Raw genomic sequence first — 57,671 nt, forward strand, 5'->3', positions numbered from 1 at the left:
CTCGGGCTTCATTCACCTCATCGCAGCGATGATATGGATGCAGTGAATGTCGATCCGTCCTAGGGTCCGGCCTGTGTGCTGCGCCGTCCGCAGGACCGAAAACGATCTCCGATCCGGAGGAATGCGTTCGCGATGGATGCGAAAACCATATTCACGATGGCCTCGATCATGGTGCTGGCCAATGGAGCGATCCTGACCGCCATGGGGCGGGAGCTTCCCGCGAACCTGCGGCCGGCCGCGAGCCATTGGTGCACCGGCACGCTGCTGGTGGCGCTTGGCTGCGTCGTCTTCGCTTTCGGTGAGCCGTTGCCGCGCGCGGTCATGCTGTCGCTTGCCAATGCTGCCTTTGCTTTCGGCCTGACCGCCTATTTCGTGGCGATCCGCCGCTTCCTCCAGCTGGAGGTGAAAGCCTGGCACGTGTTGCCGGGCATCGTGGCAACTGCCGCGGTCTTATGGTTTTCCGCCGTCGAGCCGAATTTTCAGTTGCGCATGGCCGCGGTCTCGCTGGTCTGGGTCGGTCTGATGGCGATGAGCGTGAAGGACCTGACGAACCGTTCGCGCGGTCATGCCTCGCTGGCGCGCTCGATCCTGGCGGTCCTGTTCACGGCGGTCGGTCTCTATTCCGCTGCGCGCGCCATCGTCTATCTTTTCGGAGACTTCCCTGAGGATTTTGCGGTCGAAGCCGGCGGCAACTGGCTGAACGTGCTTTCCGCGCTCCTGCTGACCATGCTGCCGGTGATGGGGACGACGGCCTTCCTGCTGATGTGCTCGGATCGGCTGCGGCGCGGGCTGGAGCGCGCGGCGGCCACCGATTACCTGACGGGCCTGCCGAACCGGCGCAGCCTCGCCCAGGCGGGCAGCGACGCCTTTCTCGAGGCGAGGGCGGAGGCTGGCGCTTTCGCCCTTGCCGTCTTCGACGTCGACAAGTTCAAGGCGATCAACGACACATATGGGCACGAAGCCGGCGACCGCGCGCTCGTCCAGATCGCCAACAGCCTGAGCGGGGAATTGCGCCCCGGAGACATGCTTGCCCGGACGGGCGGCGAGGAATTCGTCGTGCTCTTCAGCGAAACGCGTGAAGCCGATATTCCCGCTCTTGCCGAGCGGATGCGCGCGGCGGTCGAACGCGCCGATTTCCGGCTGGACGGCAGGCGGGTCGCGCTGACCGTTTCGGCGGGTGTCGCCTTCGCCCAGCCGGACGATGCCGGCTATGACGATGTGCTGCGCCGGGCCGATGGCGTGCTCTATCGCGCCAAGTCGAACGGGCGCAACCGGGTGGAGATTGCTTCTTCCGCCGCGACGGCGGGACGTATGCTCATCGCCGCGCCGCCCGCCTTGGCGGTGGAGGACTGCCCTGCACCGGGTACAGACCCGAAGACCGGGCCTGCTCCGGCTCAGATTTCCAGATAGGACGAAATGATCGCGGCGATATCGTTCTGCGGATCGCTCGAACCCTGCGGCGCTTCCGGCGTGCCTGCCACCTCGTCGGTGGACGGTGCGACGGTGTTGCCGGTGTCGGCAGCCATGAAGCTGAAGCCGGAAACGGCCGGGCCGCGCGGCAGGGCCTCGATCTGCGCGGAGGTCATGGCGGCAAGCTGGCCGGGCATGAAGGCGTTCGCCTGTTCCGCGGTGAGCCCTGCCAGAGCTGCCGTGCTGAGACCGACGACGGCATTGGAGCTGAGCGCCAGAATATCCTCGACCGAGAAGGTGGCGAGATCGTCCGCGCCGAGCGCTGCCGCCTGCGTCGCCGTCAGCGCACCGACCTGATCGGTCGAGAGCGCGCCGACCTGCGAAGCGCTCATGGCGTTCATCTGGCCATAGGTGAGGGCGGCGATCTGGGCCGTGGTCAAGGCCGCGACACTGTCCGTCGAGAGCGCGCCGATGACGCCGGACGAGAGGCCCTTCACGGCCGATGCGCTCATGGCGGCGAGCTCTTCGGTGGAGATCGTCTGCATCTGCGCCGTCGTCAGGCCGCTCGTGCCGGGGGCGCTGAGTGCCGCGATCTGGGCGAGCGAGAAGGCTTCGACCTGATCCGTCGAAAGCGCGGCGATCTGGGCGCTGCTGAGGCCGGCAATGGTGCCCGTGCCGAGGGCCGCGATGTCTTCGCGCGAGAGCGCGGCCATATAGGCCGGCGGCAGGCCCTTGATGGCGCCCGAGGCGATGGCGGCGAGCTTGCCCGGCGAGAAGGTGTCGAGCGCTTCGCTGGACAGGCCGCCGAGCGCGGCGGCCGTGAGCGCCGCGATCTGGCTGGAGGTGAAGGCATCGGCCTGCTCGAAGGAAAGGCGCGCAGCCTGCAGACCGGTGAGGCCGGCAATGCCGTTGGCGCTGAGCGCCGCGACCTGTCGCGGCGTCAGGGCCGCGATGTCTTCGACCGCGAGCGCGGAAACCTGTTTGGAGCTCAGCGCGCCGATCTGCGCACCGGAGAGGACGGCGATCTGGCTGGGGCTCAGCGCCTCGATCTGGTCGGCCGTCAGGCCGCTGATGCCGGCCGGGCTCAAGGCCTCGATCCGCTCGGCGGGGAAGCCGGCGATGATTGCGGGCGAAAGGCCGGCAATGGCCGCCGAACCGATGGCCGCGATTTCCGCCGACGTGAACAGCCCGATTTCACCGGCATCGAAGGCGGCGATCTGCCGTGAGCTGAAAGCGGCGATCTGGGTGGCGGTCAGAGCCTCGATCTGGCCGGCGCTCAGCGCAGCGATCTGATCGCTCGAAAGGCCGGAGACGCCCGCGGTGCCGAGGGCGGCGATCTGCGCGTTGCTGAGGAGCGCGATCATGCCCGTGGACAGGCCGGTGATCGCCCGCGAACCGATCGCCCCGATATCGGCGAGCGAGAACAGGGCGAGATCGTCGGCACTCAGGGCGGCGATCTGCCGCGAATTGAAGGCCGCGACCTGCGTGCTGGTCAGCGCCTCCGCCTGGGCGGTGCTGAGCGCGTCGACCTGTTCGGTGCTGAGGGCGGCGATGCCGTCGGTGCTGAGGGCGGCGATCTGGTCGGGCGAAAGCGCTGCGATGTCGTCGGTGCCGAGGGCGGCGATCTGGGTGGAGCCGAGCGCGGCCATCTGGAGGCTCGTCAGCGCCTCGAGCTGCCGGCTGCTGAGGGCGTTGACCTGGGCGCCGGTGAGGCCGGCCGTGTTGATCGCGGCGATCTGGGCGGTGGTGAGCGCGGCAATCGCCGCGGTCGGCAGGCCGGCAATGGCGCGCGAGCTGATCGAGCCGATTTCCCCGCTGCTGAAGGTTTCGAGCTGCGCGGTGCTGAAGGCGGCGACCTGCGCGGAGCTCATGGCGGCGATCTGCGTGCTCGTCAGCGCTTCGGCCTGGGCCTGGGAGAGGGCGGCGATCTGCGTCGTGGTCAGGCCGGCCGCGCCCGCTGCGCCAAGCGCACCGATCTGCGTCGGCGACAGCGCCGCGATGTCGTCCGTGCCGAGCGCCGCTACCTGCCGGGAGCCGAGGGCACCCAGTTGCGCGGTGGTGAGCGCTTCGACCTGCGCTGTCGAAAGGGCCGCGATCTGGTCGCTCGTCATGCCGGAAACGCCGGCAGCGCCGAGCGCGGCGATCTGGTTCGTCGTCAGGGCGGCGAGCGTTGCCGTCGAAAGACCGGAGATGGCGCTGGAGCTGATGGCGGCCATGTCGGCAAGCGAGAAGGTGGCAAGCTTGCCCGTATCGAGGGCGGCAAGCTGGCGGGAGCTGAGTGCGGCGACCTGTGTGGAGGTGAGGGCTTCGGCCTGGGCGCTGGTGAAGACGGCGACCTGCTCGGGCGTGAGGCCCGCAATGGCGCTGGGGCTCAGTGCCGCGATCTGCGCTGGCGACAGCGTCATGATGTAGCTCGGGCCGAGAATGGCGATCTGTCGCGCGCCGAGGGCGCGCACCTGGTCCGGCGACAGGGCGTCGATCTGCTCGCTGGTGAAGGCGGCGATCTGGCGGGGATCCAGTCCGCTGATGGCGCCCGTGCTGAGGGCGGCGATCTGCGCGGTGGTGAGCGCGGCGACGGCGGCCGTCGTGAGGCCGCCGATGGCCGATGAACCGATGGCGGCGATCTCGCGGGGCAGGAAGGTGGCGATCTCGTCTGTCGAGAAGGCGCCGAGCTGCTCGGCGCTCAGCGCGCCGATCTGGCTGCTCGTCAGCGCTTCGGCCTGCGCGAGGCTGAGGGCGGCGATCTGTTTCGTCGTCATGCCCGGTACGCCGGTGGAGCTGATGCCGGCGATCTGCGCGGTCGAAAGCGCCGCGATCATGTCGGTCGAAAGGCCGGTAATGGCGCTTGCGGAGATGGCGCCGATCTCTTCCACGGAGAAGGTGGCGATTTCCTCGGGCGCGAAGGCGGCAAGCTGTGCGCCGCTCAGCGCGCCGATCTGCGCGCGGGTCAACGCCTCGCTCTGGGCAAGGCCGAGGGCGGCGATCTGCTGGGTGGTCATCGCTGCGATGGCGGCGGTGCTGAAGGCGGCGATCTGCGCGGTCGAGAGCGAGGCGATGGTTGCCGCCGACAGGCCACGGATGGCCGTGGCGCTGATCATCGAGATTTCCCTCGTGGTGAACGTGGCAAGATCGTCGGTGCCGAATTCGGCGATCTGGTCCGGGTTGAGCGCACCGATCTGGGCGCTGTTCAGCGCCTCGGCCTGCGCGGTGCTGAGCACCGAGAGCTGGCGCGAGGTGAAGCCTGCGATGCTGCTCGCATTGAGGGCGCCGATCTGGGCCGTGGTGAGGGCGGCGATCTTGTCCGTGCCGAAGGCCGGGATTTGCGCGGAGGTGAGCGCGGCCATCTGCTTCGTGCTGAGCGCGCCGATCTGGCCGGAGCTGAGCGCGGCGATCTGGCTGGCGGTGAGACCCGAAATGCCCGATGCGTTGAGCGCGGCGATCTGGGACGTCGACATGGCGGCAACGTCGCTGGCATTGAGCGCCGTGACCTGGCCGGAGGTGAGCGCGCCGACCTGGGCTGTGGTGAGGGCGGCGACCTGGCTCGGGCTGAGCGCGCCGATCTGGCCCGGCTGCAGCCCGGCGACGGCGGCCGCGCTGAGGGCGGCGATCTGTTCGGAGGAGAAGGCCTTGACGTCGTTGTCGAGGGCGGCGGCCTGCGCGGCTGTCAGCACCTTGAGCTGCGCGGTGGAAAGCTGGCCGACCTGCAGCGAGCTGAGGGCCTCGATCTGGGCGGCCGTCAGGCCGGTGAAGGAGGCGGTGGTGATGGCGGCGATCTGCGCGGAGGTCAGCGCGGCGAAGGTGCCCGGCGCAAAGCCCGAGACCGCCCGGTTGGTGAGGGCGGCGATCTGTTCGGACGACAGCGCCCGGACGTCCTGCGGGTCGAGCGCCGAGAGCTGCGTGGACGTGAACGCGTTGATCTGCGCGGTGGTGAGCGCCGCAAGCTGGGCGGTGGAGAGCGCATCGACCTGATCGGCCGTCATGGCGGCGAGCGCCGTGCGGTTCAGGGCGACGATCTGGCTGGTGCTGAGGCCGGCCAGGGCTTCGCCCCTCAGCCCCATGATGGACTGGTTGGAAAGCGCGGCGATGTCGTCCACCGAGAAGGTGGCGAGGTCGGCGGCGCTGAGGGCGGCGAGCTGGGCGGAGGTCAGGGCCTTGACCTGCGCCGATGTGAATGCCTCGACCTGCGCGGTCGACAGCGCCTCGATCTGGTCGGGCCTGAGGCTCGGAATGATGTTGGTGGCGATGGCCGCGATCTGCGCCGGGGTCAGCGCAGCGAGGAAGCCGGGCTCCAGGCGGGTGATCTGCGTCGGAGAGAGGCCGCCGATCTGCGTGGCGGTCAGTGCGGCGATCTGGGCGGCGGAAAGGGCGGCAAGCGTCGCGGTGCTGAGGCCGGGAACGGCCTTGGCGTTGATCGCCGCCATGTCCTCGGGGCTGAATTCGGCAATGCCTTCAGGGCCGAGTGCCGTCAGCTGGCGGGCGCTCATGGCGCGCACCTGGTCGGGCGTGAAGGCCTCGACCTGAGCGGCGCTGAGGGCGGCGATCTGCGCGGTGGAAAGGCCGCCGACGACGTTCGGGCTCAATTCGGCGATCTGCTCCGGCGTCAGCGCGGCAAGCGCCGAGGTCGGCAGGCCCATGATGGCCTTGCTGCTGATCGCGGCGATCTGTTCCGGCGAAAGGTCGGCAAGCGCGGCCGGATCGATGGCGGCAAGCTGGCCGGAGGTCAGTGCGGCGACCTGCACGGTCGACAGCGCCTCGATCTGGAGAGTGCTCAGCGCGCGCATCTGGGCCGGTGCGAGGGCGGCGAGCGCGGCCGTAGAAAGAGCGGAGATCTGTTCGGGCGAAAGATTCGCGAGGGCTGCCGAGCTGATGCCGGAAACGGCGCGGTTCTGCAGCGCGGCCATGTCGGCCGTCGAGAAGGTCCCGAGCGCGTCGGCGGAGAGCGCGCGAAGCTGCGTCAGGTTCATCGCCCGCACCTGCGCGGGCGTGAAGGCTTCGACCTGTTCGGTGCCGAGGGCGGCGATCTGGTTGGAGCGCAGAACGCTGATCTGGGCGGTGGTCAGCGCCATGATCTGTTCCGTGCTGAGCCCTGCCAGCGCATCGGTGCCGATGCCGACGACGGCATTGTTCTGGATCGCCGCGATATCTGCGTTGGAGAAGGTGCGCAGGGCGTCGGCGCTGAAGGCCCCCATCTGGACAGCCGTGAGCGCCCTGATCTGGGTCGGGTTGAGCGCTTCGGCCTGTTCCTCGCTGAGGGCGGCGATCTGCTTCGACGTCAGGCCGGCGATGGTCTTGACGGGAAGCAGCGCGATCTGCTCGGGCGTCAGGCCGGCAATGGCATCGGTGCTGAGGCCGGAGAGCGCGTTTGCCGAAAGCGCGGCGATATCCTGCGGGGAAAAGACGGCGATGTCGTCGCTGTCGAAGGCGGCAAGCTGCTGGGCGGTGAGGCCGCGCACCTGTTCCGGCTGGAAGGCCTCGATCTGCTCGCGGCTCATGGCGTCGATCTGGTCGGCGGTCAGGCCCCGGACCGCGCTGCTGGAAAGCGCGGCGATCTGGGTCAGGGAAAGGGCTTCGACACTGTCGGTGGTCAAGGCGGCGATCTGCCGGGCGTCAAGGGCGCCGATCTGCGCCAGCGTCAGGGCGCCGATCTGTGCGCTGCTGAGGGCTGCAAGCGCCGCCGGGCTCAGGCCCTTGATGGCCTTGGCGGATATGGCGGCGATATCTTCGGGGGACAGTTCTTCGATCGTGCTGGCGCTGAAGGCCGAGATCTGCGCGGCGTTCAGCGAGCCGATCTGCACCGGCGTCAGGGCCGCCACCTGCTCGGGTGTGAATGCGGCGACCTGTGCGGTCGTGAGGCCGGGGATCGCCTGCGGGCTGAGGGCGGCGATGAATTCGGGAGAAAGCGCCGCGATCTTGTCGGTGCCGAGGCCCGAGAGCGCGCGGCTGGAAATGGCGGCGATATCCTCCGGCGAGAAGGTTTCGAGATCGTCCGCGCCAAGGGCGGCGATCTGCCCGGCGGAGAGTGCGCCGACCTGCTGGGGCGAGAGCGCTTCGATCTGGTCGGTGTTGAGTGCGCCGATCTGCCAGGATGCAAGACCCGTGATGGCGCTCGTGCTGAGGGCGGTGATCTGTGCTTCGGAGAAGGCCTCGAGCGCACTCTTGCTGAGTGCCGCGATCTGTGTGGGCTTCAGCAGGGCGATCTGGTCGGTCGTCATCGCCCGGATCTGGTCCGGCGTGAGCCCGGCCGCCTGCGCCTGGGTGAGGCCGGCCATGGCAAGGGGCGTGATGGCGGCGATCTGATCACTGGAAAGCGCCGCGAAGGCCGCCGTGCCGAGGCCCTGCACGGCCTTGTAGCTGATCGCGGCCATGTCCTCGTTCGAGAAGGTCACGAGGTCGGCGGTGGAGAAGGCGGCGATCTGGGCCGCACTGAGGCCGCGGATCTGCGAGGCGGTCAGCGCCTCGGCCTGTTCGGGCGAAAGCCAGCCGAGCTGTCCGGCGCTCATGGCGGCGATCTGGTTCGACGTCAGGCTTTCGATCTGGCCGGTGGAGAACCTGTTGAGCATGCCGATCTGGTCGAGCGACAGGCCGACGATGGCGCTCTGCGAGATCGCGCCGATCTGCCCGGCGCTGAGGATGCCGATATCGTCCGTCTCGAGCGCGGCGATCTGTCTTGAGGAGAACGCGCCGATCTGGCTGGAGGAAAGCGAGGCGACGTCTTCCGTCGTCCAGCGCTGGATCGCGTCTGTCGTGAGCTGCCGAATCTGGCTGAGGCTGAGCGAAGAAACGATCGACGTCATGGCAAAGTCCTGGAAAAACAAACGAAGAAAACACACGATCTGGCAGCCTGCTCGATACAGGGATGAGCTTGCCTGAACCTGTAGGTGTGGCTTCGCCTGCCGGACGCGCGCTGCGTTTGCCGGGCGGGTTACTTTGCGCGGCGCATCGTCCCGCACGAGTGGCGCACCACCCCGGCGATCTCGCGCAGCTGACGGGCGAGCGGCGTCGAGTTGCGCCAGACCATGCCGATGGTGCGCGAGGGGGAGGGCGGCGGGAAACGGGCGATGGAAACCGGCGCCGAACGCGTTTCCACCGGTACGGCCATTTCCGGTATCAACGTGACGCCGATTCCGGCGCCCACCATCTGCACGAGCGTGGAGAGCGAGCTGCCCTCCATGATCTCCCGCGGCCGCGCCGAGCCGACGCGGCAGAAAGAGAGCGCCTGCTCGCGGAAGCAGTGACCTTCCTCAAGCAGCAGGAGCCGCATTTCACGCAGGGCATCCCGTTCGGGTACCGGCCGGCCCTCGTCGTCGCTGTGGCGGACCAGTACGAAATCCTCCTCGAACAGCTTGAGTTCGGTGAGCGAGGGTTCGGAGACCGGCAGCGCCACGATGGCAAGATCGAGTTCGCCCTGCAGCAACTCCTGGAGCAACCTTGCCGTCTGCGTTTCGCGCACGTCGATCTGAATACCGTCGAAGGCGGAGGTGAGATCGTTTATGATGGCGGGCAAGAGATAGGGCGCGACGGTGGGGATGATGCCGATCCTCAGCCGCGCAAGGAAGGGATTGCGTGCGGCGCGGGCAAGTTCCCCCAGTTCGTCCACAGCCCTCAGGATGTCGCGGGCGCGGTGGGCGAAGGTCTCGCCGAAGGCGGTCAGCTTCACGTCCCGGGCGCTGCGCTCGAACAGATCGTTGCCAAGTTCCGCCTCCAGCTCCTTGATTTGCATGGAGAGCGCGGGCTGAGAGATGGCGCAGGCCTCGGCGGCAAGCCGGAAACGGCCATGCCGGGTCAGGGCCTCGAAATAGCGAAGCTGCTTGAGTGTAAGGTTCGTCATAATGAAAACTTATCGTAGCGATCAGTAAATCCAACTTAAATTTATCACACGCTTCCGATATGAGGAACACAAGGCAAGCGCTTCCTTCGGAAAGCCTGACCACCGACACAACAGGAGAAAACCATGGACCAGAAAACTGACACCGCCGGCAAGTGTCCCGTCGCCCATTCGGTAACCAAGGGTCGGTCGAACCGCGACTGGTGGCCGAACCAGCTGGACGTTCAGGTCCTGCACACCCATTCCAATCTCTCCGATCCGATGGGCAAGGACTTCGACTACGCCGAAGCCTTCAAGTCGCTCGACCTCGACGCGCTGAAGCAGGACCTTCGCGCGCTGATGACCGATTCGCAGGAATGGTGGCCGGCCGACTTCGGTCACTATGGCGGCCTCTTCATCCGCATGGCCTGGCACTCCGCCGGCACCTACCGCACCACCGATGGCCGCGGCGGCGCCGGTCAGGGCCAGCAGCGGTTCGCCCCGCTGAACTCGTGGCCCGACAACGTCAACCTCGACAAGGCCCGCCGCCTGCTGTGGCCGATCAAGCAGAAATACGGCAACAAGATCTCCTGGGCCGACCTTCTGATCCTCACGGGCAATGTCGCCCTGGAATCCATGGGCTTCAAGACCTTCGGCTTCGCCGGCGGCCGCGCCGACGTCTGGGAGCCGGAAGAGCTTTACTGGGGCCCGGAAAACACCTGGCTCGGCGATGAGCGCTATAGCGGCGAGCGCCAGCTTGCCGAACCGCTCGGCGCCGTGCAGATGGGTCTCATCTACGTCAATCCGGAAGGCCCGAACGGCAATCCGGACCCGCTCGCCTCGGCCCGCGACATCCGCGAGACCTTCGCCCGCATGGCGATGAACGACGAAGAGACCGTGGCGCTGATCGCCGGTGGTCATACCTTCGGCAAGACGCACGGCGCGGGCGAAGCCACCCATGTCGGCGCCGATCCGGAAGCCGGCGACCTGGAAGCCCAGGGCCTCGGCTGGAAGAGCACGTTCAATTCGGGCGTCGGCAAGGACGCGATCGGCAGCGGTCTGGAAGTCACCTGGACGTCCACGCCGACCAAGTGGAGCAACAACTTCTTCTGGAACCTGTTCGGCTACGAATGGGAACTGGAAAAGAGCCCGGCCGGCGCGCACCAGTGGGTCGCCAAGGGCGCCGGCGCGACGATCCCGGACGCGTTCGATGCTTCGAAGAAGCATCTGCCGCGCATGCTCACCTCCGACCTCGCGCTGCGGTTCGATCCGATCTATGAGACGATCTCGCGCCGGTTCCTGGAAAACCCCGACCAGTTCGCCGATGCCTTCGCCCGCGCCTGGTTCAAGCTGACCCACCGCGACATGGGCCCGAAGGCCCGCTACCTCGGCCCGGAAGTTCCGGCCGAAGACCTGATCTGGCAGGACGTCATCCCGGCCGTCGACCACCCGCTGGTCGACGCGAAGGATATCGCCGACCTCAAGGCCAGGGTTCTCGCTTCGGGTCTCTCGGTGCAGGAACTGGTCTCCACGGCCTGGGCTTCCGCCTCGACCTTCCGCGGTTCCGACAAGCGCGGCGGCGCCAATGGCGCGCGCATCCGCCTTGCCCCGCAGAAGGACTGGGAGGTCAACCAGCCGGAACAGCTCGCCAAGGTTCTCGGCGTGCTGGAAGGCATCCAGGCGGACTTCAACGCGGCCCAGACTGGCGGCAAGAAGATCTCGCTCGCCGACCTCATCGTGCTGGCGGGTGCCGCCGGTGTGGAAAAGGCGGCGAAGGCCGGCGGCCATGATGTCACCGTGCCCGTCACGCCCGGCCGTATGGATGCATCCGACGCGCAGACCGACGTCGCATCCTTCGCGGCGCTGGAACCCCGTATCGATGGCTTCCGCAACTACGTCAACGCCAACCGCATGCAGTTCATGAAGCCCGAGGAAGCGCTGATCGACCGCGCCCAGCTGCTGACGCTGACCGCGCCGGAACTGACGGTTCTCGTCGGCGGCCTGCGTGTCCTGACGGCCGGCCAGCCGGAGCACGGCGTCCTCACGACCCGTCCGGAAGCGCTGACGAACGACTTCTTCGTCAACCTGCTCGACATGGGCACCGTCTGGTCGCCCGTCGCCGGCCAGCAGGGCGTCTATGAAGGCCGCGACCGCAAGACGAACGAAGCCAAGTGGACCGGCACCCGCGTCGACCTGGTCTTCGGCTCGCACGCCCAGCTGCGCGCCTTCGCGGAAGTCTATGGCTCGGCCGACGCCGGCGAGAAGTTCGCCCGGGACTTCGTCGCCGCCTGGACCAAGGTCATGAACGCCGACCGCTTCGATCTCGTCTGATCGACCCGGTTTGCCGAGAAAGACGCCGCGGATATCCTCCGCGGCGTTTTCCTTTGTCAGAGCGCCGCTCCGATCTTCAGGCCCTCGTAGACGGCTTCCTCGGCGGTGCGTGGGGCAAGGCTGTCGCCGATGACGTGCACGTCTGGCACGAGATCGCGCAGCGCCTCGCCAAGATCGTCCACCGGTTCGTGGCCCAGACAGAGCACCAGCGTTTCCACATCCTCGAAGAGGATCGGCTCGCCGCTGGTGGCGTGCTGCATGTAGAGCGTGCCCCCGTCGCCGCCATAGAGGCGGGCATAGGGTGTCACGCGCACGCCGATACGGTGCAGTTCGGCGGCGAGGTTGTCGCGCACATAGAGCGGCAGCAGCTCGCCGGCATGGGTTCCATTGACGGCGAGATCGACGCTGCAGCCCTGGTTGGTCAAGAGTTCTGCGATACCCGGGCCGATCCAGTCGCAGCGCCAGTCTGCGACGACGACGCGCCCGCCCGTCTTGACCTCCTTGCGCAGCACCTGCCAGGCATCGACCACCTGGATGCTGTCGTCGATGGGGATCTCCGGCCGATAGGGCCGCGCGCCCGTCGCGAGGATCACCGCATCCGGCCGTTCCGCCGCCACGAGCGCCCGGTCGACGCGCACGCCGCGCTGAACGCGGACATTGGCAAGCGCCACCTCGTGGGACAGGTTGGTGACGATGCCGCCGAATTCCGCGCGGCGCGGCAATTGCTGGGCAAGAAGCGCCTGACCGCCGAGCTGGCCGGCCGCTTCGTAGAGCGTGACCTTGTGGCCGCGTGCGGCGGCGACCGCGGCCGCCTTCAGCCCCGCCGGCCCGCCGCCGACGACCATCACGGATTTCGGCCTTGCGGCCGGCGTCAGCGTCCCGAATGTCAGCTCGCGGCCGGTTTCGGGGTGCTGGATGCAGGAGATCGGCACGCCGCGATGGAAATGGCCGATGCAGGCCTGGTTGCAGGCGATGCAGGCGCGGATGTCGTCCGTCCGGCCCTCCTGCGCCTTGCCGGGCATGTCGGGGTCGCAGATCATCGCCCGTGTCATGCCGCAGACATCGGCCGCGCCGCTGGCAATGACCGTCTCGGCCTCCTGCGGCTGGTTGATGCGGCCGGTCAGGAATACGGGAACAGTGAGCGCCTTGCGGAATCGCGCGGCATCGCCCGCAAGATAGGCGGCGCGATAGGCCATGGGCGGCACGATATGCACCGCGCCGCCGAGCGAGGCGGAGGTGCCTGCGGTAACGCTGACATAGTCGAGCAGCGGTTCCAGCCGGCGGCAGATGTCCAGCGCCTCATCGTCGGCCAGCCCCGCCTCGTCCCGCTCGCCGCTGCTGATGCGCATGCCGATGACGAAATCGTCCGAGGTCGCCGCGCGCATGGCCGAAAGCGCCTCGGCGGCAAAACGCAGCCGGTTTTCCAGCGTGCCGCCATAGGCGTCCGTGCGGCGGTTGACGCGGGCGTTGAAGAACTGCGCCGGCAGGTAGCCGTGGCTCGCGACGAACTCCACGCCATCGACGCCAGCCGCATGCATGCGCCGGGCCGCCGCGGCATAGCCGGCGACGATCTCGTCGATCATGCGCTTGTCGAGCGCGCGCGGCATGACGCGGAACCGTTCGTTCGGCGAGACGGATGGCGCATAGGCGACGGTCAGGAGGCCGTCGCCGCCCTCCATGATCTCGCGGCCGGGATGGAAGAGCTGCGAGAAGAGGACGCAGCCGTCCGCATGACAGAGGTCCGCAAGCCGGCGATAACCCGCAATGCAGTCGTCCTCCGTCGCCATCAGCATGTGCGAGGTGTAGCGCGCCGTCTCGTGCACGCCCGCCACCTGGCTGACGATCAGCCCCGCGCCGCCCTTCACGCGTGCGGCGTGATAGGCGAGCAGGGCCTCGTTGACGAGGCCGTCGGTCGGCAGCGTCGTATCATGGCCGCTCGACATGATGCGGTTCTTCAAGACGACGCCGCGGATTTTCAGCGGCTGGAAGAGATGCGGGAAGGCGTCGGTCATCGTCAGACGCCGCCGGCGACCATGGTGTAGATCTTGCGCGTGCGCTCGTGGATCGTCCATTCGCCGCGCCAGCCGTGCGGCAGCACGAACATCTCGCCCGCGCCGATGTCACGGCTGGTGCCGTCGCCGTTGTGCAGCGTCACGCGGCCGGTGAGGATATGGCAGATCTCCGCGATCTTGGTACGGTCGGCGGTGAAGCGGCCGGGCGTGCATTCCCAGATGCCGGTCTCCATGTTGCCGTCCGGGCTCGTCCAGAGCACGGCGGTCGCCTCCTGCTGCTCACCCTCGAAGGAGGTGGGCTTGGGCGCGAAGGCGCCGATATCGAGGCTGAGGAGATCGCCGAAATTCTCGACATGGATCATGGGACTATTCCTTTGAGACTGTCAGTGGCCGGTAATGCGGTCGGCGATGGCCGCGAGCCGCGAGGTGTGTGGCAGGCCGTCGAATTCGCGTTCGTCGGCAATGCGATAGAGCTGGTACATGGAATGCACGCCGAGCCAGCGGAACGGCTCCGGCTCCCATTTGCGCACCGTGCGATTGACCCAGGGCAGGCGCGTCAATTCGGTGTCGCGGCCGAGCACGAGGTCGGTCAGCGTGCGGCCGGCAAGGTTGGAGGAGGAGACGCCGAGGCCGACATAGCCGCCCGCCCAGCCGATGCCGCTCGCCCGGTCGAAGCCGGCGGCCGTGCACCAGTCGCGCGGCACGCCGAGCACGCCGCACCAGGCGTGGTCGATCTTCAGCGATTTCGTCTGCGGTAGCAGGCGGGTGAGGATGGCGTGCAGCGCATCGATGGTCGCCTGCTGCGTCTGTCCGTTGACGTCGGTCTTCGAGCCGAAGCGATAGGGCACGCCGCGCCCGCCCATGGTGATGCGGCCCTCGCGGGTGCGCTGGGCGTAGCAATAGGCATGGGCGGCGTCGCCGAGCAGTTCATGGCCCGCCCAGCCGATCTCTTCCCAGAGCTTTTCCGGAACCGGTTCGGTGACGATCTGCGCGCTGTTGAGCGGCAGCCAGGTACGCTCCTCGCCGGGGAAGCCCGCGGTAAAGCCTTCCGTCGCGCGGATGATGACGGGTGCGCGCACCGTGCCGCGCTCGGTCGACACGCGGCCTTTCTCGAAACCCGTGACGGCGGTGCCTTCGTAGATCGAAACGCCGAGGCCCTCCACCACCTTGGCAAGCCCGCGCACCAGCTTGGCCGGTTGCACGCGCGCCGTGTCGCGGATCACGAAGCCGCCCTGGGCATTGGCGATGTTGATACGCTTCGCCGCCTCCGCGGCGGACAGCATCTGCAGGCGCTCGGCCGGCATCTGCCAGTCGAGATAGAACTGGTACTCCTCGCGGGCTCGCGCGAGCTGCGGTGCATTGGTGGCGACCGTGAGGTTGTCGGTGCGGATGATGTCGGCGTCGATGCCCTCGGCCTCGGTGACGCGGATCACCTCGTCCACCGTGCCGGCCATGGCGCGCTGCATGCCGATGACCGCCTCGCGGGTCGAGGTCTTCAGGTATTTTTCACGCGACCAGCCGAAGCCGCCGGAAAGCCAGCCGCCATTGCGCCCCGAGGCGCCGAAGCCGGCGAATTCGCGCTCGACGACGACGATGTCGAGGGCCGGATTGGCCTTCTTCAGATAGTAGGCGGTCCACAGTCCGGTATAGCCGGCGCCGATGATGCAGACATCGGCGTCGCGGTCACCCGGAAGGGGCGGGCGCTTTTGGGGAATGCCGCCGATATCGGCATACCAGAAGGAGATGTTGCCGTTGGTCTTGACGTCCATGGGATGTGCTTTCGGTTCAGGTCAGCGTCACGTCGGCGCTGGCATCGTCGGGGAGGAGGATGAGATCGGCAGGGGTGAAGGCGATGTCGACGGCATCGCCGATGGCAAAATCGGCCGCGCCGAGCGGGCTGCGCACGACCGCCACGGTGCCGTCCTTCAGTTTCACCTCGTATTTCGAACCGGAGCCGAGATAGATCGCCTCGGCGACGGTGCCGGAGAGGCGGTTTTCACCGGCAATGGTCTCTGCGCCGGGGCGTTTCAGCGCCACGCGCTCGGGCCGGAGCAGGATGACGGGACGCGCATCGCCGGCAAGGCGGCCGTTCGCAAGAACCTTCTGGCCGGCAATCGTCATGACCGTGTCGTTGCCCACGGCCTCGGCCGCGCCGCGCAGCACGGTGGATTCGCCGATGAAGCGGCCGACGAAGAGCGTTGCCGGGTTGTCGTAGAGTTCGCGGCCGGTGCCGATCTGCTCGATGCGCCCGCCATTGAAGACGGCGATGCGGTCCGACAGCACCAGCGCCTCTTCCTGGTCGTGGGTGACGTAGACGAAGGTGGTGCCGAGTTCGCGGTGGATGCGCTTGATCTCCAGCTGCAGCCATTCGCGCAGCTTCTTGTCGAGCGCGCCGAGCGGCTCGTCCATCAGGAGAAGCGGCGGATCGAAGACGAGGGCGCGGGCGAGCGCCACGCGCTGCTGCTGGCCGCCGGAGAGTTCGTTCGGGTAACGATGGGCGAAGTCCGCCATTTTCACCATGTCGAGTGCGCGTCTGACCCTCTTCTCCCGGTCGTCGCCCCTGATGCTGCGCAGTGCCAGCGGATAGGCGACATTCTTGCCGACGGTCATGTGCGGGAAGAGCGCATAGTGCTGGAAGACGACGCCGATATTGCGCTTGTGCGAGGGCAGGCCGGTGACGCTCTTGCCGCCGATCTCCAGCGCGCCGGAGCTGATGTCGGTGAAGCCGGCGATGAGGTTCAGCGTCGTCGTCTTGCCTGAACCCGAGGGGCCGAGCAGCGTCATGAACTCGCCGGGGCGGATATGCAGATCGATATCCTTCAGCGCCGTGAAGGCGCCGTAACGCTTGGAGGCCTTGCGGATTTCGATGGCGGCGCCGGCGGAGCGTTGGGGTGCGGTCATGGGTCAGGTCCTTCCACGGCGCATGCCGAAGAGCAGGCCGGCAATGATGATGAGCGACGTTGCGAGGAAAAGCAGGGTGCCGACGGCGGCGACGGTCGGGTCGGCATCGCGCGTGATCGACGTGTAGATCTGCACCGGCAAGGTCTTGAGATAGGGGCTTGTGATGAACAGGGCGACGATGATCTCGTCGAAAGACGTGATGAAGGCGAAGAGTGCACCCGAAAGCACGCCCGGCAGGATCAGCGGCAGCGTGACCGTGCGGAACACCGTCAACCGGTTCGCGCCGAGGCTGGCGGCGGCGGTTTCCAGCCGCCGGTCGAAGACTTCGAGGCTCGCCTGCACGGCGATCAGCACGAAGGGGATGGCGAGCATGGTATGCGCCAGGACGAAGCCGGTGACGGTGCCGACGAGATGGGCGTCGAGATAGACCGCATAGATGCCGATGGCCAGCACCACGCCGGGAACGACCATCGGGGTGATCAGCAATGCGCGCAGCAGCCCCCCGGTGCGTGCGGCGGCGCGGGTGACGCCGAAGGCGGCGAGCGTGCCGATGACCGTGGCGACGACCGCGACGATGAGGGCGATGATCAGCGAATTGGTGAAGCTCGTCGTCCAGTCCGGGTTGGAGAAGAAGTTCGCGTACCATTGCCAGGAGAAACCGTCCGGCGGAAAGGCGAGCGACTTGTTGCCGTTGAAGGACATCGGGATCACCACCAGCGTCGGCGCGAGCAGCAGCACGGCGACGAGCAGGCAGAAGAGACCGAGGAGGATGCGGGGAAGGGCGGACATGGTTCAGGCCTCCCTGCGCGACGAGGTGTGCTTCTGGCGCATCAGCGGAGCGGCTATGGCGAGCAGCACGAAGGTGGCGACGAGCAGCACCACGCCCATGGCGCCGCCGCGGCCCCAGTTCAGCAGGCTCAGCACCTGGTTCTGCACCAGCGAGGAGAGCATCGTGCTGCGCGGGCCGCCGAGCAGGGCCGGGGTGATGTAGAAGCCCAGCGACAGGATGAAGACGATGATGACGCCGGCATAGACGCCGGGCAGCGACAGCGGCACGTAGATCTGCAGGAAGGCGCGCCAGGGCTTTGCCCCGAGGCTGCGGGCGGCCTGCAGGAGACGCGTGTCGATGCCCTTCATGACGGAATAGATCGGCAGGATCATGAAGGGCAGCAGCACCTGCGTCATGCCGATGATGACGCCGGGCAGCGTGCGGATGAGCTTGACCGGCGACAGGCCGACGCCGCGCAGGAAGGAGTTGATGACGCCGGAATCCTGCAGGAGGATGACCCAGGCGAGCGTGCGCACCACGCCGCTCAGCCAGAAGGGCACGAGCACGCAGAGAATGAGGGCCAGCCGCACGTTCTTGCCCACGATGGTCATGGCATAGGCGTAAGGGTAGGCGCAGATCAGCGAGACGAGCGTCACCCAGGCGGCGACGACGAAGGTGCGCTGCAGGACGGTGCGGTTCACCGCGGACTGGAAGAACCAGACATAGTTGTCGATGCCGGTGGCCGGATCGGTAAACGAGCGCCACACGACGATGGCGAGCGGATAGGCGAGCACGAGGAGCAGCACGAGGACGGCGGGCGCGGCCAGCCAGACCGCGCCGCGCGGTCGCCATTGTGCCGGAAGGGCCGGTCTGTCGGGCATGTCGGTCAAGGTCGTCTCCCGTGGTTCGTCTGCGGCCGTGTCACCCCGCCCTGGCCGCAGGCCAGGACGGGATTTCTGCATTCAGTCCTCAGTTGCCCGAGAGCAGCGCGTTCCACTTCTCGGCGGCGAGGTCGAAGTTCTTCACCCAGAACGGAATGTTCTGCTGGTAACCCTGGGCGATGCGCTCCGGCGTCGAGGTGAGGAAGGCGGCCGTCGCGTCGTCGACCTTCGGCTTGGCGTCGAGATTGATCGGCGTATAGGAGGTCTTTTCGGTGAGGATCTCCTGCGAGCGCTGGCCGAGATAGGCGTTGAGCAGCGCATAGGCAGCATCGGTGTCCTTGACGCCGACCGGAATGGTCATCTGGTCCATGACGACCAGCCAGTCCTGCCAGACGGGGGCATAGGCGGCGCCGTTCTTCACGGCGGTCATGGCGCGGCCCGTCCACATCATGATCATGTCGGCTTCGCCGGATTCGGCGAGCTGCTGGGATTCGGCGCCCGTCTTCCAGTAGATCGTGTCAGGGCCGAGATCGCGCAGCTTCTGGATGCCCTTCTCGATGTCGTCGGCCGTCATGGCCTTCGGGTCGCCGCCGGTCGCCTTGAAGGCCTGCTCGATCAGGCCGCCGGTCGGATCGCCGCTGCCATCGACGGCGCGGGTGCCGGGGAACTTCTCCGTATCGAAGAAATCGAGCCAGTTCTTCGGCGGGTTGTCCTTGTAGGTCTCGGTCTTGTACATCAGGACGACGCCGTAGTTCATGGCCGGAACCGAGCATTCGCCGACCTGGCCCGGCGGGATCTTCGAGACGTCGAGCTTGGAGAAGTCGAGTTTCTGGAACAGCGTGCCGCAATGGACATAGGGCGGCAGGTCGGCGGTATCGACGACGTCCCAGGTGACGTTGCCGGCATCGACCTGGGCCTTCAGCTTGGCGATTTCCGTCGGCCCGTCATTGAGCAGCGTCACGCCGGATTTCTCCACGAATTCCTGCAGGGCGGCGACCTGGCCGTCCTGGTAGATGCCACCATAGGAGACGAAGGTCAGCGTCTTGCCCTTGAGCGAGCCTTCCGCCACCGCGCCGGCCACCGGCTTTTCCTGTGCAAACACCGGCAACGCCAGGGCGCACGTCATCGTCAGGGCGAGAGCCCTCGAAAATTTCCTCATCGCTGATTACTCCCAGTAGCGCTCGCTTCCAGTTGTTCCCGCCGCGGCTACGAGCCGGGCCGTGGCAGGTATTGGTCGAGGTCGGCCGCCACGCTGGTGGGCGGGGCGATCATCCAGATGACTTCCGCCGGTTCCGTGCCGATGTTTTCGGTCTTGTGCGGAACCGAGCTTGGATATTCGATGCTGTCGCCGGCCGACAGCACATGGCGCTCGTCGCCGAGGGTGAGTTCGACCGTTCCCCGGATGACGAAGAAAAGCTCGTGCGAGTCCCCGTGGCTGTAGGGTTTTGCACCCGTCGAGCCGCCGGGATCGAACTCGCCGATATAGACTTCCATGTCGCGGATCGGCCGGCGCGTCAGCAGCATCTTGCGATAGCCCTCGGCCGGCGGCAGCGCCGGACGTTCGGCCTTGCGCAGGACGCGGCCGACCGGCGGCTCGGCATCCTCGAAAAGGTCGGTGAGGCTGATGCCGAGCGCCTCGGCGATGCGCATCAGCGTGCTGATGTTGACGCCGCTGAGGCCGCGTTCAAGCTGGCTCAGGAAACTCGCCGTCGTGCCCGTGGCCTCGCCGAGTGCGCGGAGCGACATGCGGCGCGCGGTGCGGAAGGTCTTCACCTTCTCGCCGACGGCCCCCTGTTTCGCTGACGCAGTCACGAAATCGTCCATGGGTCACTCCTCACTTAACAACATATTAAGTGGAGGACGGATTAGCAACCGCGAATTTGGCGTTCGGGCGATTTTGTTTGAATCTACTCCGTCGTGGCCCGCAGCGCGCGCATGATCTCGTCGGCGAACATGGAGGCGGCGAGCGCCGGGCCGCGCTTTTCGCGCTGGACGAGGGAGAGCACGTTCTTGCCGAAGGTGCGGTCGCGGATCTGCACATAGGTCAGAAGGCCGTTGCGCTGTTCTTCCGCGATGTCGAACCGGCTGAGGAAGGCGATGCCGTCGCCGGCGGCGGCGAGGCACTTCATGGCCTCGATGGAATTGGTGAGGAAGGCGGGCTCCACGGCAAGCGCGGCCGCCGCGAAGGCCTCGGCGACGATGCCGTGGATGAGCATGGACTTTTCCGCGAAGATCAGCGGATAGGGTTCGCAGAAGGCGAGTGGCACGGTCTCCATGCCGGCGAGGGGATGTTCGGGCGAGACGACGGCGCCGAGCCGTGTGTCCATCTTCCAGAGGGTTTCGAGTTGCGGCGTTGCCGGCAGGTTGAAGGCGAGGCCGAGATCGGCTTCGCCATCGAGCACGGCCTGCACGATGTCGCGCACGAACATCACGCGGATGGAAATCTTCAGCCGGGGATGGCGGGCGCAGAAGCTCGCCGCCGCCTTCGGCACGATGCCGCCGGCAAGGCCGTTCATGGTGGCGATGATCACCTCGCCGCTCTGCAGGGTCTGGATGTCGCGGATTTCCGCCTCGACCTGGCTGTATTCCTTGATCGTGCGGCGCACATGGGCGAGCAGGATCTCGCCGGCCGGCGTCGGGCGCAGACCGCGCGGCAGGCGCTCGAACAGCGGTTCGCCGATCGCTTCCTCCAATTGCAGCACGTGCTTGTTGATGGCCGAGGGGGCGATGTTCAGCCGCTCGCCGGCCGCCCGGATCGATCCCAGCCGGGCCACCTCGTCGATATAGCGCAGCACGCGCGAATGCAGCATGTCGTCCTCCCCTTAGAGCTCTCGAAAAGCGTACGCTCTGCGCGTAAAATACTGCTTTTCGGAAACGGTTCAATCGCGTCTTATGATTTCCAGGAAGCGCGGAGGCAGGAGCCGCCGCTTCGCAAATCGGAGGAAATCGTGAACCAGCACGTGAACATTCAAGAAGCCGCGCATTACGATACGGTGCGGGCGATCTTCGCCATCCTGAACGGGGAGCGCGAGGCGGACCTTCTGCTCAAGAACCTGAACATCCTCGATGTTCACGGCGAGAGCGTCTACAAGGGCTCGATCCTCGTCTATGACAAGCGCATCATCGCGCTCAATCCGGACGAGAGCGTGCTGAAGGTCAAGGAGATCTTCGACGGCAAGGGCCTCTATGCCATTCCCGGTCTGATCGACGCCCATATCCATTTCGAATCCCAGCTTGCCCATCCGACGGCGCTTGCCGAGGCGATGGTGCCCTGCGGCACGACGACGATCTATTCCGAATGCCTCGACCTTCTGAGCGCGGCCGGAGAGGAGGCCATCGATGCGGCGGAAAGGCTGTTCAAGGACTACGACAAGCTGCCCTACCGCCTCTACGCCTTCGCGCCGGGCAAGAAGACCGCCGCGTCCGTCACCGAGGCGGTGCTGAAGATGGAGCCGGTGATCGGGCTCGGCGAATTCGAGCACTTCACCTATTCCTCCGGCAATGACGACGACTTCCGCAAGGCGGCCTGGCTGCGCGCCCGCGGCGGCTTCATGAACGGTCATTGGGGCGTCACGGCGCTCTCGGACATGATCCTCAACTATCTGCCGGCCATCGGTTGCTCCAACAACCATGACGTCTGGAACGAGAAGGACATCGAGAAGAGCATCCGCTACGGCTTCCCGACGCATATCAAGTTCGGGGTCGGCAGCGCGGAAGTGATCAAGGTCCTGCTGCGCGCCATCGTCGACCGCAAATGGCCGACCGACAATTTCATGCTCTGCACGGACAACATCTCCATCGAGCGACTGCTGACCATGGGGCATATGGACTGGATCATCTCGCTCTGCGCCGAGATGGGCATCAATCCCATCCATGCGATCAAGATGGCGACCTACAACACGGCGCGCTCCTTCCACATGGAAGACAAGATCGGCTCGCTGACGCCCGGCCGCTTCGCCGATATCGTGCTGACGGACAGCCTGTCGAAGATCAACCCGCTCTACGTCTTCAAGGACGGCGAACTGGTGGCGAAGGACCGCAAGCTGCTGAAGAACGCCGAGATCGACTATTCCGGCATGTGCAAGAAGGGCGTTCCGGGTCTTGCGGACCTGACGGCGGACCAGCTCGACATCGCACCGCTGGAGGTGTCGGAGGATGGCAGCCGTGCGAAGGTCTATCTCTTCGACGTCTACGGCCGCGGCCACGCGAAGTTCTACCAGGAGGTCTGGGTGCCGATGAAGGACGGCCGGATCGTGCCGGAGGTCGACGGTGTGAAATACAGCCGCCTGTCGGTCATCCAGCGCTATGCGAACGGCAAGCGGCATATCGTCAACGGCCTGTTCAAGGGCGTTTCCCTCGACCGCGGCGCGGTCGCCACCTTCTGGCCGGCGCCGAAACCCTATTTCGTCGTGGTCGGCGAGGACAGCGCGGAAATGTGCCATTGCGTGCGCAAGGTCGACACCTATGCCGGCGCCTGCATCGTCACGGAGGACAAGGTGGAGAAGGCGGTGATGCCGCTCGACATCTACGGCGTCATGGCGAACATGACCGTTTCCGAGCTGACGGCGGCGGCGAGCGCCATCGATACTGCGCTGGAGAACCTGGGCAACAGCAACGAGGGCGAGCCTGTCGTCAACAAGCTGCTCAGCCTCTTCATCTCGCTGCACCGCTTCCGTTTCATGGCCTGACGGCCGGGGAGGTCCCGACAGGCGCCTCGGCGCCTGTTGGAAACATGAAGTTGCGGATTGACCGGAAGAAGGAGTTCCGGGACACCCGCCTGATGAAATCGACGGAGCGCGGGCGGCCGGGAGTGGGCTAGAGGCCCTGCGCGCCATCCTTGGGAGGAAACCATGGCACACAATGCGGCGGAAGCCGAAATCGTCGATACCGGCAGCCTTACCCGGCGCTGGATCATGTATGTTCTCGGGATCTACATCCTGACCTTCGGCGTGAGTCTCGCCATCCGCGCCGGCGTCGGCATCTCGCCGCAGAGCAGCCTGACGCGCACCATGACGCTCGTCTACACGCCGCTGAGCCAGGGCACGTACAACTTCATTCTCGAGCTCATCATGCTCGGCCTGACCTATCTGGTGCTGCCGAAGGATTTCAAGCTCAAGAACTTCGCCTCGCTGATCCCGGCTTTCGTCCTGGCCGTGTTCCTCGATCTCAACCTCAAGCTCACCGAATTCGTCGTGCTGGAGGATTACTATCTTCGGGTCGCGCTGTTGGTCTTCGCCGATGCGGCGCTCGCCTTCGGCCTCTTCCTGATGATCCGCGCCAACCTCGTGCTGATGCCCATCGACATGTTCGTCAACACGATCTTCAAGCGCACCGGCTGGAAGTGGGGCAACATCAAGACCGGTTTCGACTGCACGCTGCTCGTCACCTCGGCGCTGATCGGCCTCGCCTTCCTCGCAGAGATCAAGTTCATCCGCGAGGGCACCATCCTCAATGCCATCCTCGTCGGCCAGTACATCAAGCTCTATTTCTTCCTCTACAAGAAGATGAGCGCGAAGAACGGCGCGTCCGCACCGGGCAAGCTGGAAGCGGCCGCGGAGTAAGGACATCGACGGACGATGAAGGGCGCCCCGAAAGGGCGCCCTTTTCTCGTTACGAAGCGCCGTAGAGGACCGGCATCAGGCCGGCTGCGGCCTTGAAGCGCGCCCAGGACTTTTGCTCCGGCCGCGTCCAGCCGGTTTCGGCCACCGCCGAAAGGCGCGGGAAGACGAGGCGGTCGAAGACCGCGCGGTCTCCCATCGGCTCGGACCAGATGCAGGCTTGCACGCCGAGCAGCCGTTCCCTCTGCGCCGCGCTCCAGCCGGCGACGGGATCGAAGGCATAGGTCGCCTCGGCCGTCGAGGAGCCGGCCCAGCTGGCGCCCGGTTCGTCCCAGTCGGGACTTGCCGCCATGTCGAGATAATAGGCCTGGCCGGGGCAGACGACCATGGCGTATCCCGCTCCGGCAAGCGCGGCGGAGACATCCATGTCGCGCCAGCCGCAGAGATAGCTCTTGTCCTTGTCGATGACATTGCCGTGTGCCGCCTCTTCCCAGCCGCCGGTGATGCAGCCTTGCGACGCGAGGAATGTCTGGACGCGCGCCAGAAAGATCGCCTGTAGCGCCGCCGCGCCGGAGCCTTCGATCGCCTCGGCGAGTGGCGAATGGCTGGTCACGTTCAGTCGGCGGGCGTGGGTTTCCGCCATCGCCGCGCCGCCGATCTCACGCAGCTTCGCGAGCGCCTGCGGCGAGCCCGACCATGCGCCGAGCGGCACCTCGTCCGCCCCGACATGGATGGTCCGGAACGGGAAAAGATCGATCAGCTCTTCGAAGATCGTCTCCAGCGCCTGGTACGTCTCCTCGCGCGCCGGATTGAGGCAATTGTTCGGGAAGTTCTGGACGGAGTAATAGCTGCCTTTCTCGTCCGGGTCGCGCAGTTCGGGGATCGCCTGCTGCAGCGCGTGGCTGTGGCCAGGCACGTCGATCTCCGGCACGACCTCGATGCCGAGCCTTCCTGCATGGGCGACGATCTCGCCGATGGCGGCTTTCGTGTAGTAGCCGCCACTCTTTTCCGGCGGGCTGCCGAGGAGCGGCGGGATTGCAAGGCCATGGCCGCGCCACGCGCCGATTTCTGTAAGGGCGGGATAGGCATCGATCTCCACCCGCCAGGCCTCGTCGTCGGAAAGATGCCAGTGGAACCGGTTGAGCTTGTTCCAGGCGAGAACGGCCAGCAGTTTCCTGATCTCCGCGCTGCCGTAGAACCGGCGCGCCACGTCGAGATGCAGCCCACGCCAGCTCATCGATGGCGCATCCGTGACGGTGCCGCCTGTCGGGAAACCATAGCTCTCGGGGAAAAGGTGCGCGCCGCGCCAGATCTGGCCGAGCGTCACGAGACCGTAGAGGAGACCGGTGCGGCCGGACGCGGTGACGGTGACCTCTTCCCGCGAGAAGGCGAGCGCGTAGGCCTCCCTGGCAAGGCTTTCGTTCCGGTGAAGACGAACCGGGAGCCCGCCCTCCGCAATGGGGCGCACGATGCCTTCGGCGGCGAAGAGGTCGTGGACGAGGGATGTGAAGGCCGCGGCGGCGGCTTCGGCCTCCGCTCCATCGGCCATCAGGCAGAGCCCGGCCGGGGAGGCGCCGACGCCGGAAACGGAAACGGCATTGGGCCAGGGAATGACCGAAATCGGCACCGGGGGCCTGGCGGGAACCGGATAGGGCTCGACGCCCCGCTTCGGCGACGCATTTCCGCCCGCGCGGATGGTCGGCGCGGTGGCGACGGAGAGGATGCCGCCATCGGCAAGGGCGAGATAGGCGCCGCGCGCGCCATCCGTCCAGTGCTGGAAGGACCAGCCGAGATCCCGGAGGCTGATGGTCCAGCTCGCACCGGGTTCGAGTGCGTATCCGTCGGGTGGCAGAAGTTCCGTAAAGGTGGAGAGACGCCTGCCGATGGCGCCGCCTTCCGCGGTGGCGGCGAGGTCCACCTGGCACGGGCCGCTGATGCAGAGCCGGAAATCGCGCAGCGTCTCAGCCGAGCGGTTCGTCACGCGCAGTCTGTAGGTCATGGCGGTGTCGTCGCCGGCCGGAATCCAGGTGCTTTCGAGGACGAGGGTCATGGACGACGCCTCAGACCGCGAGCATGCCGGCATAGATGCCCGGGGTGGAATTGGGGATGGGCATCGCGCCGACGGTCTTTTCGTAGAAAGCCGAGGGGCCGACATCGCCGATAATGGCATAGGCATAGCCCATGCTCTTCAGATCGAAGAGGCTGGCAAGCAACAGGGCATGGCCGATGCCGAGCCCGCGCGCGGCCTCCTCGACGCCGGTCGGGCCGAAGAAGCCGCGGGCGATCGATTCATGGCAGGCGAAGCCGACGAGCCGGTTCGCGCGTGTGGCGATGAAGCAGGTGGGCGGCTGGCGCGTCAGGGCAACCGCGGCCTCGCTTGCCCAGCCGGTCTCGAAGGTCTTTTCCACCCATTCGGTAACGTGCTTCGCCTCGGGGGCGAGCGGGCGGCGGATCGTCACGCCGGCTTCCGCCATGCGGGCGTCGAGGGCAGGGTCAGGGCGCAGCAGCGAGAGGTTGACGAGATAATCCAAGGGAACCCTCCTGTTTGGCGCGAGACGCCCGCATGGTTTCGCCCGATTGCGTCCTGCGGGTCAAGTCGGCCTTCGGGAGGGAGCGCCCGGCCTATTGCTGGTCGAGCGCGCGCGACAGGGTGAGGGCCGCGATGGTGCAGATCGCGCCCGATATCAGGTAGCCGCCGATGAAGATGATGCCGAAGCTGGAGGCAAGGCCGAGCGCGACGAGCGGGGCGAAGCCCGCACCTACCAGCCAGGCGAGGTCCGAGGTCAGCGCGGCGCCGGTGTAGCGATAATATTTCGTGAAACGCGAGGAGACGGCGCCGGAGGATTGGCCGAAGGTGAGGCCGAGGATGAAGAAGCCGATCAGGATATAGGCGTCCTGTCCCTTGCCGCCCGCATCGAGCAGGAACGGTGCGGAGAAGGAGAAGATGGCGATCAGGATCGCGCCGGCCATGAGTTGGCTGCGCCGGCCGATCCGGTCGGCGATGACGCCCGACAGCACGATGCCGACCGCGCCCACCGCCGCGCCCGCCACCTGCACCCACAGGAATTCCGCCGCGGACTGACCGCCGTAGAGGGTGATCCAGCTCAGCGGGAAGATGGTGACGAGGTGGAACATGGCGAAGCTTGCGAGCGGCACGAAGGCGCCGAGCACCACGTCCATGGCGTGCTTGCTCAGCATTTCGAAGATCGGCCGTGCCACCAGTTCCTGCGCTTCCATCGCCGCGCCGAATTCCTTGCTGGCGACGATGCGCAGGCGCGCGAAGAGCGCCACGACATTGATCGCGAAGGCGACGAAGAACGGATAGCGCCAGCCCCAGGCGAGGAAGTCGGCTTCGGAGAGGTTGCTGACGAAATAGCCGAAGAGGATGCTCGCCAGCGCAAAGCCGATGGGGGCGCCGAGCTGCGGGATCATGGCGTACCAGCCCCGGTGGTTGGCCGGGGCGCTGAGGCTGAGCAGCGAGGCAAGCCCGTCCCAGGCCCCGCCGAGCGCAAAGCCCTGTCCGAGCCGGAAGAGCGCGAGCAGCGCCACCGCCCAGTAGCCGATCGTGTCGTAGCCCGGCAGGAAGGCGATGGAGGCCGTCGAGCCGCCGAGGATGAAGAGCGCCACCGTCAGCTTGGTGCCGCGACCGTAATTGCGGTCGAGCCACATGAAGACGAAGGAGCCGACCGGGCGGGAAAGGAAGGCGAGGGGGAACAGCGCGAAGGACATCAGCGTCGCGGTCACCGCGCTGCCCGCGAAGGGGAAGATCAGCTTGGGGAAGACGAGGATGGAGCCGAGGCCGTAGACGAAGAAGTCGAAGAACTCCGAGGTGCGGCCGATGACCACGCCGATGGCGACGCTGCCGGGGGAGAGCGGCTTGTCGTCCGCGTGCATGCGGCGGGCATCCCGCTCCAGACCGGACGATGTGGGGTGATGGGTGGCCGAACTCATGAACTCCTCCGCGGGGATTTGCGTCATGTCACGTGAATGTTGATCAATCCGCGGCGGATGGCAAGGACAAGTGCGTCCTGCCGGTACGGCGCCGAAATTGACAACAGGCATTTCTATTGCGCTAGTACAAACGCGCATCGACAGATAGTCCCTGATTGACTAGGCTCCTGCGACAGAATGCTGCGCTGCGACGATGGACCTCATTTCCAAGCCCCGTCGTGCCCGATTATTGCCGACTAGACAGAACGCAAGTTGAGGCCGAAATGCCGAAGCAATTCAGTTTAGCCCGACGCTCCATTCTTTTTGCCCTGATGCTCGCCACCTTGTCGGGCTGCAATATGGTCGTCATGGCGCCATCCGGCGATATCGCAGCACAGCAACGGGACCTCATCGTCGTCTCGACGATCCTGATGCTTGTGATCATCGTGCCCGTGATCTTCCTGACGCTGTTCTTTGCCTGGCGCTATCGCCAGTCGAACAGGGCGGCGACCTACGATCCCGAATGGCACCACTCCACCGGCCTCGAAGTCATCATCTGGTCGGCGCCGCTCGCCATCATCATCGCGCTCGGCGCGATCACCTGGGTCAGCACCCACAAGCTCGATCCCTACCGCCCGCTCGACCGGATCGATGCCGCGCGGCCCGTCACGGACGCGGTGAAGCCGATCACCGTCGAGGTGGTGGCGCTCGACTGGAAATGGCTGTTCTTCTACCCGGACTACGGCATCGCCACGGTCAACGAGATGGCCGCGCCGGTCGACGTGCCGATCAATTTCAAGCTCACCGCTTCCTCGGTGATGAATTCCTTCTACGTGCCCGCGCTCGCCGGCATGATCTACACCATGCCGGGCATGGAGACGAAGCTGCACGCCGTCATCAACAAGGCCGGCGAATATGAAGGCCTGTCGTCCAACTACAGCGGCGACGGCTTCTCCCACATGCGCTTCAAGTTCCACGGGCTCGACCAGGCCGGTTTCGACGCCTGGATCGCCCGCGTGAAGCAGAACGGCACGGCGCTGAACCGCGATGCCTATCTCAAGCTCGAAAAGCCGAGCTCCAAGGAGCCGGTGCGCTACTACGCCTCCGTCGACGACGGGCTCTACGATGCCGTGCTCAACATGTGCGTGCGCGAAGGGCAGATGTGCATGAAGGAGATGATGCATATCGACATGATGGGGGGCGCGGGCAAGGAGAGCCACGAGAACAAGGCGAAGCTCCAGCACGACAACCGCCATGCCGAGGAGGCGGCGCCCGCCGCCACCTTCCCGGAAACCGGCAATCCCGCGCGCAGCGAAGAGCCGGCCGAAGGCATCGAGGAACGGCAGGAGGAGCCGGCCACGATGAACCACGACGCACACCAGTCGCACTAGATTTTCATCGCCTCCGCCCTTCGCGGCGGACGCGCACTCGATACGCTATTGGACGATCCCATGTTCGGTGACATCAGCCTCACGCAATTCCTCTTCGGGCGGCTTTCTTGGGAAGCGATCCCCTATCACGAGCCCATCCTCGTCGCGACCTTCGCTGTCGTGGCGGTCGGCGGCCTTGCGCTGCTTGCCCTCATTACGAAGTTCAGGCTCTGGGGCTATCTCTGGAACGAATGGTTCACGTCGGTCGATCACAAGAAGATCGGCATCATGTACATCATCCTCGCCATCATCATGCTGCTGCGCGGCTTTGCCGACGCCATCATGATGCGCATCCAGCAGGCGATCGCCTTCAACGGCAGCGAGGGTTACCTCAATCCGCATCACTACGACCAGATCTTCACCGCGCATGGCGTGATCATGATCTTCTTCGTGGCGATGCCCTTTGTCACCGGCTTCATGAACTATGTCGTGCCGCTGCAGATCGGTGCGCGCGACGTCTCCTTCCCGTTCCTCAACAACTTCTCCTTCTGGATGACGACGGGCGGCGCCGTCATCATCATGATGTCGCTGTTCGTGGGCGAGTTCGCGCGCACCGGCTGGCTGGCCTATCCGCCGCTTTCGGGCGCGGACTACAGTCCTGGCGTCGGCGTCGACTATTACATCTGGGGCCTGCAGGTGGCGGGCGTCGGAACCACGCTTTCAGGCATCAACCTGATCGCGACCATCGTGAAGATGCGCGCGCCCGGCATGACCTTCATGAAGATGCCGGTCTTTACCTGGACCTCGCTCTGCACGAACATCCTGATCGTCGCGACCTTCCCGATCCTGACCGCCACGCTCGCGCTGCTGTCGCTCGACCGCTATGTCGGCACGAACTTCTTCACGAACGACCTCGGCGGCAATCCGATGATGTATATCAACCTCATCTGGATCTGGGGCCACCCGGAGGTCTACATCCTCGTGCTGCCGGCCTTCGGCATCTTTTCCGAGGTGGTGGCGACCTTCTGCGGCAAGCGCCTCTTCGGCTACACGTCCATGGTCTATGCGACCTGCGTGATCATGATCCTCTCCTACATCGTGTGGCTGCACCACTTCTTCACGATGGGCTCGGGCGCCTCGGTCAATGCCTTCTTCGGCATCACGACCATGATCATCTCGATCCCGACGGGCGCGAAGATGTTCAACTGGCTCTTCACCATGTATCGCGGCCGCATCCGCTACGAAGTGCCGATGCTGTGGACAGTCGGCTTCATGGTGACTTTCGTCATCGGCGGCATGACGGGCGTGATGCTCGCCATCCCCCCGGCCGACTTCGTGCTGCACAACTCGCTCTTCCTGATCGCCCACTTCCACAACGTCATCATCGGCGGCGTGCTGTTCGGCCTGATGGCGGGCGTCGTCTACTGGTTCCCCAAGGCCTTCGGCTACAAGCTCGATCCCTTCTGGGGCAAGATGAGCTTCTGGTTCTGGCAGATCGGCTTCTTCTTCGCCTTCATGCCGCTCTATGTGCTCGGCCTGATGGGCGTCACCCGCCGCGTCAGCCAGTTCGAGGACCCCTCGCTGCAGATCTGGTTCATCATCGCCGCCTTCGGCGCCGCCCTGATCGCGCTCGGCATCGGCTCCTTCATCGTCCAGCTCGTCGTCAGCTACCTGAAGCGCGACCAGCTGCGCTGCGACAGCGGCGACCCGTGGGACGGCCGCACCCTGGAATGGTCGACCTCCTCGCCCCCGCCGGACTACAATTTCGCCTTCACGCCCGTCGTGCACGATCATGACGGCTGGTACGACATGAAGAACCGCGGCTATGTGCGCCCGCTCGAAGGCTTCAAGCCGATCCACATGCCGAAGAGCACGGGCACGGGCGTCATTCTCGCCGGTCTCTCCGTCGTGCTCGCCTTCGCGCTGATCTGGTACATCTGGTGGCTGGCCGTCGTCTCCTTCATCGCGATCATCGCGGTGTCGATCGCCCATACCTTCAATTACGACCGCGACTTCTTCATCCCCGTCGAGACGGTGACGGCGACCGAGGACGCGCGCACGAAACTGCTTGCAGAACGGACCTGAGCCCATGAGCGCGACCCAAGTCCACAACCCCGACGAAAAGCCGGTCTTCTATCTGAAGGAAGAGCATCATCCGGAAAACAGCACCATGCTGGGTTTCTGGCTCTACCTGATGAGCGACTGCCTGATCTTCGCCGTGCTGTTCGCAACGCATGGCGTGCTCGGCCGCAACTATGCGGCGGGTCCCTCGCCAGCGGATCTCTTCGATCTCAACCTCGTCGCCATCAACACGGCGATGCTGCTGTTCTCCTCCATCACCTATGGCTTCGCCATGCTCCAGATGGAGCGCAACGCCAAGATGGAGACGCTGGTCTGGCTCGGCATCACCGGGCTCTTCGGCGCGGCCTTCCTCGGGCTGGAACTCTACGAGTTCTATCACCTGATCCTCGAAGGCGCCGGTCCGACGCGCTCGGCCTTCCTGTCGTCCTTCTTCACGCTGGTCGGCACGCACGGCCTGCACGTCACCTTCGGCACGATCTGGCTGATCACGCTGATGGTGCAGGTGAAGAAACACGGCCTCACCCAGGAAAACCGCCGCCGGCTGATGTGCCTTTCCATGTTCTGGCACTTCCTCGACGTCATCTGGATCGGTGTCTTCTCCTTCGTCTACCTTCTGGGAGTTCTCGGATGAGCCACGAAAGCGCTTCCCACGCCCATCATGCGCACAGCCACGGCCACGAGGCCGGCCACGGCTCCTTCAAGGGCTACATGATCGGCTTCATCCTCTCGATCATCCTGACGGCCATTCCCTTCTGGCTGGTCATGAGCGGCGCGCTCGACAGCAAGCTTCTGACGGCCGTCCTCGTCATGGGCATCGGCGTCGTGCAGATCGTCGTGCACATGATCTACTTCCTGCACATGAACCCGCGTTCGGAAGGCGGATGGACGATGATGGCGCTGATCTTCACGCTCGTCATCGTCGGCATCGCGCTCGCCGGCTCGCTCTGGGTCATGCATCATCTCAATGCGAACATGATGCCGATGACCCACGAGATGATGAAGAACATGCCCTGATGGGGATGAGCGGAAGCACGCAGGCAGCGATTGGCGGTGCCGCCGCCGGGCGTCGGGGAGCGCGATAGCCCCCATGCCCGAGCCGTCTTCCCGCGCCCGACACGCCCTGACCGGCTTTCTGCTCGTCCTCGTCGCCATCTTCCTGGCGCTCGGCAGCTGGCAGGTGCAGCGGCTGTTCTGGAAGCGCGACCTCATCGCCCGGGTCGAGGCCCGCATCCACGCCGACCCCGTGCCCGCGCCGTCCCGCGCAGCGTGGGATGGTGTAAGCGCGCAGAAAGACGAATACCGCCGCGTCACCGCGACGGGCCTCTTCCAGCATGAGCAATCCGTGCTGGTCCAGGCCGTCACGGAGCGGGGTGCCGGCTTCTGGGTTCTGACACCGATGACCCTTGCCGACGAGACGACCGTCCTCATCAACCGCGGCTTCGTGCCGGCGGACAAGCGCGACCCTGCCGACCGGCTGGGAAGCCAGCTCGCCGCCGGCCCCGTCACGGTGACGGGTCTCCTGCGCCTGAGCGAACCCGGCGGCGCGTTCCTGCGGTCCAACGATCCGGCGAACGACCGCTGGTTCTCCCGCGACGTCGCAGCCATCGCGGCAGACAGGGGGCTCATGAATGTCGCGCCCTATTTCATCGACGCGGACGCGGCACCCAATCCGGGCGGCCTGCCGGTCGGCGGCCTCACGGTCGTTGCCTTCCGCAATTCCCACCTCGTCTACGCCCTGACCTGGTATGCGCTCGCCGCCATGAGCCTGGGCGCCGCGTGGCAGATCCACCGCCGCCGTTTCGCTTGAGGATTCATAACCGGAAGCGGTTTTCGGCTGCTCGAAAATCTATTTGACTAAACGTTCAGTTTGTTTTCTCTTGATCGCGAGGCACCCGGGAGGACGGGAACGAGGCCCGGGGAGGGGGCTCGGCCAATCCGCCGCATCATGCGCCAGCGCATCGAAGCGCCTCGCCGACCTGGCCAATCAAGGGAGTTTTTCATGCGCATGCTTGTAACTGCCGCCACGTCCATCGCCGCGCTTCTGTCCTATGGACCGGCGCAGGCGGAGGGCGTCCTGAACATCTACAACTGGGGGGAATATACGAGCCCGGAACTCGTCAAGAAGTTCGAGGCGACCTACGACGTCAAGGTGACGATCACCGACTTCGATTCCAACGACACGGCGATCGCCAAGGCCCGCCAGGGCGGCAACGATTTCGACATCGTCGTGCCGTCCTCGACCTTCGTGAAGATCTGGATCGACGAGGGCCTGCTGCTCGAGGCGCGGCCCGACCAGATGGAAAATTTCAAGCACATGGATCCGCGCTGGGTGGATGTCGATTTCGACCCCGGCCGCCGCTACACCGTGCCGTGGCAATGGGGCACGACCGGCGTGATGGTCGACAAGACGGTCTATTCCGGCGACCCGAACACCTCGGCGATCTTCCTCGACCCGCCGCCGGAACTGGTCGGCAAGGTCAACGTGCTGCCGGAAATGGGCGACGTGCTTTCGCTCGCCGTCTCCTACGAGGGCGGCGAAGTCTGCACGGATGACAAGGACATTCTGCGCAAGGTGCGCGACCGACTTGCCGCCGCGCGCGACAAGTGGATCGCGCTCGACTACCCGAACATCGAGAAATACACCGCCGGCGACTATGCGGCGGGCGTTACCTGGGGCGGGGCGGCGATGCGCGTGCGCCTGAAGAGCGACCGCTTCGTCTACGGCTACCCGAAGGAAGGTTATCCGATCTGGATGGACAATGTCGCGATCCTGAAGACCGCGCCGCATGTCGAGAACGCCAGGCTGTTCATGAACTTCATCATGGACCCCGAAAACGCCGCGCTGATCTCCGCCTATGCCCGTTATGCCAATGGCATCAAGGGCTCGGAAAAGTACATGCCCGAGGACATGCGCACCGCACCGGAGATCGTCGTGCCGGAAGAACATCTTGCGCATGGCCGCTTCTCCCCGGCCTGCCCGCAGGCGGTCAACGACCTCTACACCAAGATCTGGACCGAGGTGCTGAAGTGATGCGCCCGGCCGACAAGACCCTTTCACCGGAGCCGCCCATGAACGACCTCGACCTGTGTTACCTCTCTGCCCATGAGGCCATCGGCCTTTTCAAGAGCGGGAAACTCTCCCCCGTCGAATTGATGGAGGCGACGATCCGGCGGGCGGAGGCGCTGAAGGGATCGGTCAACGCGCTGACCTATACGCATTTCGACGAGGCCATGGACCGCGCCCGCAAGGCGGAGGCCAAATATGCCAAAGGTGCGCGCATCGGCGTGCTGGAAGGCCTGCCCGTCGGCATCAAGGACGAGAGCGACATTGCCGGCAAACCGACCTCCATCGGTTCGCTGATCCAGAAGGACTATATCGCGGACCGTACCTCGACGATGAATGCCCGCATCATGGCGGCGGGCGGCATTGCCCATGCGCGCACGGCGACGCCGGAATTCTGCTGCGCCGGCACCACCTGGTCGCGCCTGTGGGGCGTCACGCGCAATCCCTGGAATCCCGATTTCACCTGCGGCGGCTCCTCTGGCGGGGCCGGCGCGTCGCTTGCCTCCGGCACGTCGACGCTGGCGACGGGCTCGGATATCGGCGGCTCGATCCGCATTCCGGCTTCCGCCTGCGGTGTCGTCGGCTACAAGCCGCCCTATGGCCGCAATCCGGATGATACGCCCTTCAACCTCGACTTCTTCTGCCATACCGGCCCGATGGCCCGTACGGTGAAGGATGCGATCCTGCTGCAGAACGTCATGTGTGGCCCGGACCCCCAGGATATCGCCTCGCTGCGTCCGAAGCTGCGCCTGCCGCTGGAATACAAGCCGATCAAGGGCTGGAAGATCGCCTTCTCGATGAATCTCGGCGTCTTCGAGGTTGACCCGGACGTGCAGAAGAACACGCTCGCCGCCCTCGATGTCTTCCGCTCGCTCGGCGCGACGGTGGAGGAGGTCGATCTTGGCTGGCCGCCGCATATCCTTGAAGCCGGCATGGGCTATCTCGAGCACCTCTTCGGCGGATATCTTTCGACGCTGCTAGAAGAGCACGGCGACAAGATGACGACCTATGCCCGTGATTTCGCGGAAAAGGGCCGGGTCTCGAAGTCCACCGACTTCGTCGGGAGCCTCGAAGTGATCGGCGAGATGTACCGCACGCTCGGCCCGATCCTCGATCGATACGACGTGCTCGTCTGCCCGACCAATGCGCTGCCCGCCGTGCCGGCGGATTTCGACCATACGACGGGAACGGTCGAGATCAACGGCAAGCTGGTCAATCCCTCGCTCGGTTGGGTCATGACGACGCCCTTCAACATGATGAGCCGCTGCCCCGTGCTGTCCGTGCCCTCGGGGCGCGCCGGCACCGGCGTGCCGACCGGCCTGCAGATCGTCGGCCGGACCTACCGGGATGCCGACGTCTTCCGGGCTGGCCTCGCTTTCGAGGAAGCGGCCGGCCCATGGTATGGCGATGCGGCGCATCGTCCGAGCCTGTAAGCGCCGTTGACCGCGAACGTCCGCCGTCCGATAAGGGCGGCGGACCATCCCTCAGTCGGGAACGATGCGTTGAAGACACCGAAAGCCGCGACACCGCCGGACGGGGAACCGGACGGCGCAACGCCGATGACCAAGACCGGCCGGCAGGACCGCCGGCACCTGCGCGGGCAGGCGAGCGCCCAGCGGATCATCGACACCACCATCCGCCTGATCGCCGAGGAGGGCATGGCGGGCGTCACCATGCAGCGGATCGCCGGCGAGATCGGCTCGTCCAACGCGCTGGTCGTCTTTCATTTCGGCTCGAAGGAAAAGCTCTTCCGCGCCGTGCTCGAATATCTCAACGACCAGTTCGCCCGGCTCTGGGAGGAAACCGTCGACAAGCCCGGCCTTTCGCCGGCCGAGCGCATCGTCGCCTCCATCGATTGCGCCCGGCATTTTCGCCGGCAGCATCCCGACTGGGTCTCGGTCTGGGTGCTCTTCGGCAGCGACCGGCAGACCATGCAGCTCGACAAGATGATCAGCCTGCCAAGCGACCGGGCCTATCTGGACCAGTCGCGCAGGATGCTGGCCGAGGTGGCGCGGGACGGCGGCTATCAGGGCGTGGATACGGATACGCTGGCCGAGGGGCTGAACTATCTGGTGCAGGGCGCCTGGTACTGGGACACCTTCAATCCCGACATGGCGGGCTCCGAGGCGCTGCACAAGACGGCGATGACGCTGCTGCGTCAGGCGTTTCCAAACAGTTTCTAGAAAAAAGGGCCCCGCACGAAGCGGGGCAGCGAGCGCCACGGTTGGCTCCCAATGACGCGGGGAAGCTCGCGGGTTGCGCGAGTGCCTTTCAAGTAAGGTCTTGCCCGGGCGCAGGGAAGGTCTGATTCGGCGATTCCGGTACGCTTGCTAAAATAAACTCGCCTGCTGCATTTCAGGTCACACCCGCGACGCGGTGAGAAGGGCCTCGAGTCCGGCAAGCTGGAAGCGCCAGAAATGCGCGACGGCCGTGCGAATGTCCTCGGCGGTTTCGTAGCGGATGAGGATTGCGGCCAGCGTGTCGAGCGTGCGGGTAAAGACCTGCTCCAGCACGAAGCGCAGATGCGGGTCGTCCTGCCGCCCGAGACGAAGCACCGCGCGGCCGGTCATTTCCGCGACCATTTCGCCGCGATGGGCCTCATAGGCCGTGCCGGCGGCCCGGCCCATCAGGATCGCCGCGATGTGGCGGTGCGTGACCCAGAAGGCGAGGAGGTCGCCGGCCTCTCGCGAGCGCTGCGCATCCATTGCCTGCCAGTCGGTGCGGATCTCGAATTCGCCGAGACGGGCGCTCAGCAGACGGCGGTGCTCGGCCGCCCGTTCGGCGGGCAGCACGCGGTCGAACAGGTCCGTCTTGTCCTTCACATATTTGTAGACGTTGCTGGCGCTCGTGCCGGCGCGCTCGGCAATGTCGGCGATGCGCGCGGCCTCGAAGCCGCGTTCGGCAAAAATGGCACCCGCGGCGTCGAGGATGCGCAGGCGAAGGTCGTCCTTCAGGATTTGCGGCATGCGAGGTCCCGTGAAAGCGCAAGAAGGCGCGGCGCCCAGGGTGCCGCCTTTTCCAGCTGGAAGGCAAGCCGGAACAACAGCGCATCCTCGCCGTCGCGCGCTGCGAAGTGGCTGCCGGCCGGCAATCCCTCGTCGCTCCAGAAAAGCGGCACGGACATGGCGGGCCAGCCGGCGAGCGAGGCTGCGGCGGTGAAGCCGGCGCTGCGCTCGAAATGCGCGCGTAGCCGCTCCGGTGGGCAATCGGGCGCTACGGTGCCGAGCGGGAAGGCGGTGAACGGGATGGTCGGCGACAGCAGGATATCCACGCCGTCGAAGGCGCGTTCCGCCGCTTCGCCGGCCGCCGACAACTCTGCCGCGGCCTCCGTCAAGCGGGAGGGCGCCAGTCCGCGGGCATGGCCGATGAGCATGATCGTGTAGGGCTCGAGGCAGGCGGCCATGGCCTCGGGTGGAAGACCGGGCGCCAGGAAATCCAGCATGCCGGCGGTCGTCATGGCCATGATGTCGAAAACGGCGCGGCTTGCCGTCCGCCCATCGAAGCGCGGGCCTTCGACCGGCGTGACGTCATGGCCGAGGGCACGGCAGAGCGTGACGGTGTGCTCCAGCGCCGCCACGGCGGCTGTATCCGGTGCATTGCCGAAGGCGTCGCGGTGATAGTGCCCGATCCGAAGCCGGTGCGGCGGATTTTCGGCAAGCGTCACGGCTTCCGGCAGGCCGGGGGCGATGTCGTCGGCTTCCGTCACGCGCAGCCAGGTGGCGCTGTCGCGCACCGAGCGGCTGAGGCAATGTTCGCTGAGGATTGCGGCGAGCGGCATCTCCTTCGGCAGGCCGGCAAAACGCGTGCGCCAACGGCTCGGCTTGAAGCCGAAGACGCCGCAGAGCGACGCCGGCCCGCGGATCGACCCGCCGCCATCCGAGGCATGCGCGAGCGGCACCATGCCGGAGGCGACGGCGGCAGCCGCGCCGCCGGACGAACCGCCGGTCGAGCGGGAGAGATCCCAGGGATTGCGCGTTGCGCCCGTCGCAAGGGGCTCCGTCGTGCCGATCAGGCCGAATTCCGAGGTGGCGGTCTTGCCGAGGATCAGGAGGCCGGCTGCGTCGAGCGCGTCGGTATAGGGCGAGCCGGCGGGTGCGACCTGTCCGGCCATGAGCCGGGAGCCGAGGCCGATCGGTTGACCGGGATAGGCGAGCAGATCCTTGAGCAGGGTGGGAACGCCGGCAAGGGCGCCGTCTGCCGCGAGGGCCTGGGCGCGCTGGCGTGCGGCGTCGAAGGCGATGGAACTCAGGGCGTTGAGCAGCGGGTTCAACTGCTCGATGCGGGCGATGGCCGCATCGAGCAGGTCTTCCGGCGTCAGTTGCCCTGCGCGCACCGCTTCGGCCTGTGCGGTGGCGTCGAATTCGACAAGGGGAAGGGCGTCGATCGGGTCGGCTTGGGCGTGCAGCGGCATGGCGGACCCCAAAAGAGAATTATCTATTCTCTTTTGGGTAACACGAAAGCAGGATCGTGTCGACCCGGTGCCTCCAGGCACAGCGATGCGTCGGCCGCGAGGCCGGGAAAGGCGAAGGAGAGGATTGCCACAGCCTTGACCGGCCGGGATCAGGCGTCCTGATCGACGGTAAGGCGATAGCCGACGCCGGGCTCCGTGCGCACGATGGTGGGGTGGGTCGGGTCGCGCTCGATCTTCTGGCGGAGCTGGCCGATGAAGACGCGCAGATAGTGCAGATCCTCGCCGTGGGCCGGTCCCCACACGGCGGTGAGCAGCGCCTTGTGCGTGACGACGCGCCCGGCATGGCGGGAAAGAAGGATGAGGAGATCGTATTCCTTCGGCGTCAGCCGGATGGCCTCGCCGTCGCGCGAGACGATCCGGTGCACCGTGTCGATGACGAGCCCGTCGGTCGAAAGGTTCGCCGGTGCGGCGGCGGCGCGCTCGCGGTGGCGCAATGCGGTGCGGATGCGGGCCGTCAACTCGCCGATGCCGAAGGGCTTTTCGATATAGTCGTCGGCGCCGAGGTCGAGCGCGGCGATCTTCTCGCTCTCGCGTTCGCGGGCGGAAAGAATGATGATCGGGATGGTCGTCCAGCCCCGCAGGCTCGTCACGACCTCCTTGCCGTCCATATCCGGCAGGCCGAGATCGAGGATGACGAGGTCGGGCGCAAGCGTCGCCACCGCCTTCAGCGCCTCCGCGCCGTTCGCAGCTTCCACCACATCGTAGCCCGCGGCCTTGAGGGCGGGCTTGAGGAACCGCTGGATCTGCGGTTCGTCGTCCACCACAAGGATGCGCTCGCTCGTCATTTCGCCCTGTCAGCCTTCTTCTCGTCAGCCTTCTTTTCGCCGGCCGGCAAGCGGATGACGATGCGCGTTCCCTTCTTCTTCACGGCCGGGCTTTCCGCATGGATCGTGCCGCCCATCGCCTCGACGAAGCCGCGGGAGATGGACAGGCCAAGGCCGGTTCCGGGCGCGCGCCCGTCCGGCTTGCCGCGGCGATAGAATTTTTCGAAGACGCGGTCGAGCTCGGCGGGCGGGATGCCCTTGCCGAGGTCCGTGACGGAGATCAGCACATCCTGGCCGTCGCGCCGGGCATAGACGTTGACCGGCTCTTCGCCGCCGAATTTCACGGCATTGTCGAGGAGGTTGAACAGCACCTGGCCGAGCAGGACGCTGTCGCCCTCGACGAGCGGAAGATCCGGGGCGATGCCGGTCTCGATGGTCTTGCCGGGCAGGTGCTTTCGCGCCCGCTCGATGGCGGACTGCACCACGTCGGCGACATCCAGCCAGTCGCTCTTCGGTTTCAGCGTGCCGGATTCGATGCGTGTCATGTCGAGGAGGTTGGAAACGAAGCGGCTCATGCGGCTGCCCTCCTCCTCGATGGACTGGAGCAGGTCGTCGCGGCTCTCGACGGTCATCTTGTCGCCGAGCTGGCGCAGGCTCGTGACGGCGCCCATGATGGTGGCGAGCGGGGTGCGCAGGTCGTGCGAGATGGAGGAAAGCAGCGCCTCGCGATAGCGTTCGCCCTCCAGCTTTGCCGCCTGCTCGACGCTCTCCTCCGAAAGCCGCGCGCGGTCGAGCGCGATGGCGGTCTGGTCGAGGATGGCCGAAAGGGCGCGTTCGGCGTTGATGTCGAGGCTTTCTTCCGCCTGCTGGATGCCGCAGACGCCGACGAGGCCATGCGGGCCCATCAGCGGGCGGAACTCGAAGCGGCTGTTGGGCAGCGTGCCCGTGCCGGCGCCCGCCGTTTCCTGCTTGTCGCGCGTCCAGCGCGCGGCGGTGAAGTCGGTGACGTCGAGTTCCGTGTCCGGCGGCCAGACCGCGGCGACCTTGAGATCGGCCTTGTCCGGCAGGAGAAGCACGATGTTGCGCTTGAGGCTTGCCTGCAGATGCGACACCGCCAGCCAGATCGCATCGTCCGCCTTGGCGGCCGTCGAGAGCTTGCGCGAGAAATCGTAGAGCGACTGCAGGGCGGTGGCGCGCACCCGCGCCACTTCCGCCTGCTCCTTGATGCGCGAGGCGAAGCCGCCCGCGATGATCGCCACCGACAGGAAGACGACCAGCGCGAAGACTTCGTGCGGCGCGGTGATCGTGAAGGTGTGCAGCGGATCGATGAAGAGGAAATTGTAGGCGAGCGCCGACAGGACCGCGGCGATGAAGGCCGAGGCATAGCCGCCCAGCACCGCCGCGCCGAGCACCGCCAGCAGGAAGAGCAGGGAGATGTTCGGCAGTTCGGCAAAGAGATGGACCAGCTTGCCGACGACCGCCGTCGCGGCCGTCAACCCGCCGGCGATCAGCGCGGACTGGCGGAAGGACGCGATGGTCATGCGCGGCAGCGGCGCGGGGGCGGCCGGCTTCTCGCTCTTTTCCGGCGTGACGAAATAGACGCCGAGCCCGGCCGCGTGGCGCGAGAGGGCATCCGGCAGCGACGGGGTGAAGAACCGCGTCCAGCCACGATTGCGTCGCGCGCCGATGACGATCTGCGTGGCGTGCTCGCGGCGGGCGAGCTTCAGGATTTCCTCGACGAAGTCGTTGCCGACCACACGGCGGGTCTCCGCGCCGAGTTGCTCGGCGAGGCGGAACAGCGCTTCCATGCGCTGCAGGCGCTCCGTCGTTTCCGTTTCGCGGTCGGCCCGTTCGATGGAGACGACGATCCACGGCGCGTTGAGGCCCGAGGCAAGGCGGCTTGCCACGCGCACGACCTTCTCCGACAGAGCATCCGGTCCGACGCAGACGATCAGCCGTTCGCCCGTCGCCCAGGGGCCTTCGATGGCGTTCTGCTTGAGGTAGTCGACCATCTGGTCGTCCACCCGGTCGGCCGTGCGGCGAAGGGCAAGTTCGCGCAGCGCCGTCAGATTGCCGAGGCGGAAGAAGCGGTCGACGGCGCGGCTGGCGCTTTCGGGCAGGTAGACCTTGCCCTCCTTGAGGCGCTCGATCAGCTCCGTCGGCGGCAGGTCGACCAGCACGATCTCGTCGGCCTTCTTGAGCACGACATCCGGCACGCGCTCGCGCACGGTGACGCCGGTGATCTGCGCCACGAGGTCGGCAAGGCTTTCGAGATGCTGGATGTTGAGGGCGGTCCAGACATCGATGCCGGCGGCGATCAGTTCCTCGATATCCTGGTGACGCTTCGGATGCCGGCTTCCCTCCGGATTGGAATGGGCAAGCTCGTCGACCAGCACGATGCGCGGCCGGCGGGCGAGCGCGCCATCGAGGTCGAATTCCTCCAGCGTCTTGCCACGATGGCTGATCTGCGTGCGTGGCAGGACCTCGAGCCCGTTCAGCAAGGCGGCGGTCTCGCCGCGCCCATGGGTTTCCACGAGGCCGACGACGACGTCGACACCTTCGGCCTTCAGTCGGCCGGCACGCGTCAGCATGGCATAGGTCTTGCCGACGCCGGGGGCGGCCCCCAGGAAAACGGTCAACTTGCCCCGGCGGTCTTTCTCCGCCAGGGCAAGCAATGCGTCGGGATCGGGTCGGCGATTGGCCTCGCGGTTTTCCGCCATTCTCACTCTCATGTTCCGTGCGCGTCGAGCGCCAGGTTCAGCTTTAGCACGTTCACCCGCGGCTCGCCGATGAATCCGAAAACACGGCCTTCTATACGGTTTTCGACCAGATTGGCGACCTCTGTTTCCGACAGTCCCCGCGCCTTTGCCACTCTGGCGACCTGCGCCCGGGCGAAAGCTGGGGATATGTGCGGATCGAGGCCGGAGCCGGAGGTCGTCACGGCATCGGCGGGAACCGGCGTCGCGATGCCCGTGGCCGTGAGACGGCCGATCTCGGCTTCAACGCGTTCCTTCAACCTGGCCGAGGTGGCGCCGAGGTTGGAGCCGGAAGAGGCGGCCGCGTTGTAGGCGTCAGGGCCGGTCGCGGAGGGGCGCGGCCAGAAATACCTGTCCGTACCGAAGGCCTGGCCGATCAGCTCGGAGCCGATGACCGCCCCGTTCCTTTCGATGCGCGAGCCATTGGCGGCGGCCGGCATGGCGACCTGCGCGATGCCGGTCACGGCAAGCGGATAGGCGAGCCCCAGAAGGGCGGTCAGGGCGACGACGAGGGTGAGGGCGGGGCGAAGATGGTTCAGCATGATTACACCAGATGGAGGGCGCTGACGGCAAGGTCGATAGCCTTGATGCCTGCAAAGGGCAGGATCAGGCCGCCGAGGCCGTAGACGAGGAGATTGCGGCGCAGGAGCGCAGCCGCGCCGGCCGGGCGATAGCCGACGCCGCGCAGCGCCAGCGGAATGAGCGCGACGATGATCAACGCATTGAAGATGACCGCCGAGAGAATGGCCGACTGCGGCGAGGCCAGGTTCATGATGTTGAGCGCGTCGAGTGCCGGATAGGTCGCGACGAACAGCGCCGGGATGATCGCGAAATACTTCGCGACGTCGTTGGCGATGGAGAAGGTCGTCAGCGAGCCGCGCGTCATGAGAAGCTGCTTGCCGATTTCGACGATCTCGATGAGCTTGGTGGGGCTGGAATCGAGGTCCACCATGTTGGCCGCCTCGCGGGCCGCCTGGGTGCCGGTCTGCATGGCGACGCCGACATCGGCCTGCGCCAGGGCCGGGGCGTCGTTGGTGCCGTCGCCGCACATGGCGATGAGGCGGCCGCCCTGCTGCTCGCGGCGAATATAGGCGAGCTTGTCCTCCGGCGTCGCCTGGGCGAGGAAGTCGTCCACGCCGGCTTCCGAGGCGATGGCCGCGGCGGTGACCGGGTTGTCGCCCGTCACCATGACGGTGCGGATGCCCATGGCGCGCAGCGCCGCGAAGCGCTCCTTGATGCCCGGCTTCACCACGTCCTTGAGATGGATGACGCCGAGCAGGCGCGTGCCGTCGGCCACGGCGAGCGGGGTGCCGCCGCTGCGGGCGATCGTCTCGACGGCGCGGCGGAATTCGGCGGGCGCTTCGCCTTCCGCAACACCGGCGAAGCGCAGCACGGCATCGACCGCGCCCTTGCGCAACCGGCGGCCGGCGGCATCGACGCCGGAAAGGCGGGTCTCGGCGGTGAATTCGATCACGGCGTCGAAGCGGGCCTCCGGCATGGCGATGCCGAACTCGCCGGCGGCGAGCGCCACGATGGAGCGACCCTCCGGCGTTTCGTCGGAAAGGCTTGCGACAAGAGCAGCCTGCGCAAGCTCGGCCTGCGAGACGCCGGGGGCGGGCAGGAAGTCGCTGGCCATGCGGTTGCCGAAGGTGATGGTGCCGGTCTTGTCGAGCAGCAGCGTGTCGACGTCGCCGGCCGCTTCCACCGCCCGGCCCGAGGTGGCGATGACGTTGAAGCGCACGAGGCGGTCCATGCCGGCGATGCCGATGGCCGAGAGCAGACCGCCGATGGTCGTCGGGATGAGCGTGACGAACAGGGCGGCGAGCACCGTGACGGTCAGCACCGTGCCGGAATAGCCGGCAAGCCCCCAGATGGCGACGCAGACGAAGAGGAAGATCAGGGTCAGGCCCGACAGCAGGATCGACAGCGCGATTTCGTTCGGTGTCTTCTGGCGCTGTGCGCCTTCGATGAGCGCGATCATGCGGTCGACGAAGGACGAGCCGGGGGCGACGGTGATCTTCACCTTGATCTCGTCCGACAGCACCTGCGTGCCGCCGGTGACGGCCGAGCGGTCGCCGCCGGATTCGCGGATGACCGGAGCGGATTCGCCGGTGATGGCGCTCTCGTTGACCGAGGCGACGCCTTCGACGACCTCGCCATCGCCGGGGATCAGCTCTCCGGCTGCAACGACCACGACGTCACCGACGGCAAGGCTGGTCGCGGGGATCGTTTCCGTCATGCCGCCGGCGGTAAACCGGCGGGCGACGAGTTCGGATTTCGTGCGCTTCAGGCTGTCGGCCTGCGCCCGGCCGCGCCCTTCGGCGACGGCTTCGGCGAAGGTGGCGAAAAGCACGGTGAACCAGAGCCAGGCGGCGATCTGGCAGGAGAAGCCGGTTTCCGGGGTGCCTGTGATAAGGTCGCGCAGGAAGAGTACGGTGACGACGGCCGCGACGGCTTCGGTGACGAAGATCACGGGATTGCGCACCAGCTTGCGCGGGTCGAGCTTGACGACGGCGTCGCGCGCGGCCGGCAGCAGGATGGCGGGGTCGAGGAGGCTTGGAGCGTGATGGTCCTTGGACATGGCTCTTTCCTTGAAACGTGTGGCCTGGAACGTCTGGCCTAGAATGTCTGGCCGGCGAGCATCGCGAGGTGCTCGACGATGGGGCCGAGGGCGAGCGCGGGGAAGAATTGCAGGCCGCCGAGAATGAGGATGATGCCGATCAGCAGGCCGACGAAGAGCGGCCCGTCGGTCGGGAAGGTGCCTGACGACGGCGGGACCTTGACCTTGGCGGCCAGCGAGCCGGCGATCGCCATGACCGGCACGACATAGGCGAAACGGCCGAGCAGCATGGCGATGCCGAGCGTCGTGTTGTACCAAAGGGTGTTGCCCGTCAGCCCGCCGAAGGCCGAGCCGTTGTTGCCGGCCGTCGAGGTATAGGCATAGAGGATTTCCGACAGCCCGTGCGGACCGGCGGTGCCGATGCTGGCGACCGCGACGGGCAGCATGGCCGAGACCGCCGTGAAGCCGAGGATGGCGAGCGGCAGGACGAGCACGGCGAGCATGGCATATTTCATCTCGCGGCCCTCGATCTTCTTGCCGAGGAATTCCGGCGTGCGGCCGACCATGAGGCCGGAGACGAAGACGGAGAGCAGCGCGAAGACCAGCATGCCGTAGAGACCGGAGCCGACGCCGCCCGGCAGCACTTCGCCAAGCTGCATCAGGAACATCGGCACGAGGCCGCCGAGCCCGGTGAAGGAGCCGTGCATGCCGTTGACGCCGCCGTCGGAAAGACCCGTCGTCACGGCGGCGTACAGGGCCGTCATGGCCTGGCCGAAGCGGACTTCCTTGCCTTCCATGTTGCCGGCCGCGCCGTCGACGCCAAGCGCCGTCAGGATCGGGTTGCCGGTCGCTTCCGCCCAGTAGACGACGGCGACGCCCGCGATCAGCAGGATCGCCATGGCGCTGATGATCGCCCAGCCCTGGCGGCGGTTACCGACCAGTTCGCCGAAGGTGTAGACCAGCGCCGCCGAGATCGACAGCATGGCGAAGATGTTGAGATAGTTGGAGAAGGTCGTCGGATTCTCGAAGGGGTGGGCGGCATTGACGTTGAAGAAGCCGCCGCCATTGGTGCCGAGCTGCTTGATCGCCTCCTGGCTGGCGACCGGGCCGAGCGAGATCGTCTGGCTGGCGCCTTCGAGCGTGGTGGCGGTGACCGAGGCATCGAGCGTCTGCGGCAGGCCCATGGCGACGAAGACGAGCGCCACGACGAAGGCCATCGGCAAGAGCACGTAGAGCGTCGCTCGCGTCATGTCGACCCAGAAGTTGCCGAGGGTGGAGACCTTGGAGCGGACGAACGCCCGCGTCAGCGCCACGGCGAGCGCCATGCCCGTGGCGGCCGACAGGAAGTTCTGCACCGTCAGGCCCGCCATCTGGCTGAAGTGACTGAGCGTGGTCTCGCCGCCGTAGTTCTGCCAGTTGGTGTTGGTGACGAAGGAGACCGCCGTGTTGAAGGCAAGGTCCGGCGTCATGCCGGCAAAGCCCTGCGGATTGAGCGGCAGATAGGCCTGCAGGCGCAGGATCGCATAGAGCGCGATGAAGCCGGCGAGCGAGAAGGCCAGCATGGAAAGGGTATAGGCGAGCCAACCCTGCTCCTTGTTCGGGGTGATGCCCGAAATGCGGTAGAGGTCGGTTTCCAGACGCCCCAGAACCGGCGAGAGCGGCGTGCGCTCCCCGGCGAAGACGCGGGCCATGTAGAGCCCCAGCGGTCTGATGGTGATCAGAACCGCGAGGAAGAAGAGGGCGATTTGCAGCCACCCGATCATGGTCATGAAAATTCTCCTGGAAGCTCAGAAGCGTTCGGGTCGCAAAAGCGTGACCACGAGATAGGCGCCGAGGGCGAGCGCGACGAAAAGGCCGAAAAGAGGTTCGAGCATTGGCCGCTCCTCAAAGCCGGTCGAGCGCGCCGGCATAGGCGGCGAAGACGATGAACGCGCCGCAGCCGAGCGCAAGAAAGATGACATCGGACATGTCCGTTCTCCTGTTGTGCGGGAAAAGACTAGGCCCTGTCGGCGTCAGGTTTCGATTGGGAAGGCGTCGGCGCGGCATAAGGAAAAGATAAAGGGGATGGCCTCTTCGCCGTGGTGGGAGGCCCGAGCTGTCATGGCTTTGGCGACTGAAAAGCCCTGCGGGGATTGATGGCTTTCATCTTGTATACTAGTCGACTATCTGCTAGCACTGATGTCACATCAAGCATTCGACAGGGGGATGAAATGCGTCAGACGTGGCGGTGGTTTGGTCCGAAGGACCTCGTCTCGATCGACGACATGCGGCAGGCGGGTGTGGAGGGCGTGGTCTCCGCGCTGCATCACGTGCCGACCGGCGCGGTCTGGTCTGCCGCGGAGATCGCCGAGCGCCAGCGTGTCATCGGGCGCATGGCGGACGGCGCGCCATCCGGACTTGCCTGGGAGGTGGTGGAAAGCCTGCCCGTGTCGGAAGACATCAAGAAGCAGAAGGGCGACTGGAAAGCCCATATAGCGGCCTGGAAGGAGAGCATGACGAACCTCTCCCGGGCGGGCATCGAGGTCATCTGCTACAATTTCATGCCGGTTCTCGACTGGACGCGCACGGACCTTGCCTACCGCCTGCCCTCCGGGGCCACCTGCATGCGGTTCGATGTCGTCGATTTTGCCGCCTTCGATATCCATATCCTGGCCCGGCCCGGTGCTGCGGAAAGCTTCCCGGCCGCCGTCGTCGAAGAGGCCGCCCGCCGCTATGCGGCGATGGACGACGAGCGCCGCCGCCAGCTTGCCGGCAATGTCGTCTTCGGCCTGCCGGGCGCGGCGGAATCCTTCACGCTGGAGGATGTGCGCGCGCACCTTGCGGAATATGCCGCCCTCAGCGCGGAGCGCCTTCGCACCCATCTCGTCGACTTTCTCGCCGAAGTCGCGCCGCTGGCGCAGGATCTCGGCATGCGGCTCTGCTGCCATCCGGACGATCCGCCGTTCCCGCTGCTCGGCCTGCCGCGCATCATGTCGACCGAGGCGGATTATCGCCGGGTCATGGAAGCGGTCGACCTTTCCGCCAATGGCATCACGCTTTGCACCGGCTCGCTCGGCGCCCGGCACGACAACGACCTGCCGGGCATGATGAAGCGTCTGGGCAGCCGCGTGCATTTCCTGCATCTTCGCAACGTCCTCCTCGAAACGCCGCATTTCGGCGGCTCCTTCCACGAGGCCGGGCATCTCGAAGGCGGAACGGACATGGTGGCGATGATCGATGCGATCCTGACGGAAGAACGCGCCCGCAAGGCCGCCGGCCGCACCGACTGGCAAATTCCGATGCGCCCCGACCACGGGCAGGATATCCTCGACGACCTGAAGCGGAAGGCGCAGCCCGGTTATCCGGCCATCGGCCGCCTGAAGGGGCTTGCCGAGCTGCGCGGCATCATGACCGCGCTCGACCACCCGCTCGTGCAGGGTGCCGGCGCGTGAGGCTTTCCGCGGCGACAAAACCACGGCCGGACCATCCGGCGCTCTGGCCCGGCTACCAGCCCGAAGGGGCCGGCAACGGCATCGTGCATCTTGGCCTCGGCGCCTTCGCGCGCGCCCATATCGCTGCCTATACGGATGGCGCGATGGAAGCGGAGGGCGGCGACTGGCGCATCACGGGTGTCTCGCTACGCGGCGAAGACGTCGCCCATGCGCTGAACCCGCAGGACGGCCGCTATACCCTGATCGAACGGGGCGAGACGCCGCAGGCGCGGGTCATCGGCTCGATCTCTGCGGTCGTCGCCGGCGCGACCCTTGGCGAACGCGTGCTTTCTGCGCTGGTGCAACCGGCTTGCCGGATCGTCAGCATCACCGTCACGGAAAAGGGCTATGGCCTTCTGCGCAGCGGCGGCTGCGATCCCGCCCATCCGGCGGTCGCCGCCGACCTGCAAAATCCGGCCGCGCCGCGCGGCGTGCTGGGGCTGATCAGCCGGGGCCTTGCCCTGCGCTTCGCCGAGGGGCTGGCGCCGTTCGTCGTGCTATCTTGCGACAACCTGCCGGAAAACGGCCCGCTCGTGCGGGCGGCTGTCATCGACTTCGCCCGCCGTGCGCATGGCGCCGCCCTTGCCGACCGGATTTCAGCCGAGGTTGCCTTCCCCTCCACCATGGTGGATCGCATCACGCCGGCCGCGACGGCAAGGACGCGGGCTGATGCCGCAGCCTTGACGGGCTATGACGACGAGGCGGCCATCGAGACGGAGCCGTTCAGCCAATGGGTGATCGAGGACCGTTTTCCTTCGGGCCGCCCGGCCTGGGAGGCGGCCGGCGCGCTCTTCGTGCCTGACGTAGCGCCCTACGAGAAGATGAAGCTGCGCATGTTGAACGGCAGCCATTCGATGCTGGCCTATGCCGGTTTTCTCAGCGGCAGGACCTATGTCTGCGATGTCATGAAGGATGCGGCGCTCGGCGGGCTCGTGCGCCGGCACATGGCGGCCGCGGCATCGTCCTTGCCGTCCATCGCGATGGACCTTGCGGCCTATGCGTCCTCTCTGTGCGACCGTTTCTCCAATCCGGCTATCGCCCATGAAACGCGGCAGATCGCCATGGACGGAACGCAGAAACTGCCGCAACGCATCTTCGCGCCTGCGCTCGAAGTGCTGGAACGGGACGAATATCTCGCGCCCTTCGCCTTCGCGACGGCGGCCTGGATGCGCTATGCCCTCGGCCGGAACGATCAAGGGCAGACCTATCCCCTGAACGATCCCCGCGAGGCGGAAATCCGGGCCATCCTGACGGGCGTGGATGTGGAGAACCCGGTGGCCGTGTTTGCCGCGCTGGCCGCCCTGCCGGATTTCCTCCCCGAGACGCTGGCCAGGGGAAAGTTTGCCGACGCGGCGATCCTGCGGCTGGAGCGCATGCTGACGCTGGGCATGGAAAAGGCGATTCTCGCCGAGGCGCAATGACGCCCCGGCCTCTCACATGTCGTTGACGATGAGATCCGGATAGCGGGCGGAAAGCTGTTCCGTCACCTTCAGCACTTCCGAAAGGTGGTCGCGCACGGCCTGTTCCGCGGCCTCCGGATCGCGGTCACGCACGGTGGCGATCATCTTCCGGTGCTGCTCGATGAGAATGGCGACGGGCGTGACATTCGGCAGACTGAGGAAGCGCACCCGGTCGAACTGCGCCTTTTCCCGCTCGAGCACCGACCAGATATCCCCGACGACGATGCCGTTGGCGAAGGTCCGGTGGAAGGCGTCGTCGGCCTCGGTGAAGCGGACGGGGTCTTCGCGCGCCTCGTGCTGCTGCACGATGATGGCGTCGAGTTGGGTCAGCACATCCGCCGGCAGGCCGTCGATCGCCGCCTTGCGGAACACGGCGACCTCGATGGCCTCGCGCACGAAGCGCGCGCGGCGCACGGCGCGGAGCGAGATGGGGGTGATCAGCGTGCCGCGCTGCGGCCAGACTTCGACGAGGCCCTCGTCGACGAGCCGCAGCAGCGCCTCGCGAACCGGCGTGCGGCTGGTGTGAAACCGGCGCGCCAGCTCGTTTTCAGAGACCTTGGCGCCCGGCATCAGCTTGAGGGTGATGATCTCGTGGCGGATGACGCCGTGAATGTCGTCGACGCTCAACGGCATCGTTGACATGTCCGCGCTGCGGCCGGGCTGGCTTTGTGCCGGCATGCCGGTCATCCGTCCCAGCCGAGATGGCTGAGGAAGTCGCGGGTGCGCGTCGTCTGCGGCGCGTCGAAGATCTGCTCCGGCGGCCCCTGTTCGACGATCTGCCCGTTCGCGAAGACCACCACGTGGTCGGCCACCCGCCGGGCAAAGGTCATTTCGTGCGTCACCACCACCATCGTCATGCCGTCATCCGCCAGCCGTTTCATCACGTTCAGCACCTCGCCGATCGTTTCCGGATCGAGCGCCGAAGTCGGCTCATCAAAGAGCATGACTTCAGGTTCCATGGCAAGGGCGCGGGCGATGGCGACGCGCTGTTGCTGGCCGCCCGAAAGGTTGGCCGGATAATTGCCGGCCTTGTCGGAAAGGCCGACCTTGGCGAGCAGGGCTTCCGCGCGGGCACGGGCCTTTTCCTCGCTGAGACCGAGCACGGTCATCGGCCCCATCATGATGTTGCCGAGTGCCGTCTTGTGCGGGAAAAGCTCGAAGTTCTGGAACACCATGCCCATGCGCTGGCGGATGAGCCGCGTCTTGCGCGGATCCTTGGAGAGCGGCATGCCGTCGAAGTAGACCTCGCCCGACGTCATGGTCTCAAGACCGTTCGTGCAGCGCAGGAGGGTCGACTTGCCCGAGCCGGACGGCCCGATCAGGCACACGACCTGGCCCCGGCGTATCTCCAGATCGACCCCGGCGAGCGCGGTGAATTCGCCATATTGCTTGCGCACGTCGCGGTATTCGATCACGACATCGGGAAGCGCGGAACCCTGCGGGAGAGTGGCGGAGGTAGTCATTCTGTGACCCCGTATTTGCGGTGGATCCAATCCACGATCTTGGCCTGCGGATAGCCGAGCAGCCAGTAGATGGCCGCCATCGCGGTGAGCATTTCGATGACCCGGAAGGACTGCGAGCGGATCTGCAGCGCGGTATGCGCCAGATCTCCGACGGCGATCACCGAGACGAGCGAGGTGTCCTTGAAGAGCGTGACCCAGGTGGTGGCGAGGATCGGCAGCACGCGGCGCCAGGCCTGCGGCAGCACGATCTTGCGGAAGGCTTCGCCCTCGCTCATGCCGAGCGCCAGCCCCGCCTCCGTCTGACCCTTGCGGATCGAGCGGATGCCCGAACGGAAGGTTTCGGAATTGTAGGCTGTGTTGTTGAGCACGAGCGCGACAAGGCCGGTGAGGAACGGCGAGAAGCCGATGCCGGTCAGGATCGGCAGCACGTAGAAGGCCCAGTAGACGACGAGGATGATGGGAACGTTCCGCATCAGTTCGACATAGGCGGTGGCGACTGCCGCCACCGGCTTCAGCCGGGATTCGCGCGCGAGGGCGACGACGATCCCGAAGGGCACGGCGATCACCATGGTGAGGATGGTGAGCGCGATGGTGATGAGGGCGCCCTGCCAGAGAGCTCCCATGCTTTGCCAGATGATAGCCCAATCGAAGGTCATGACCGGCCCAGGAAGGAAATGCGGCGGTAGATCATGTCGACGCCTCTGGTGAGGGGGAAGATGACAAGGAAGTAGAGGACCATCACCGTGGTGAAGACCTCGACCGGTGCGTAGGTCTGGCCAGCGACGGCGTCGGCGCGGCGCATGAGCTCCGGCACGGCGATGACGGTGGCGATCGCCGTGTCCTTCACCGCGAGCGAAAGCAGCGAACCGAAGGCCGGCAGCATTCTGACGACGGCCTGCGGCAGGACGATCTTGTGAAGGATCTGCGCGCGGGTCATGCCCAGCGCCATGCCGGCGCGCACCTGGCCCGGGCGGACGGACTGGATGCCGGCGCGCACCACCTCGGCGACATAGGCCGCAAGATGAGCGGACAGCGACAGGAGCGCCGACCAGAAGGGCGGGAGGTTGAGGCCCGTCGCGATCGGCAGGGCGAAATAGACCCAGACGAGCACGACGAGCACCGGGATCGCCCGCATCGAGTCGATGTAGAAGACGATGACGGCGCTGAGCCAGCGCGGCCCATAGAGCCGCCCGAGCGCCAGAAGGGTGCCGCAGACCGTGCTGAGCACGGTCACGCCGGCGGCCAGCAGCAGGGTGACGCCGAGGCCGCCAAGAAGAAAGCGCCAGCTATCCAGCACGGCGGAGAGGTTCAGTTCCATGGTCTTCCTCCGGAAGGAACGCGGCCGGCAGGGTGCCGGCCGCAGCCCGTCGCCGCTTACATCTTGGCGACTTCGGCTTCCTCTTCAGCCTGCAGGTCGGGCAGCATCTTTTCCGCGACGGCGCGCAGCCATTCCAGATATTCCGGCTGGTTCTTGTCGATGGCGAGGCCGATCTCGTTCACGGCCTCGGTGCTGTCCTGGCAATTGTTCTCGCGCGGCAGCGCCTCGAGACCCTTCACCTTGCGGGCGAGCGCCATATAGGGAATGCGGTTGATCGGCGCGACATCGGCACGGCCGGCCATGATCTCTTCGACGGGAGCGGCCGTGCCGGCGCTCGTCACGCCGCGAAGCGTCGCCTTCGGGAAGCGTTCCTTGACCCAGTTCTCTTCGCCGCCGCCCGTGAAATAGGCGATGGTGATGTCGGGATTGTCGAAGTCGTCGACCGACTTGGCATTGGCGACCTTGGGGTTGGAGACCTTGCCGAAGACGCACAGCGAGGTGCGCGAATAGGTGACGAAGTCGACGACTTCCATGCGCTTCTTGGTCATCGACAACGGCGAGATCGTCATGTCGACCTGGTTGGCGGCCAGAACCGGCACCTTTGTTTCGTGCGAAACGGCGACCGGCACGAGCTTTACGCCCAGCTTTTCGGCATAGACATTGGCCAGCGTCCAGGCCGGGCCGCGCCAGGGTTCGCCTGCGCCCGTGGTGTCCTCGACGAGCCACGGCGGGTTCGCCAGCACGCCGACGCGCAATTCGCCCGCGGCCTTGATCGCGTCGATGCGCTGGCTGGTGCCGGCGGCGGGAACCTCCTGCGCGAAGGCTGCGGATGCCAGGAGCGCGAGGCCGGCGGCAGCACCGGCGACGAAACGAAGCTTGCTGAAATGAATCATATTCCTCTCCCTATGAGGCCTGTTGGGTTCCTCCCCAAGGCACATGATGTATTCTAGTATACAAGTTGGGGCGCGAAGGCAAGATGGGCCGCGAAGAATCCGGTGCGACCGGTTGGATTGATGGGATTCCGAGGGAAGTCGGCCTTGCCGCCGCGGCCGCCTCAGCCCATGGCCGGCTGGCCGAAGCGCTCGATCATCTTGCTGCGGATCTGGTCCCGGGCCGTGCGATACAGCGCCAGCGTCGCCTCGCGGCCTTCCGCCTGGCCGACCGGATCCATGATGGGCCAGTATTCGACCTCAAGATAGGCGTTGCGCGCAAGCGTCTCGGCCTGATGCTGGCTCGCCGGCGAGAGGGCGACCACGAGGTCGAAGCTGCCGAGATGGTCGCCAAGCGCGTGCATCTCCTCGAAGGAGCGCGAGCGGTGGCGGACGAGTTCGACGCCGATCTCGTCGCAGACGGCGACCGCGAAGCCGTCGATCTCCATGTCGTTCTTGACGCCGGCCGACTGCACATAGGCGGTGCGGCCGTAGATTTTCTTCATCAGTCCCTCGGCCATCGGGGAGCGCACCGAATTGTGATCGCAGCAGAAGAGAATGGACGTGGGGATCGATCTGGACATCAACGGCTCCGGTAGCGCCATGAAAAGCCGGCACGGTCGGATGCGGGAGGGCGGCTCTCCGCATGTGCACCTGCCGGGGCGGGCGGGAATTCTTCCGCAGTTGCCGCCTCGAGCGCAAGCCCTTTCTGGCGCGGTAGCTGTTGTGCCGGAGCCGCTATTGACCGGCGATGCGCTTGAGGACGTGATTCAGCGCCTGTGTCAGGGCGTCAGGGCCGCCCTTGTCGCTGAAATCACGGAGAACCTGCTCGTTGAGGCCGCCTCTGGTGGCGAAATCGCGGCTCAGCTCGATGAAGTCGACATTCTTGCCGGCGCGCTCGGCCGTCTCGGCAAGGCCCGCGAAGAGCGGCGCGAGATAGGCGCGGCCCTTTTCTTCCGGCAGGCCTTTTTCGGCAAGCCATGCGGTCGTGCGGTGCATGATGCCGAAATAGGTGGCCATCAGGGCGCTGGCTGCGGCAAGGAGGTCGTATTCGGCCTTGGTCTCGCATTCGACGGCATTGCCGAGGACCTCGAAGAGCGCGGCCGTGTTGGTATCCGGCGGATAGACGGCCGTGACGCCCTTGCGCCGCGCGACGAAGGGAAGCGGTATCGCCTGCGACAGGCGCACATCCGCGCCGATCCAGTCGAGTAGGGCAGGCCGGCCCGTCGCGGCGACGACGCTGATCACCGCCTGCCCATCGCGGAAGCGCAAAGGGCGGACGACCTCCTCGGCGATCTGCGGGCGGATCGCCAGCACGACCGTGTCGCAGCCGTCGACGATCGCCTGATTGTCGCTGGAAACGAGCACCTGAGGAAAATCGGCCGCGAGCGCCGCCGAAATCTCCGTGCTGCGCATGGACACCATGACATGGGGCACGGCGGCGGGCTTGGCGAGCAGGCCGCGCACCATGGCGTCGGTGATGGCGCCGGTTCCGATGAAGCCGATCTTCTGGGGCAGGGACATGGCTGTTCCGTAGCGGATGGAAAAGAGGGCAGCGGGATGCTGCGGCGGTTCCCGCGAGGAAACACCAGATTGCGCCGGCCTGCAACAGGACGGCTTGCCGGGCACGGCGCAGCCGCTATCCTGCGCGCGATCGGTTCGAAGGGAGAGACGGATGTCATTTTTTGAGGCGGAGCAGCCGGAGTTTGCCAGTTTCGTGCTGGGCAATGCCCCGCTCAAGAAATTGGCGGCCGGGTTCGACTGGGTCGAAGGCCCGGTCTGGTTCGGCGATCACGATTGCCTGCTGTTCTCCGACATTCCGAACAACCGCATCCTGCGCTGGAGCCCGACGACGGGCATCGGCACCTTCCGCGAACCGTCCAACTTCGCCAATGGCAATACGCGCGATCGGGAGGGGCGGCTGGTGACCTGCGAGCACGGCACGCGCCGTGTCACCCGCACCGAACATGACGGTTCCATCACCGTGCTTGCCGACAGCTATGACGGCAAGCGGCTGAATTCGCCGAACGATGTGGTCGTGACCGCGGACGGCGCCATCTGGTTCACCGATCCGCATTACGGCATCGGCTCGGACTACGAGGGCACGCGCAGTGCACAGGAACTTCCCTGCAACGTCTATCGCGTCGACCCGTATTCCGGCCATGTCCGGGCGGTGTTGACCGATTTCAACTGCCCGAACGGCCTTGCCTTCAGCCCGGACGAGCGACGTCTCTACGTCGCCGACACCGGCCGCATGTTCTCCGGCGATCCGCGTCATATCCGTGCCTTCGACGTTGCCGCCGACGGGGCGCTGAAGGGCGGCGACGTCTTTCACACCATTTCCCCCGGCTGCGCGGATGGCATGCGGGTGGATGAGGCCGGCAATCTCTGGTCCTCGGCCGGCGACGGGGTGCATTGCATCGCGCCGGACGGCCGCCGCCTCGGCAAGATCCTCGTGCCGGAAACGGTCTCCAACATCTGCTTCGGCGGCCGCCACCGCCATCGTCTCTTCATCACCGCCACCACGTCTCTCTACGCCGTCTCTCTCGCCATCCGCGGCGGCACGCGACCCTGACGCCATGGGCAGCAGGGGGCGGTCGAAGCTGCCCGGTCAGGGCCTGCCGACGTAAGCCACATGGTTAAGGGGAGCTTAGGAAAAGATTTACGGCGCTGTGGTTCATTGATCCGACGGTAGGGCATGCTGAGGCGCGGCTTCCGGCCTGCATGGAGATCGCGGTGAACTTCGTACCAGTCTTTTTCTTTTGGGTGCTGCTGCTCATCGGAATGGTCAGTCGCGGGCCGTTCATCTTCTATCTGCTCTTTGGCTCCATGGCGTTCGGCTCCTTCGCGGTCATTCCGCCGGAACTGACGTCGGGACTGAGCTTCACGCCGCCGCCGATCATCGCGCTCGCCATCATCGTCAAATATGGCGGCGGGACGAACGGCCTCTCACGCATGCTGGATATCTCCCTGCGCCCATCGCAATGTCTCCTGCTCTTCGTGTTCTGGATCGTGGCGGTGCTGGTCACATTGCTGATGCCGCGGCTGTTCGCAGGGCAGATCCTCATCATCCCCATGCGCCTCGAGGAGGCGAGTTTCGGTGATCCGCTCTACCCCACCCAGCAGAACATCTCGCAGCTCATGTATCTTACGATATCGATCGTGACGGTGTTTGCCTGCGCGCTGGCGTTCCGCTCGGCCGCCACGCGGCAGCATGTGCTTTCCGCCCTTTGCGTCGGCGGTGCGGTGACCGTGTTTACGGGGATACTCGATCTTGTCGGCATCGGCGCCTATCTCGATGTCTTTCGCACGGCGACCTATGCGTATCTGGTCGACGTCGAGCTCAGCAACGTCAAGCGCATCGTCGGCCTCATGCCGGAGGCGTCGTCCTTCGGATCGCTGGCCGTCGGTTTCCTGTCGGCGATCTATTTTTTCCGCCGCGCGATTTCCACCCCGTGGATTCGTCTCGTCGCCGCGCCTGTTCTCATCGTGCTGCTGACGCTGTTCGCGCTCCTGTCGACCTCGTCCTCCGCCTATGGCGGCCTCGGCATCTTCGGCTGCGTCGCGGCGGTCGAGTGGTTCTGGCGGCTTCTGACGGCGCCGAAGGGCAGCCGGGCCAGGGAAGGGCTTGCGAGCGAATATTGGGCGATCGTCAGCGGCCTGGTGGCCATCTACCTGCTGGCCCTCGTCAAGCCGTCGCTCTTCGATCCCCTTCTCGAACTGGTCGATACGATCGTCTTCCAGAAGACCTCGTCGGATTCCTTCATCGAGCGCAGCATGTGGACGGCGGTATCGCTGAACGCGCTGTTCGACAGCTGGGGGCTGGGCGTCGGCATGGGCTCGACCCGCGCCTCGAACGGCGTCGTCGCGGTGTTCAGCAATACCGGCATTGCCGGCGGGCTGCTCTATTACGGCTTCATGCTGCAGACCCTTCTGCGCAGGGCGCGGCCGGGAGACCATACGGGCGCCCTCATCCTCAACGCGGTGCGCTTCTATACGCCGCCGGTGGTGATCGTCGGCATTCTGGCGGGTACATCTGCCGACTTCGGCGTCATGAACGCCTGCATCTATGCCCTGGCGGCGGCGGTGGCCTGGCCGGGCACCAGCCCGATGCGGGCGGCCGCCAGTCCTGCGCCGGCCCGAAGCAAGCCGGCGACCGCGCCGGTCTCCGGCGGTGCGGCCCGCGGACAGCCTTCGAGGGCATGACGCCATCATCGAACTGGAATGAGGATCACGGATTTGCCGTGCGCTGGGTCTGGCTTTCGATGCTGATCCGGTCGCGACCCTGCATCTTGGCGGCGTAGAGGGCGAGGTCGGCGCGGCGATAGACGTCGGCCGGATCGTCGCCACGGGCGGCCCGGGCAAGGC

Annotated in this window: 46 protein-coding genes (1 of these 46 running past the window's edge); 16 read left to right on the forward strand and 30 right to left on the reverse strand. The window is 66.1% G+C overall.

Annotated features, from left to right (window positions below; translation table 11 throughout):
* Positions 1–132 precede the first annotated feature (132 nt).
* Complete coding sequence (locus V8U06_RS20130) at positions 133–1,410, forward strand: GGDEF domain-containing protein (protein ID WP_427142207.1); 1,278 nt, start codon at positions 133–135, stop codon at positions 1,408–1,410.
* Here the strand turns inward: V8U06_RS20130 and V8U06_RS20135 are convergent.
* Positions 1,395–8,204, reverse strand: a complete 6,810-nt coding sequence (locus V8U06_RS20135; RefSeq protein ID WP_427142208.1) for a hypothetical protein — start codon at positions 8,202–8,204, stop codon at positions 1,395–1,397. The genes V8U06_RS20130 and V8U06_RS20135 overlap by 16 nt on opposite strands.
* Positions 8,205–8,332: 128 nt before the next feature.
* The gene (locus V8U06_RS20140) at positions 8,333–9,238 is read right to left on the reverse strand and encodes a hydrogen peroxide-inducible genes activator (RefSeq protein WP_427142209.1); all 906 of its coding nucleotides are present in this window, start codon (positions 9,236–9,238) and stop codon (positions 8,333–8,335) included.
* 123 nt (positions 9,239–9,361) lie between these two features.
* On the opposite strand from V8U06_RS20140, the gene katG reads away from it, so the two are divergent.
* Positions 9,362–11,545 carry a catalase/peroxidase HPI gene (gene katG / locus V8U06_RS20145; RefSeq protein WP_427142210.1) on the forward strand — a complete coding sequence of 728 codons (2,184 nt, stop codon included), beginning with the start codon at positions 9,362–9,364 and terminating at the stop codon, positions 11,543–11,545.
* A 56-nt stretch (positions 11,546–11,601) separates the two neighbouring features.
* Here katG and V8U06_RS20150 read toward each other — a convergent pair whose 3' ends face one another.
* From V8U06_RS20150 to V8U06_RS20190, 9 genes are all read right to left on the reverse strand, one after another.
* A complete protein-coding gene (locus V8U06_RS20150; RefSeq protein WP_427142211.1) occupies positions 11,602–13,557 on the reverse strand; it encodes an FAD-dependent oxidoreductase in 1,956 nt (651 codons plus the stop codon).
* Between the two features lie 2 nt (positions 13,558–13,559).
* Positions 13,560–13,919 (reverse strand): cupin domain-containing protein, encoded by a 360-nt coding sequence (locus tag V8U06_RS20155; protein ID WP_427142212.1) that lies wholly within the window; start codon positions 13,917–13,919, stop codon positions 13,560–13,562.
* A gap of 21 nt (positions 13,920–13,940) precedes the next feature.
* The gene (locus V8U06_RS20160) at positions 13,941–15,326 is read right to left on the reverse strand and encodes an NAD(P)/FAD-dependent oxidoreductase (protein WP_427142213.1); all 1,386 of its coding nucleotides are present in this window, start codon (positions 15,324–15,326) and stop codon (positions 13,941–13,943) included.
* Between the two features lie 16 nt (positions 15,327–15,342).
* Positions 15,343–16,458, reverse strand: a complete 1,116-nt coding sequence (locus tag V8U06_RS20165; protein WP_427142214.1) for an ABC transporter ATP-binding protein — start codon at positions 16,456–16,458, stop codon at positions 15,343–15,345.
* Positions 16,459–16,461: 3 nt separating this feature from the next.
* Positions 16,462–17,247, reverse strand: coding sequence for an ABC transporter permease (locus V8U06_RS20170; RefSeq protein ID WP_427142215.1), 786 nt, complete (start codon positions 17,245–17,247; stop codon positions 16,462–16,464).
* A 3-nt stretch (positions 17,248–17,250) separates the two neighbouring features.
* Positions 17,251–18,108, reverse strand: coding sequence for an ABC transporter permease (locus V8U06_RS20175; RefSeq protein ID WP_427142216.1), 858 nt, complete (start codon positions 18,106–18,108; stop codon positions 17,251–17,253).
* 88 nt (positions 18,109–18,196) lie between these two features.
* Positions 18,197–19,234 (reverse strand): extracellular solute-binding protein, encoded by a 1,038-nt coding sequence (locus tag V8U06_RS20180; protein ID WP_427142284.1) that lies wholly within the window; start codon positions 19,232–19,234, stop codon positions 18,197–18,199.
* Between the two features lie 80 nt (positions 19,235–19,314).
* A complete protein-coding gene (locus V8U06_RS20185; RefSeq protein WP_226922351.1) occupies positions 19,315–19,932 on the reverse strand; it encodes a helix-turn-helix domain-containing protein in 618 nt (205 codons plus the stop codon).
* Positions 19,933–20,015: 83 nt separating this feature from the next.
* A complete protein-coding gene (locus V8U06_RS20190) occupies positions 20,016–20,918 on the reverse strand; it encodes a LysR family transcriptional regulator (protein WP_427142217.1) in 903 nt (300 codons plus the stop codon).
* Positions 20,919–21,056: 138 nt separating this feature from the next.
* On the opposite strand from V8U06_RS20190, the gene V8U06_RS20195 reads away from it, so the two are divergent.
* Both V8U06_RS20195 and V8U06_RS20200 read left to right on the forward strand, forming a co-directional pair.
* A complete protein-coding gene (locus V8U06_RS20195; RefSeq protein WP_427142218.1) occupies positions 21,057–22,796 on the forward strand; it encodes an amidohydrolase family protein in 1,740 nt (579 codons plus the stop codon).
* Between the two features lie 162 nt (positions 22,797–22,958).
* A complete protein-coding gene (locus tag V8U06_RS20200; protein WP_226922348.1) occupies positions 22,959–23,669 on the forward strand; it encodes a YczE/YyaS/YitT family protein in 711 nt (236 codons plus the stop codon).
* Positions 23,670–23,718: 49 nt separating this feature from the next.
* Here the strand turns inward: V8U06_RS20200 and V8U06_RS20205 are convergent, their stop codons facing one another.
* The 3 genes from V8U06_RS20205 to V8U06_RS20215 all read right to left on the reverse strand — a co-directional run bounded on the left by V8U06_RS20205 (position 23,719) and on the right by V8U06_RS20215 (position 27,617).
* Positions 23,719–25,716 (reverse strand): beta-N-acetylhexosaminidase, encoded by a 1,998-nt coding sequence (locus tag V8U06_RS20205; RefSeq protein WP_427142219.1) that lies wholly within the window; start codon positions 25,714–25,716, stop codon positions 23,719–23,721.
* Positions 25,717–25,726: 10 nt separating this feature from the next.
* Positions 25,727–26,197: a GNAT family N-acetyltransferase gene (locus V8U06_RS20210; protein ID WP_427142220.1), complete on the reverse strand. Its 471-nt coding sequence runs from the start codon at positions 26,195–26,197 to the stop codon at positions 25,727–25,729.
* Positions 26,198–26,288: 91 nt separating this feature from the next.
* Positions 26,289–27,617, reverse strand: a complete 1,329-nt coding sequence (locus tag V8U06_RS20215; RefSeq protein ID WP_427142221.1) for an MFS transporter — start codon at positions 27,615–27,617, stop codon at positions 26,289–26,291.
* 263 nt (positions 27,618–27,880) lie between these two features.
* On the opposite strand from V8U06_RS20215, the gene cyoA reads away from it, so the two are divergent.
* The 8 genes from cyoA to V8U06_RS20255 all read left to right on the forward strand — a co-directional run bounded on the left by cyoA (position 27,881) and on the right by V8U06_RS20255 (position 36,295).
* A complete protein-coding gene (cyoA, locus tag V8U06_RS20220; protein ID WP_427142222.1) occupies positions 27,881–28,987 on the forward strand; it encodes a ubiquinol oxidase subunit II in 1,107 nt (368 codons plus the stop codon).
* Positions 28,988–29,047: 60 nt separating this feature from the next.
* Positions 29,048–31,051 carry a cytochrome o ubiquinol oxidase subunit I gene (gene cyoB / locus V8U06_RS20225; protein WP_427142223.1) on the forward strand — a complete coding sequence of 668 codons (2,004 nt, stop codon included), beginning with the start codon at positions 29,048–29,050 and terminating at the stop codon, positions 31,049–31,051.
* Between the two features lie 4 nt (positions 31,052–31,055).
* Complete coding sequence (gene cyoC, locus V8U06_RS20230) at positions 31,056–31,679, forward strand: cytochrome o ubiquinol oxidase subunit III (RefSeq protein ID WP_427142224.1); 624 nt, start codon at positions 31,056–31,058, stop codon at positions 31,677–31,679.
* Positions 31,676–32,062 (forward strand): cytochrome o ubiquinol oxidase subunit IV, encoded by a 387-nt coding sequence (gene cyoD, locus V8U06_RS20235; RefSeq protein WP_427142225.1) that lies wholly within the window; start codon positions 31,676–31,678, stop codon positions 32,060–32,062. The genes cyoC and cyoD overlap by 4 nt, the downstream gene beginning before the upstream one ends.
* A 73-nt stretch (positions 32,063–32,135) precedes the next feature.
* Positions 32,136–32,855 carry an SURF1 family protein gene (locus V8U06_RS20240; RefSeq protein WP_427142226.1) on the forward strand — a complete coding sequence of 240 codons (720 nt, stop codon included), beginning with the start codon at positions 32,136–32,138 and terminating at the stop codon, positions 32,853–32,855.
* Positions 32,856–33,053: 198 nt separating this feature from the next.
* A complete protein-coding gene (locus tag V8U06_RS20245; RefSeq protein ID WP_427142285.1) occupies positions 33,054–34,079 on the forward strand; it encodes an extracellular solute-binding protein in 1,026 nt (341 codons plus the stop codon).
* Positions 34,080–34,117: 38 nt separating this feature from the next.
* Positions 34,118–35,545 (forward strand): amidase, encoded by a 1,428-nt coding sequence (locus V8U06_RS20250; protein ID WP_427142227.1) that lies wholly within the window; start codon positions 34,118–34,120, stop codon positions 35,543–35,545.
* Between the two features lie 69 nt (positions 35,546–35,614).
* Positions 35,615–36,295 carry a TetR/AcrR family transcriptional regulator gene (locus V8U06_RS20255; RefSeq protein ID WP_226922337.1) on the forward strand — a complete coding sequence of 227 codons (681 nt, stop codon included), beginning with the start codon at positions 35,615–35,617 and terminating at the stop codon, positions 36,293–36,295.
* A gap of 177 nt (positions 36,296–36,472) precedes the next feature.
* Here V8U06_RS20255 and V8U06_RS20260 read toward each other — a convergent pair whose 3' ends face one another.
* The 8 genes from V8U06_RS20260 to kdpF all read right to left on the reverse strand — a co-directional run bounded on the left by V8U06_RS20260 (position 36,473) and on the right by kdpF (position 46,624).
* The gene (locus tag V8U06_RS20260; RefSeq protein WP_427142228.1) at positions 36,473–37,078 is read right to left on the reverse strand and encodes a helix-turn-helix domain-containing protein; all 606 of its coding nucleotides are present in this window, start codon (positions 37,076–37,078) and stop codon (positions 36,473–36,475) included.
* On the reverse strand, positions 37,063–38,523 hold the full coding sequence (locus V8U06_RS20265; RefSeq protein WP_427142229.1) for an amidase: 1,461 nt from the start codon (positions 38,521–38,523) through the stop codon (positions 37,063–37,065). Before V8U06_RS20265 ends, V8U06_RS20260 begins: the two co-directional genes overlap by 16 nt.
* 149 nt (positions 38,524–38,672) lie before the next feature.
* On the reverse strand, positions 38,673–39,368 hold the full coding sequence (locus V8U06_RS20270) for a response regulator (protein ID WP_226922334.1): 696 nt from the start codon (positions 39,366–39,368) through the stop codon (positions 38,673–38,675).
* Positions 39,365–42,067 (reverse strand): ATP-binding protein, encoded by a 2,703-nt coding sequence (locus V8U06_RS20275; protein WP_427142230.1) that lies wholly within the window; start codon positions 42,065–42,067, stop codon positions 39,365–39,367. Before V8U06_RS20275 ends, V8U06_RS20270 begins: the two co-directional genes overlap by 4 nt.
* Positions 42,068–42,075: 8 nt before the next feature.
* On the reverse strand, positions 42,076–42,645 hold the full coding sequence (kdpC, locus tag V8U06_RS20280; protein ID WP_427142231.1) for a potassium-transporting ATPase subunit KdpC: 570 nt from the start codon (positions 42,643–42,645) through the stop codon (positions 42,076–42,078).
* Between the two features lie 2 nt (positions 42,646–42,647).
* Positions 42,648–44,684, reverse strand: a complete 2,037-nt coding sequence (gene kdpB / locus V8U06_RS20285; protein WP_427142232.1) for a potassium-transporting ATPase subunit KdpB — start codon at positions 44,682–44,684, stop codon at positions 42,648–42,650.
* A gap of 38 nt (positions 44,685–44,722) precedes the next feature.
* On the reverse strand, positions 44,723–46,432 hold the full coding sequence (gene kdpA, locus V8U06_RS20290; protein WP_427142233.1) for a potassium-transporting ATPase subunit KdpA: 1,710 nt from the start codon (positions 46,430–46,432) through the stop codon (positions 44,723–44,725).
* A gap of 18 nt (positions 46,433–46,450) precedes the next feature.
* Complete coding sequence (kdpF, locus tag V8U06_RS20295; protein WP_427142234.1) at positions 46,451–46,624, reverse strand: K(+)-transporting ATPase subunit F; 174 nt, start codon at positions 46,622–46,624, stop codon at positions 46,451–46,453.
* A 249-nt stretch (positions 46,625–46,873) separates the two neighbouring features.
* On the opposite strand from kdpF, the gene uxuA reads away from it, so the two are divergent.
* Both uxuA and V8U06_RS20305 read left to right on the forward strand, forming a co-directional pair.
* On the forward strand, positions 46,874–48,094 hold the full coding sequence (gene uxuA, locus V8U06_RS20300; RefSeq protein ID WP_427142235.1) for a mannonate dehydratase: 1,221 nt from the start codon (positions 46,874–46,876) through the stop codon (positions 48,092–48,094).
* The gene (locus V8U06_RS20305; protein WP_427142236.1) at positions 48,091–49,554 is read left to right on the forward strand and encodes a mannitol dehydrogenase family protein; all 1,464 of its coding nucleotides are present in this window, start codon (positions 48,091–48,093) and stop codon (positions 49,552–49,554) included. The genes uxuA and V8U06_RS20305 overlap by 4 nt, the downstream gene beginning before the upstream one ends.
* A 12-nt stretch (positions 49,555–49,566) precedes the next feature.
* On the opposite strand, the gene V8U06_RS20310 is transcribed toward V8U06_RS20305, so the two are convergent.
* The 7 genes from V8U06_RS20310 to V8U06_RS20340 all read right to left on the reverse strand — a co-directional run bounded on the left by V8U06_RS20310 (position 49,567) and on the right by V8U06_RS20340 (position 54,827).
* Positions 49,567–50,271: a GntR family transcriptional regulator gene (locus tag V8U06_RS20310; protein ID WP_427142237.1), complete on the reverse strand. Its 705-nt coding sequence runs from the start codon at positions 50,269–50,271 to the stop codon at positions 49,567–49,569.
* Between the two features lie 5 nt (positions 50,272–50,276).
* Positions 50,277–51,056: an amino acid ABC transporter ATP-binding protein gene (locus tag V8U06_RS20315; protein ID WP_427142238.1), complete on the reverse strand. Its 780-nt coding sequence runs from the start codon at positions 51,054–51,056 to the stop codon at positions 50,277–50,279.
* Entirely contained in the window at positions 51,053–51,712 is a 660-nt protein-coding gene (locus tag V8U06_RS20320) for an amino acid ABC transporter permease (protein ID WP_226922324.1), read from the reverse strand. Before V8U06_RS20320 ends, V8U06_RS20315 begins: the two co-directional genes overlap by 4 nt.
* Positions 51,709–52,374 carry an amino acid ABC transporter permease gene (locus V8U06_RS20325; RefSeq protein WP_427142239.1) on the reverse strand — a complete coding sequence of 222 codons (666 nt, stop codon included), beginning with the start codon at positions 52,372–52,374 and terminating at the stop codon, positions 51,709–51,711. Before V8U06_RS20325 ends, V8U06_RS20320 begins: the two co-directional genes overlap by 4 nt.
* 56 nt (positions 52,375–52,430) lie before the next feature.
* A complete protein-coding gene (locus V8U06_RS20330) occupies positions 52,431–53,267 on the reverse strand; it encodes a substrate-binding periplasmic protein (protein WP_427142240.1) in 837 nt (278 codons plus the stop codon).
* A gap of 161 nt (positions 53,268–53,428) precedes the next feature.
* Complete coding sequence (locus V8U06_RS20335; RefSeq protein WP_427142241.1) at positions 53,429–53,887, reverse strand: low molecular weight phosphatase family protein; 459 nt, start codon at positions 53,885–53,887, stop codon at positions 53,429–53,431.
* 154 nt (positions 53,888–54,041) lie between these two features.
* Positions 54,042–54,827, reverse strand: coding sequence for a pyrroline-5-carboxylate reductase (locus V8U06_RS20340; protein ID WP_427142242.1), 786 nt, complete (start codon positions 54,825–54,827; stop codon positions 54,042–54,044).
* Between the two features lie 151 nt (positions 54,828–54,978).
* Between V8U06_RS20340 and V8U06_RS20345 the strand changes: the two genes are divergently transcribed.
* Together V8U06_RS20345 and V8U06_RS20350 are read left to right on the forward strand one after the other, a co-directional pair.
* Complete coding sequence (locus V8U06_RS20345; protein ID WP_427142243.1) at positions 54,979–55,878, forward strand: SMP-30/gluconolactonase/LRE family protein; 900 nt, start codon at positions 54,979–54,981, stop codon at positions 55,876–55,878.
* Positions 55,879–56,039: 161 nt separating this feature from the next.
* Positions 56,040–57,509 (forward strand): hypothetical protein, encoded by a 1,470-nt coding sequence (locus V8U06_RS20350; RefSeq protein ID WP_427142244.1) that lies wholly within the window; start codon positions 56,040–56,042, stop codon positions 57,507–57,509.
* A 25-nt stretch (positions 57,510–57,534) separates the two neighbouring features.
* On the opposite strand, the gene V8U06_RS20355 is transcribed toward V8U06_RS20350, so the two are convergent.
* Positions 57,535–57,671: the 3' end of a GGDEF domain-containing protein gene (locus tag V8U06_RS20355; RefSeq protein ID WP_427142245.1), read on the reverse strand. It continues 808 nt past the right edge of the window; the window shows 137 of its 945 coding nt (coding positions 809–945); its start codon lies off the right edge, out of view — the gene reads right to left on this strand; the stop codon is at positions 57,535–57,537.

Origin of the sequence: Shinella sp. G-2, from assembly GCF_050172695.1 — a bacterium.
In the GTDB taxonomy this organism is placed as follows: Bacteria; Pseudomonadota; Alphaproteobacteria; order Rhizobiales; family Rhizobiaceae; genus Shinella.

Excerpts from the sequence above, each read along its gene's own strand:
- V8U06_RS20175 (WP_427142216.1), bottom strand. The coding sequence starts at position 18,108 with ATGCCCGACAGACCGGCCCTTCCGGCACAATGGCGACCGCGCGGCGCG.
- V8U06_RS20330 (WP_427142240.1), bottom strand. The coding sequence starts at position 53,267 with ATGATTCATTTCAGCAAGCTTCGTTTCGTCGCCGGTGCTGCCGCCGGC.
- V8U06_RS20310 (WP_427142237.1), bottom strand. The coding sequence starts at position 50,271 with ATGCCGGCACAAAGCCAGCCCGGCCGCAGCGCGGACATGTCAACGATG.
- cyoC (WP_427142224.1), top strand. The coding sequence starts at position 31,056 with ATGAGCGCGACCCAAGTCCACAACCCCGACGAAAAGCCGGTCTTCTAT.
- V8U06_RS20160 (WP_427142213.1), bottom strand. The coding sequence starts at position 15,326 with ATGGACGTCAAGACCAACGGCAACATCTCCTTCTGGTATGCCGATATC.
- V8U06_RS20190 (WP_427142217.1), bottom strand. The coding sequence starts at position 20,918 with ATGCTGCATTCGCGCGTGCTGCGCTATATCGACGAGGTGGCCCGGCTG.
- V8U06_RS20335 (WP_427142241.1), bottom strand. The coding sequence starts at position 53,887 with ATGTCCAGATCGATCCCCACGTCCATTCTCTTCTGCTGCGATCACAAT.
- V8U06_RS20140 (WP_427142209.1), bottom strand. The coding sequence starts at position 9,238 with ATGACGAACCTTACACTCAAGCAGCTTCGCTATTTCGAGGCCCTGACC.
- uxuA (WP_427142235.1), top strand. The coding sequence starts at position 46,874 with ATGCGTCAGACGTGGCGGTGGTTTGGTCCGAAGGACCTCGTCTCGATC.
- cyoB (WP_427142223.1), top strand. The coding sequence starts at position 29,048 with ATGTTCGGTGACATCAGCCTCACGCAATTCCTCTTCGGGCGGCTTTCT.
- V8U06_RS20200 (WP_226922348.1), top strand. The coding sequence starts at position 22,959 with ATGGCACACAATGCGGCGGAAGCCGAAATCGTCGATACCGGCAGCCTT.
- kdpC (WP_427142231.1), bottom strand. The coding sequence starts at position 42,645 with ATGCTGAACCATCTTCGCCCCGCCCTCACCCTCGTCGTCGCCCTGACC.
- V8U06_RS20170 (WP_427142215.1), bottom strand. The coding sequence starts at position 17,247 with ATGTCCGCCCTTCCCCGCATCCTCCTCGGTCTCTTCTGCCTGCTCGTC.
- V8U06_RS20270 (WP_226922334.1), bottom strand. The coding sequence starts at position 39,368 with ATGACGAGCGAGCGCATCCTTGTGGTGGACGACGAACCGCAGATCCAG.
- V8U06_RS20275 (WP_427142230.1), bottom strand. The coding sequence starts at position 42,067 with ATGGCGGAAAACCGCGAGGCCAATCGCCGACCCGATCCCGACGCATTG.
- V8U06_RS20265 (WP_427142229.1), bottom strand. The coding sequence starts at position 38,523 with ATGCCGCTGCACGCCCAAGCCGACCCGATCGACGCCCTTCCCCTTGTC.
- V8U06_RS20135 (WP_427142208.1), bottom strand. The coding sequence starts at position 8,204 with ATGACGTCGATCGTTTCTTCGCTCAGCCTCAGCCAGATTCGGCAGCTC.
- V8U06_RS20260 (WP_427142228.1), bottom strand. The coding sequence starts at position 37,078 with ATGCCGCAAATCCTGAAGGACGACCTTCGCCTGCGCATCCTCGACGCC.
- V8U06_RS20240 (WP_427142226.1), top strand. The coding sequence starts at position 32,136 with ATGCCCGAGCCGTCTTCCCGCGCCCGACACGCCCTGACCGGCTTTCTG.
- V8U06_RS20205 (WP_427142219.1), bottom strand. The coding sequence starts at position 25,716 with ATGACCCTCGTCCTCGAAAGCACCTGGATTCCGGCCGGCGACGACACC.
- V8U06_RS20215 (WP_427142221.1), bottom strand. The coding sequence starts at position 27,617 with ATGAGTTCGGCCACCCATCACCCCACATCGTCCGGTCTGGAGCGGGAT.
- cyoA (WP_427142222.1), top strand. The coding sequence starts at position 27,881 with ATGCCGAAGCAATTCAGTTTAGCCCGACGCTCCATTCTTTTTGCCCTG.
- V8U06_RS20345 (WP_427142243.1), top strand. The coding sequence starts at position 54,979 with ATGTCATTTTTTGAGGCGGAGCAGCCGGAGTTTGCCAGTTTCGTGCTG.
- katG (WP_427142210.1), top strand. The coding sequence starts at position 9,362 with ATGGACCAGAAAACTGACACCGCCGGCAAGTGTCCCGTCGCCCATTCG.
- V8U06_RS20325 (WP_427142239.1), bottom strand. The coding sequence starts at position 52,374 with ATGGAACTGAACCTCTCCGCCGTGCTGGATAGCTGGCGCTTTCTTCTT.
- V8U06_RS20250 (WP_427142227.1), top strand. The coding sequence starts at position 34,118 with ATGAACGACCTCGACCTGTGTTACCTCTCTGCCCATGAGGCCATCGGC.
- kdpA (WP_427142233.1), bottom strand. The coding sequence starts at position 46,432 with ATGACCATGATCGGGTGGCTGCAAATCGCCCTCTTCTTCCTCGCGGTT.
- V8U06_RS20315 (WP_427142238.1), bottom strand. The coding sequence starts at position 51,056 with ATGACTACCTCCGCCACTCTCCCGCAGGGTTCCGCGCTTCCCGATGTC.
- cyoD (WP_427142225.1), top strand. The coding sequence starts at position 31,676 with ATGAGCCACGAAAGCGCTTCCCACGCCCATCATGCGCACAGCCACGGC.
- V8U06_RS20245 (WP_427142285.1), top strand. The coding sequence starts at position 33,054 with ATGCTTGTAACTGCCGCCACGTCCATCGCCGCGCTTCTGTCCTATGGA.
- kdpB (WP_427142232.1), bottom strand. The coding sequence starts at position 44,684 with ATGTCCAAGGACCATCACGCTCCAAGCCTCCTCGACCCCGCCATCCTG.
- V8U06_RS20150 (WP_427142211.1), bottom strand. The coding sequence starts at position 13,557 with ATGACCGACGCCTTCCCGCATCTCTTCCAGCCGCTGAAAATCCGCGGC.
- V8U06_RS20165 (WP_427142214.1), bottom strand. The coding sequence starts at position 16,458 with ATGACCGCACCCCAACGCTCCGCCGGCGCCGCCATCGAAATCCGCAAG.
- kdpF (WP_427142234.1), bottom strand. The coding sequence starts at position 46,624 with ATGTCATCTTTCTTGCGCTCGGCTGCGGCGCGTTCATCGTCTTCGCCG.
- V8U06_RS20320 (WP_226922324.1), bottom strand. The coding sequence starts at position 51,712 with ATGACCTTCGATTGGGCTATCATCTGGCAAAGCATGGGAGCTCTCTGG.
- V8U06_RS20155 (WP_427142212.1), bottom strand. The coding sequence starts at position 13,919 with ATGATCCATGTCGAGAATTTCGGCGATCTCCTCAGCCTCGATATCGGC.
- V8U06_RS20180 (WP_427142284.1), bottom strand. The coding sequence starts at position 19,234 with ATGACGTGCGCCCTGGCGTTGCCGGTGTTTGCACAGGAAAAGCCGGTG.
- V8U06_RS20185 (WP_226922351.1), bottom strand. The coding sequence starts at position 19,932 with ATGGACGATTTCGTGACTGCGTCAGCGAAACAGGGGGCCGTCGGCGAG.
- V8U06_RS20340 (WP_427142242.1), bottom strand. The coding sequence starts at position 54,827 with ATGTCCCTGCCCCAGAAGATCGGCTTCATCGGAACCGGCGCCATCACC.
- V8U06_RS20130 (WP_427142207.1), top strand. The coding sequence starts at position 133 with ATGGATGCGAAAACCATATTCACGATGGCCTCGATCATGGTGCTGGCC.